This window comes from Streptomyces sp. BBFR25 (assembly GCF_044590125.1).
GTDB lineage: Bacteria > Actinomycetota > Actinomycetes > Streptomycetales > Streptomycetaceae > Streptomyces > Streptomyces canus_D.
This window is the reverse complement of the sequence record NZ_CP172447.1, coordinates 7,444,525-7,500,539: the sequence shown is the minus strand read 5'-3', so window position 1 is coordinate 7,500,539 and position 56,015 is coordinate 7,444,525. Positions and strand designations below refer to the sequence as shown.

Sequence of the window (56,015 nt, the reverse complement as noted above, 5' to 3'; positions counted from 1 at the left end):
GCGCCCTGTGCGACGAAGAGCAGCGCGGTGCCGTATCCGGTGAGACCGGCGAGGACGACGGCCTTCATCCGGCGCCGTACGCCCAGGCACAGCAGGGCCGCCGCGCAGGTCAGCAGGGCGACGGCGGCCTGGGCGGGGTGGTCCCACAGGCGCGGTGCGGGCACCGCGGTCCAGGGTTCGTCGGCGACGAGCACGGCGATCTGCCCGGCGAGGACCACGCTCATGGTCGTCACCAGGTACACCGACAGCGAGCCGCGCTGCACGAGTCCGGTGCACTGCAGGGCGGTGCGTTCCAGGGCGAGCAGTATCCGTCCGAAGACGAGGTCCGCGGAGCGCCAGGCGAGTCTCTGGCCGACCCGCGCGACGGGGCCCGCGGCGAGGAACAGCAGCACCCCGCCCGCCCAGGCCGCGCCGGACAGGCCGAGGGCGGGGCCCGCGCCGTGCCACAGGGCCAGGTGGTACGGGTGGGCGGGCGCCGGGAACTGCCCGGCGTAGGTGCCGAGGAGACCCTGGAGCCAGGACACCCCGGGCCCCAGGACGAGACAGGCCAGGGCGAGTACGGCGGGCGGCGCCAGGAAGGCCGCCGGGACGGGGTGTGCGTCGGTCTCGGGGAGGCCGGGCTTGCGGGCGAAGGCGCCCCACAGGTAGCGCAGGGTGTAGGCGGTGGTGAGGGCGGAGCCGACGACGGCCGCGGCGAGCGCCCAGCGGTCACCGGTGCTCCCGTCCAGGAGCGCCTGGAAGGCGGCCTCCTTGGCGCTGAAGCCGAGCAGGGGCGGCACCGCGGCCATGGACGCTCCGGCGAGCACGGCGACGGCGCACACGGCGGGCAGCCGGCGTCCGAGCCCGGAGAGCTTGCGCAGGTCGCGGGTGCCGGTGGCGTGGTCGACGATGCCGGTGACCAGGAAGAGCGGCGCCTTGAACAGGGCGTGCCCGAGGATCATGGCGGTGGCGGCGAGGCCGGTGTCGTGGCGGCCCGCGCCGGTGAGGACGGTGAGGAAGCCGAGCTGGCTGACGGTGCCGTAGGCGAGGACGAGTTTCAGGTCGTGCAGCCGGAGCGCCCGCCAGCCGCCGAGCAGCATCGTCACCGAGCCGAGGACGAGCAGCAGCGGGCGCCAGGGCGTGACGTCGGCGAAGGCGGGGGCGAGCCGGGCGACGAGGTAGACGCCCGCCTTGACCATCGCGGCGGCGTGCAGATAGGCACTGACGGGGGTGGGGGCGGCCATGGCGTTGGGCAGCCAGAGGCTGAAGGGCCAGATCGCGGACTTGGACAGGGCGCCGACGAGGATCAGCACGATCGCCGTGGACAGCGCCGCCGACGGGGGCGGCGGGTCGGCCAGGATCGCCGAGACGCGGTAGGTGCCGGCCTCGTGCCCCAGGAGCAGGAAGCCGACGAGCATGGTCAGTCCGCCGAGGGCGGTGACCGTCAGGGCCTGCAGGGCGCTGCGCCGGTTCCGCTTGTGGTCGCTGGTCTGGCCGATCAGCAGGTAGGAGAAGACGGTCGTCAGTTCCCAGAAGATGTAGAGCAGGACGAGGTCGTCGGCGAGGACCAGGCCGAGCATCGCCCCGGCGAAGGCGAGGAGGTTCCCGGCGAACCTGCCCAGCTGCCGCGAGCGGTCGTCGAAGTAGGAGGCGCAGTAGACCAGGACGAGGGTGCCGACGCCCGCGGCGAGCAGCACCATGAGTTCGGCGAGCGCGTCCAGTCTGAGCGCCCAGTCCACGTGGTAGGCAGGCAGCCAGCGCCACTCGACGGTGTCGGCGCCGCCCGCGGCCGTGGTGCTCCACCGGGTGGCGGCCCAGGCGGTCGCCGCGGCGGGCGGCAGGGCCAGCACGAGGAAGGCTCGGGTTCCGCACCATCTCACCAACGGCGCGGCGAACAGCGCGAGCGCGAAGTGGCAGAGGATGAGCACGGACACCCGACAGTGATATATCGGACATCTCGTGCGGGCGCCCAGGCACGCCGCAGGGAGAACAATCGAGGGGCGGTTTCGGATCTCTCCGAAACCGCCCCTCGATCAACGACCGTCTCCGGTCGGGACGACAGGATTTGAACCTGCGACCCCTTGACCCCCAGTCAAGTGCGCTACCAAGCTGCGCCACGTCCCGTTGCCCGTCTGACCTGGGGTTTCCCCCGGTCGAACGCGCAGGAAAACCATACCGCACTCGGGCCGGTGGTCGCGCATCGCTTTTCCGGCGCGCGACAGCGGCACAGCGGGACCCGTCAGCACTTCTGCGTGCGGGACGGCTCGGGCCCGGTCGGGGCCGCGGTGCCGCTCGATCCCGCCGAGGCCGCTTCCACGCGCACCAGCCCGCGCACCGCCGGGATCAGGAGCAGGGCCGCGCACACGGCGAAGCTCATGGCACCGGCGACGAGCAGCACGTGGTCGGCGCCGAGGACGGAGGCGGCCGGACCGGCGAGTGCCTGGCCGACGGGCATCATCGCGAGCGAGCCCGCCACGTCGTAGGCGTGGATGCGGTTGAGGACGTCCGGCGGGACCTGAGTCTGCACGCTGGTCGCCCACATCACGCCCCAGAAGGACAGGCCGGCCCCGGCGACGGCGGCTCCGGCCGCCATGGCGGGTACGCCGAGTCCGGCACCGACGCTCGCCGGGAAGGCGGCGAAGCCGACGAGGGCGATCGCGCCGGCCCGGAGCATGCGCAGCGGTCTCAGCCGCAGGGCGAGCAGGCCGCCCACGACGGTCCCCGCGCCCAGGGCGGAGTTGACCAGCCCGTAGGCGCGTGGGCCGTGCTCCTGCACCACCTCGGTGGCGACCAGCGGAACGGTCGGGCCCCAGACCGCGATCATGTAGACGCACCAGACGGCTATGACGCTCCACAGCCATCGCCTCGCACGGAACTCCCGCCACCCCACGGCCAGGTCGGCGCGGAAGGCCTTGCTCCCCCGGCCGGAGACCGCCGGGCTCCCCGGCGCGGGCGGGGGCAGCCGGAGCAGCAGCAGGCACAGGGCGCTGATCGCGTAGGTGGTGGCGTGGGCGGCGAAGACCCCGCCGGGCGAGGCGAAGCCGACCAGGAGGCCCGCCACGGCGGGTCCGGCGAGCTGGGCGGCGGACTCGGCGACGCGTATCGCGCCGTTGGCACCCTGGATGTCGGAGGCGAGCCGGGGCACGGTGCTGGCGACGCCGGGCTGGAAGACGGCGCTCGCGACCCCGTTGGCGAACCCGATGGCGCAGATCTGCCAGAGCACGACGTGTCCCGAGAAGAAGAGCGCGGCGGCCAGGGCCTGGGTGCCGAGCCGGCCCAGGTCGGCGCCGATCATCAGCTTGCGGGTGCTGAAGCGGTCGGCGAGGACCCCGCCGAAGACGACCAGACCGGCGAAGGCGGCGGCCGTCGCGGCCATGGCGAGGCCGACCGCGCCCGCCCCGTACCCGTGCTGGAGCAGTCCGGCGGCGAGCGCGACGGGCAGCATGGTGTCGCCGAGCCGGGCCACGGCCCGGGCGGCGAAGAACAGCGCGAAGTCCCGCGACCAGACGGCTCGCACCGCCGTCGGCCGCGACGCGGTACCGGCCATCACGTCTCTCCCCTCCCCCTGCGCTCCCGTCGCACCGTGCGTCCGACAGCCGGAACCCCCCTCCGGTCCCGGCTGTCACGCACGTCTTCGGATCATGCCACGGGGCACTGACAACGCCGGAGGGGTTTTCAGCCCCCGGCGGGCAGCCCCAGCCGGGGGTGCGCCTCCAGCAGCCGGGTCGGGGCCGCCTGGCGCCAGGAGTCGGCGAGGATGTCGCGCAGCTCGTCCTCGCCCTCCAGGGCGGCGAGCCGGGCCCGCACCCAGGCGAACTGCGCCTCGTGCCCGGCGATCCAGAACTTCTCCGGTTCGGCCAGCACCAGTTCGTCGCGCTCCTCCTTCGGGCAGCGCACCGCGAGGGAGGTCTCCTCCTCGGGCAGGGTCGCGAACATCTTTCCCGCGACCCGGAAGGTGGGCATGTTCCAGGCGATCTTCTCCGTGGTGTCCGGCAGGGACAGGGCGATACGGCGTACGTCTTCTGCGTCCGGCATGACAGGCACGGTAGCCGCCGCCACCGACAATCACCCGGTGGCGGCGGGTGCGCCCAGCGGCACTCCGACCTGCTTGAAGTAGAGCGTCGTCGGCCGCAGTTCCCCGCGCGGGTCCGCCGCGTAGTCGGGGATCGTTCCGGCCCGGGTCCACCCGGCGGACCGGTACAGGTGCTCGGCGGGGCTGCCGGTCTCGGTGTCCAGGTGGAGGAGGGTGAGGCCGGCCGCCGCGGCCGCCTCCTCGGCGGTGGCCAGCAGCCGTCGGCCCAGTCCCCGGCCGCGCGCCTCGCCGGACACCATCAGCTTGGCCAGCTCCGCGCGGTGGCGGCTGTTGGGTTTGTCCGGCAGGGCGAGGCTCACCGTTCCGGTCACCCGCTCCCCTTCCCGCGCCACCCAGACGGCGAGCTGCCCGGCGGCCACGGCGGCGGCCCGCCCCCGCCACCAGCGCACGGCCTCCGCGTGGCCGAGCGGGGCGAGGAAGCCGAGGGACGCACCGCCCGCGACGGTGTCGGTCAGCAGACCGGCCAGGCCGTCCAGCAGCGCCGTCACCCCGTGCTCGTCGACCCGGTGCACGATCACGGCAGCACCACCGCCAGCACGTAGCGCGCGCCCTCGGGCCCGGCGCACCGGAACCGCGTCGGCCCCCACACCCGCATCCGCAGGCAGTCCCCGGCGGCGAGGCGGTGCGCCACGTCCTGTGCCGTGATCTCCAGGGCCCCTTCCAGGAGCCAGACGTGCTGTTCCAGGCCGGGCACGGGCGGCCGGTCGTAGGCGATGTCGGCGCCCGCGGTGAGCCGTCCCTCGACGAGTTCGCCGCGCAGTGCGGCGTGCGGCGGGGAGACCGAGCGGCGCACGAACCCGGCCGCGCGGTCCTCCCACACGGGCTGCTCGGCGGCCCGCACCAGCAGCGCGGGTTCCGCCTCTACCTCGCTGAGCAGCCGGGACATGGTCCGTCCGTAGACCGCGCACAGGCGGTTCAGCACCGCGGCGGTGGGACTGGTCTCGGCCCGCTCGGCCCGCGACAGCGTGGACCGGCTCACCCCGCTGCGCTCCGCCAGCTCCCCCAGCGACCAGCCGTGCTCGGCGCGCAGTTCGGCCAGCCGGGCGGCGAGCCGGACGTCCACCGGGTCCGTGCCGCAGTCGTCTTCTCTCATATCCGGGACGGTATCCCTCATATGAGACGCTCGTGTTACGGAAGCCTCACGCCCGGGCCGCCTCGCCGAGTGCGTCGAGGACCGGGCGGATCAGCGGGTGCTCCTCCGCTCCCCGGCGCACGGCCGCGAAGACGCGCCGGGTCGGCGCGATCCCGTCGACCGGGCGGACGACCACGCCGGTGAGGTCGGTGCCGTGCAGTGCCGAGCGCGGGACGAGCGCCACCCCGGCGTCGGCCGCGGCGAGGGAGACCACGGCGCGGAAGTCGTCCGAGGAGTGTTCGAGGCGGGGCTGGAACCCGGCGCTCTCGCAGGCCAGCACGACCACGTCGTGGCACGGGTTGCCCGGATAGGGGCCGATCCAGGTGTCCTTGGCCAGCTCGGCGAGCGGCACCTCCTCGGCGTCGGCGAGGCGGTGGGCGACCGGGACGACCGCGTCGAAGGGCTCGGCGTACAGCGGGACGTGGGTCAGGCGCGGGTCGTCGGCGGACGGCGCCCCGCGGTACTCGACGGCGACGGCCACGTCGACCTGCCGGTCCAGGACCATCGGCAGGCTGGCGTCGCCCTCGGCGTCCTGGACGCGGATGCGGATGCCGGGCGCCGAGGCGGCGAGGCGGGCCAGGGCGGGCGCGACGACGAGGGCGATGCCGGTCGCGAAGGAGGCGACCGTGACCGTACCGGCTTCGCCCGAGCCGTACGCGGCCAGCTCGGCCTCCGCCCGCTCCAGCTGGGCGAGGACGGCGTTGGTGTGGCTGAGCAGGATCTCCCCGGCCGGGGTCAGCCGTACGCCCTTGGCGCCGCGCTCGACCAGGCGGTGCCCGGTCTCCTGCTCCAGGGCGGCGAGCTGCTGGGAGACCGCGGACGGGGTGAGGTACAGCGCGGCGGCCGCCGCCGTCACGGTCCGGTGGTCCGCCACCGCTCGCAGGATGTGCAGCCGCCGCGCCTCGATCATGGGATCGATTCTCTCAGGTCACCGGGGGTTCAGGCGGGGAGCTGCTCCCGCGCGGAGACGAAGGCGTCCACCGCGCGGTGCACGTCGTCCGTGGAGTGGGCGGCGGACAGCTGGACGCGGATGCGTGCCTTGTCCTGCGGGACGACCGGGTAGGAGAAGCCGATCACGTACACGCCGCGCTCCAGGAGCAGCTCCGCCATGCGGCCCGCCTTCGTCGCGTCGCCGATCATGACGGGCGCGATGGGGTGGTCGCCGGGGAGGATGTCGAAGCCCTCCTCGGTCATCCGGCGGCGGAACAGGGCGGTGTTGTCGGCGAGCCGTACGCGCAGGTCGTCGGCCGACTCCAGCAGGTCGAGCACCTTGAGGGAGGCGGCGGCGATCACCGGGGCGAGGGTGTTGGAGAAGAGGTAGGGGCGCGAGCGCTGGCGCAGCAGGGCGACGATCTCCGCGCGGGCGGCGACGTAGCCGCCGGAGGCACCGCCCAGCGCCTTGCCGAGGGTCCCGGTGATGATGTCGACGCGGTCCATGACGCCGTGCAGCTCGGGGGTGCCGCGCCCGCCGGGGCCGACGAAGCCGACGGCGTGCGAGTCGTCGACCATGACCATGGCGTCGTAGCGGTCGGCCAGGTCGCAGATCTCGGCGAGCGGGGCCACGTACCCGTCCATGGAGAAGACGCCGTCGGTGACGATCAGGCGGCGCCGGGCGTCGGAGGCGTCCTTGAGCTGCCGCTCCAGGTCGGCGAGGTCGCGGTTGGCGTAGCGCAGGCGGCGGGCCTTGGACAGCCGGATGCCGTCGATGATCGAGGCGTGGTTGAGGGCGTCGGAGATCACCGCGTCCTCGGGACCGAGGAGGGTCTCGAAGACGCCGCCGTTGGCGTCGAAGCAGGAGGAGTAGAGGATCGTGTCCTCCTGGCCGAGGAACGCGGAGAGCCTGGCCTCCAGTTCCTTGTGCACCTCCTGGGTGCCGCAGATGAAGCGCACGGAGGCCATGCCGTAGCCCCAGCGGTCCAGCGCCTCGTGGGCGGCGGCGACGACCTCGGGGTGGTCGGCGAGGCCGAGGTAGTTGTTGGCGCAGAAGTTGAGGACCTCGCCGGGGCGGCCGCCCGCGGTGACGTTGACGGTCGCGGACTGCGGGGTGCCGATGACGCGTTCGGGCTTGTGCAGGCCGGCGGCGCGGATCTCGTCGAGGGTGGCGCGCAGGTCGTCGCGCACGGAGTCGAACATCTCAGAAGCTCCTGAAGATAAAGGTGGCTTACGCGGTCCAGTCGAGGATGACCTTGCCGCCCCGGCCGCTCGCCGCGTCGGCGAACGCCGCCTCGAAGTCGCGGTGGGAGTACCGGCCGGTGATCACCGGGGCGAGGTCGAGGCCGCCTTCGAGCAGCACGGACATGGCGTACCAGGTCTCGAACATCTCGCGGCCGTAGATGCCCTTGACGGTGATCATGGAGGTGACGATCCGGGCCCAGTCGACCGGGAACTCCTCGGCGGGCAGGCCGAGCATGGCGATCCGGCCGCCGTGCGTCATGTTGGCGATCATGTCGCGCATGGCCTCGGGGCGGCCGGACATCTCCAGGCCGATGTCGAAGCCCTCGCGCAGGCCCAGCTCGCGCTGTCCGTCGGCGATGGTGGCGTCCGAGACGTTCAGGGCGAGGCTGACGCCGACCTTGCGGGCCAGTTCCAGCCGCTCCTCGCTCACGTCGGTGATCACGACGTTGCGGGCGCCCGCGTGCCGGGCCACGGCGGCGGCCATCAGACCGATCGGTCCGGCGCCGGTGATGAGGACGTCCTCGCCGACCAGCGGGAAGGACAGCGCGGTGTGCACGGCGTTGCCGAACGGGTCGAAGATCGCGGCGACGTCGAGGTCGACGGGGACGCGGTGCACCCAGACGTTGCCGGCGGGCAGGGCGACGTACTCGGCGAAGGCGCCGTCCCGGCCGACGCCGAGGCCGACGGTGGCGCGGCACAGGTGGCGCCGTCCGGCCAGGCAGTTGCGGCACTTGCCGCAGACCAGGTGGCCCTCGCCGCTGACGCGGTCGCCGGTCTTGATGTCGGTGACGTCGCGCCCGGTGCCGACGACCTCGCCGACGAACTCGTGGCCGACGACGAGCGGGGTGCGGATGGCCTGCTGCGCCCAGCCGTCCCAGGCCCGGATGTGCAGGTCGGTGCCGCAGATGCCGGTGCGCAGCACCTTGATGAGGACGTCACCGGGCCCCACGGCGGGCTCGGGCACGTCCGCGAGCCACAGCCCGGGCTCCGCCTTCTCCTTGACCAGCGCCTTCAACTGAACGGCTCCTGACGGGGGTGAGGTCCCGGCGGTGGGCACGCCGGAGCGGCCCGCGTCCGGGAAGGGGAGGGGAATCGCACAGCAATCTGCCGTACGACACCGTCCCGGGTCCATCGAGCCTTTCTTAAGCCCGGCCGCAGCTTTCCTTCACGCCGCACGCCCCGGGCGTCCGATCGCCCCGCGATTCACAGCGGGAGCCCGTCCTCCGCGCTGCGCTCGATGCGCCGTACGAGGTCGGCCGCCGTCGACTTGATCGTGGCCAGGCCCGCGGTCCCCCAGGTACGGGGCCGCACGTCGGCCGCGGACACGGTGCCGAGGACCGTCCCGGTGCTGTCGATGAGCGGGGCGCCGAGGTAGGAGCGGATGCCGAACGCGTCGACGACGGGGTTGCCCGCGAACCGCGGATAGTCGCGCACGTCCTCCAGGACCAGCGCCTTGCGCCGGACCACCACGTGCGGGCAGAAGCCGTGGTCCCTGGGCTGGACCCGGCCGAACTCGGGGCTGGTCCCGTCGCCCCGCGTCACCGGCGCAACGTCCGGCACCCGCAGTCCGGCGAAGAACTGCCCGCCCTCCACCAGGAAGTTGACCATCGCGTACGGTGCCTCGACGAGGACCGCGAGGTGCGCGGCGAAGGCGTCCAGGGCCGGGTCGGCGCGTTCCGCGAGCCCGAGCCGGCGCAGCCGTCGTACCCGCTCGGGGGCCTCCCGGTCCTCGGGGGTGAGCAGCAGACGTCCGGCCGGGCGCGGCGGGTCGTAGCTCATGGGCGGACTCCGGCGCCGAACCCGGACGTCGGGGCCGGGGTGTGGGCGATGAGGTGGCGCACGAGGGTGAGCAGGGTCTGGACGCCGGAGCTGGAGATCCGGGCGTCGCAGCGCACGATCGGGATCTCGGGGTGCAGGTCCATGGCCGCGCGCACCTCCTCGGGGTCGTAGCGGTGGGAGCCGTCGAACTCGTTGATCGCGACGACGAAGCCGAGTCCGCGCTCCTCGAAGAAGTCGACGGCGGCGAAGGACTCCTCCAGGCGGCGGGTGTCGGCGAGGATCACCGCGCCGAGCGCGCCTTCGCACAGTTCGTCCCACATGAACCAGAAGCGTTCCTGGCCGGGCGTGCCGAACAGGTACAGGACGTGTTCGGGATCGAGGGTGAGGCGGCCGAAGTCCATGGCCACGGTTGTTTCGAGCTTGTTCTCGATTCCGTCGAGGTTGTCGGTCGCGGCGCTGACCGTGGTGAGCAGTTCCTCCGTGCTCAGCGGCGCGATCTCGCTGACGGCGCCGACGAAGGTCGTCTTGCCGACGCCGAATCCGCCCGCCACGAGGATCTTCAGGGCGGTGGGGAACGGGTCGGCGCCTTCGCCGTGTGCGTAGTCAGAGCTGTCGTCGTAGTCCATCGAGCACTGCCTCCAGAAGGGCCCGGTCCGTGGGGTGGTGGTGGAACGCGGCGGGGGGTTTGGTGGTCAGCGCGCCGCAGTCGACGAGGTCCGAGAGCAGCACCTTGGTGACCGCCACCGGAAGCCGCAGATGTGCGGCGAGCTCGGCGACCGGGAGGGGCGCCCGGCACAGGTCGAGCGCGTGCGCGTGCTCGGGTCCGAGGTAGCCGAGGGGGGTCGCCCCGGTGGCCATGACCTGGGACATCAGGTCGAGCGCGACGGTGGGCCGGGTACGGCCGTTGCTGACGGTGAAGGGGCGCACCAGCCGTCCGGCCGCGTCGTCGAGCCAGGGCCCGTCGCCGGCCGCGGCCACCGTCAAGGCCTCATCGCCGGGGGTTCGACGGCGTGCTGCCGGGGCGCGGTGACGAGGTAGGGGCGGACGCTCTTGACGAGCATCGCCATCTCGTAGCCGAGGACGGCCGCGTCGGCCTCGCGGCCGGCCAGCACGGCGAGGCAGGTGCCGGAGCCCGCGGTGGTGACGAAGAGCAGGGTCGAGTCGAGTTCGACGACGACCTGGCGTACGTCCCCACCGTCGCCGAAGCGGACGCCGGCGCTGCGGCCGAGGGAGTACAGGCCGGAGGCCAGGGCCGCCATGTGGTCGGCGCTGTCGGCGTCGAGTCCGTGGACGGACTTCACGAGTCCGTCGGCGGACAGGAGCACCGCGCTGCTGGTGTGCGGCACGCGCTGGACGAGGCCGCTCATCAGCCAGTCGAGGTCGGACACTTGGCCGGTCGGCGCATCGCTCGCCATGGTGGATCGACTCCTTGGGGTACGAAGGTCTGCGGGAGCGCTGGTCATGTGGGTGGGGGTGGTCGTGGGGGCGGGGACGGTCGTGGGGGTGGGGGTGGTGGTGCGGGTGGTCATTCGGCTGTCACGCCCGGGTCGCGGTGGGTCGGTGCCGCAGGCGCGGGTTCCGCGCGCTGCTGGGCCTCCGCGAGGCCGACGCCGCGCTGGAAGGCGGCCATCAGGCCCGGGTCGTGGCCGGTGTACTGGTCGGGTTCCTGGCGGGGCGCGGGGCCACCGCGCAGCTGGGGCGCGAGGTGCTCCTGGGCGCGGCGGCGCGGCAGTCGGGGCTTGCCCATGGTGCCGCGCACCGCGCTGTGCCGCGGGACGGGCGGGGTGGCCGCGTGCTCGGCGAGGGCATCCCGGTCCTCGGACCGCACGCCGGGCACGGCGGCGGCCGGGGTGGGGCGGTTGCGGTGCGTGCCGCGCACGGGCAGCGGCAGCGGCTCGCCGTCGGCCCTGCGCGCCTGGACCGGACCGGTCGCCGCGGGGGCCGGGGCGGGGGCGGGAGCAGGTGGGGCAGGAACGGGCGGGACCGGAGCGGGCGGGACCGGAGCGAGTGCGTCCGGCATCGCCGACGGCATCGCGGGGGCTCCGGCCCGCGGCTGCTGCCGGGGCGGCGGCACGGGCACCGGCGCGACCCCGGCGGCCTCCGCCGGGCGGGCCGCGCCCCCGGGGAGCGCCCCCGGCTCGGTGCCCAACAGGGCCTGCGGCACGACCAGTACGGCCTGGACACCGCCGTAGATGTTGGTCTGCAGCCGCACGGTGATCCCGTGCCGCTTGGCGAGCTGGGAGACGACGAACAACCCGATGCGCCCGTCCGCCAGCAGGCGGGCGACGTTGACCTGGTCGGGGTCGGCCAGCAGGGCGTTCATCCGGCTCTGCTCACCGACGGGCATGCCCAGTCCGCGGTCCTCGACCTCGACGGCCAGGCCCGAGGTGACGAGGTTGGCGCGCATCAGCACCTGGGTCTGCGGGGCGGAGAACAGGGTGGCGTTTTCGACGAGTTCGGCCAGCAGGTGGATGACGTCGGCGACGGCGTGGCCGCGCAGGGTGCCGTCGATCGGCGGGACCAGCCGGACCCGGGAGTACTGCTCGACCTCGGCGATGGCCGAACGCAGCACCTCGGTCATGTCGACCGGGTTGCTCCACTGGCGGCGGGAGACGGCACCGCCGAGCACGGCGAGGTTCTCGGCGTGGCGGCGGATGCGGGTGGCGAGGTGGTCGACGTGGAAGAGGCCCTTGAGGAGGTCGGGGTCCTCGATCTCGTTCTCCAGCTCGTCCAGGATGGAGATCTCCCGGTGCACCAGGGATTGCAGGCGCCGGGCGAGGTTGACGAAGACCTCCAGCTTCTGTTCGCTGCCCGCCTGGCTGGAGAGCTGGGCGGCCCGGACGACGGCGGTCACGGCGCCGTCGTGCGCGCGGGACAGGTCGGCGGCGAGCAGGTCGAGGTCGTCGGCGTCGTCCGGCGGTCCGCCGCGCGGTGTGCGCGGGGGCGGCGCCTCGCCGCGGCGCAACGCCTCGACGACGGCGCGCAGGTCGCCCTCGTGGCGCGCGGTGCTGCGCCGCAGGGCGCCGACGCGGTCGTGCACGGAGCGCGCGGCGCGGTCGGCGGCGACGGCGGCGATGGCGACGGCCGCGAGGGTCACCGAGACCGCCCCGGCCAGGACGCCCCACAGGACGGGGGCGGGTCGGGCGCCGGTGGACCGGACGGTGAACAGGACGACCGCGCAGGCGCTGAGGGCGACCGCGACCGGCGGCAGGACGGCGAGCCTCAGGAGTTGGGACCGTATGTGGGTCTCGGGGAGCGCGGCGGTGCTACGTGGGGCCGGCCGGCCGTGCCGCCCGCCCTCGCGGCGGTCTGCTCGCGCGGCCGGGGCGCGGAGGTGAGACATCGGTGTCCTCGTGCTGGTCCGTGTACTGGTCCGTCGGCCCTGCGTCGCCCGACGGACACTGACAGTAGTCGTCTGCTCCTCATGTGCGGTGGGCAGTTGCCAAAGTCCCCCGGGCAAGGTCCCGCTCTGGTATGAGGCCTCGTACGACAGACCGATAAGCCGGATACACACCCGTTCCCGAACGGCGGGGAAACGGTCGGACTCCATCAAATTCAGTCACCGCGCGTGACGACTCAACGGGGCCGACCGGTACAGCTTTTGGCCCGGACCGCGAAGAGGGTGTTGTTGACCCGGGTGTTGTTGACCCGCCCCCGGCGGACAAGAAGCACCAGACGTCCGGCAACCGGCCCTACTTGCCCGGTATCACCTGTGACACAGACGCCCGGAACACGGTGAAGGATGTGACGACGACATCGACGGCTGTGACGGCCGAGCGGAGAAGTACGACGACCGCTCTCACCGCTCCCCGGCGAGGTCGAGATCGCCCCTGCTCGTCTCAGCCAGGATCTCAGCACCTCGCGGGCGCCGCCAGGGATGTGCGATCGGACTCGAGACCGCCCGCCACCACGCCCCCACCGGCAACTCCCCCGCCGGCTCGAACGGCTCCCCCGGCCGCGGGAACGCCACCGCCTGACCGGCCTCCTCGGCCGCGTCCTTCGTCCACTCCCCCGGCTCCGCCCACGCGTGCGGGGCCAGGTTGAAGGTACCCCAGTGGATCGGCAGCAGGGCGCCGTGCGGCCGGCCGCCCTGGAGGTCGAGGTGGGCCCGGACGCCCTCCTCGGGGGTCATGTGGATGTCCGGCCAGAACTCCGCGTACGCCCCGAGCTGGATCATCGTGGCGTCGAACGGGCCGTGCGCGGCGCCGATGTCGCGGAAGCCGTCGAAGTAACCGGTGTCCCCGCTGTGGTACACGCGGTGCTCGTCACCGGCGACGACCCAGGACGCCCACAGGGTGTGCTGGGTGTTGCGCAGCCCGCGTCCGCAGAAGTGCCGGGCCGGGGTGGCGGTGAGGGTGAGGCCGCCGACGCGTGTCGACTCGTGCCAGTCCAGCTCACGCAGCCGGTCGGCGGAGACACCCCAGTGTTCGAGGTGGCCGCCGACGCCGAGCGGGACGGCGAACACGGTGTCCGTGCCGGCCAGCGCCTTGATCGTCGGCATGTCCAGGTGGTCGTAGTGGTCGTGAGAGATGACGACGACGTCGACCGGGCCGAGGGCGGCGAGCGGCAGCGGCACCGGGTGCAGGCGCTTGGGCCCGGCGAAGGGGAACGGGGAGCAGCGCTCGCCCCACACCGGGTCGAAGAGCACGCGCTGCCCGTCGATCTCGGCGAGCACGCTGGAGTGGCCCATCCAGGTCAGCCGGAGCCCGGAGGCCGGCGGCCGGGCGAGGTCGGCCAGGGTGGTGGCGTGCACCGGGACCGTCCCCTGCGGGGCCCGGCGCAGTCGCGCCTCCTTGTTGAAGTAGATCTTGGCGAATTCGGCGGCCGATCCGGAGGGCCGGGTCCTGGCGGTGCCTCCGGGGTTCTGGAAGACGCCGTCGCGGAAGTGCGGCGATCTGCGGATGCGCGCCATGCGCTCACCGCTCGGGTCCACGCCGAAGGCCGCGGGCCGCGGCACGCTGAGCCCGGGACTCGGGGAACGGAAAGCGGGCACGGTACCTCCAGGTGGAGTGGTTCAGGTTGTCATGATGGTCGTCTCGTCCTACGTCACCTCGAACGACGGGTGTCACATCCGTGTTCCCCTCGGGCCACCGCGACCGGGAAGGGCGTCACGCCCGTCCGGACGCCTGTATAGGGTGACGGGCGTGGGGAGAGTCCGGTTGAGCGTGGCGGAGCGGCGCGAGGAGCTGCTGGGCGCCGCCATCGAGCAGATATCGGCGCGGGGCGTGGCGGCGTTGCGGATCGCCGACGTGGCCGCGGCGCTCGGCGTCAGCAACGCCCTGGTGCTCTATCACTTCTCCACGAAGGAACGTCTGGTCGCCGCCGCGTTCACCCATGCCGCCGAGGACGACCTCGCCCATCTGCGGGGGCTGCTCGCCCGTCGTACGTCGGCGCTGCGCCGCCTGCGGGCGGCCGTGCGGTGGTACGCGCCGACCGGTCCGGCCAAGGGCTGGCGGCTGTGGATCGAGGGCTGGGCGGCGGCGCCGCGCGAGCCCGCGCTGCGGGAGGTCACCCGCGAGCTGGACCGCCAGTGGAAGGCGGCGCTCGCCGAGGTCATCGCCGAGGGCGTGGCCGCCGGTGAGTTCTCCTGCCCCGAGCCGGACGCCGCGGCCCTGCGGCTGACGGCGTTGCTGGACGGGCTGGCGGTGCAGCTCACGTCGTACACGGGCACGGTGTCGCGGGCCCGGGCGCAGGAGTGGGTGGACGAGGCCCTGGCCCGCGAACTGGGCCTGGAGCGCTCGGCCCTGGCACCCGCGCGGCGTTAGACGCCGGGTGTCGCACGGGTGTCGGCCGCCCGCTCCCGCCTCAGGCCACCGCGGCGATCCGCGTCTTGATGTCGTGCGGCGACAGGGTGCCCTTGGCCGTCACGTGGTCGCCCGAGGACTCGCCGCGCAGCCGACGTCCGATCCACGGCACCAGGTACTCGCGCGCCCAGTGCACGTCGTCGCGCCGCACGTCGAGCGTGCCGCGGGGCGGCAGGGGCGGCCAGGGCTGGTCCGGGTCGGCCGGGACGCGCAGGCCGAGGGCCTGTCCCGCGCGCAGCGCCACCCTGGTGTGGCCCTCCGGCGACAGGTGCAGCCGGTCGGCGTCCCACGCCCTGCGGTCCTGGACGCTCCGCAGCGACCACAGGTCGAGCACCGGGCAGCCGTAGCGGTCGGCGATGGCGCGGACGTGCCCGTTGTACGTGGCGATCTTGCCCCGCAGGTGCTTGAGGACGGGCACCCCTCGGGTGTCGAACCCGGTGGTCACCAGGACGGTGCCGGCCGCGGCGGTCAGCGCGGCCACCGCCAGTTCGAACCGCTCGGCGACCTCGTCGGGGTCGGTTCCGGGCCGGATGATGTCGTTGCCGCCGGCCGCGAACGAGACCAGGTCCGGGGCGAGTGCGACGACCCGCGGTACCTGTTCCGCCACGATCTGGTCGAGGAGCCTGCCGCGCACGGCGAGGTTCGTGTACGTGAAGTCGCCCTCGGGGCGCCGGTCGGCGAGCAGTACGGCGAGCCGGTCGGCCCAGCCGACGAACGCCCCGTCGGGGCCGGTGTCGCCGACGCCCTCGGTGAAGCTGTCCCCCACCGCCACGTACGACCCGATCACTGCTCTGCTGTCACTCTTCGAATCGTCTGCCACATCGGCCCATGATTCACCTTGGAATGTGACCTACGCGACCGTAGGAAGGGGTTGACGGGCGGTGAGAAAGGCCACGCCTAAAGTGTTCGTCAATTCCGGAATACAACGGAGAGCGGATGCATCGACCGGCCGGATACGCCGAAGGCCGGACCCGGGGATCGGGGTCCGGCCTTCGGGGCGCGGGGGCCGCGCGGAACCGGTCGTCAGACGGAGACGCCGTGCGAGCGCAGGAACGCGATCGGGTCGATGTCCGAGCCGTAGTCCGGCGTGGTGCGGATCTCGAAGTGCAGGTGCGGTCCGGTCACGTTGCCGGTGGCACCCGACAGGCCGACCTGCTGACCGGCCGTCACCGACTGACCGGCGGAGACGGAGAGCGAGGAGAGGTGGGCGTACTGGGCGTAGTGGCCGTCGGCGAGCTGGATGACGACCTGGTTGCCGTACGCGCCGCCCCAGCCGGCGGAGACGACGGTGCCCGCGCCGACGGCCTTCAGCGAGGTGCCGGTCGGGACGACGAAGTCGGTGCCGGTGTGGTAGCCGCTGGACCACATGCTGCCGGACTGGTGGTACGGGGTGCCGACGGTGCCGCCCGCGACGGGGGAGGTGTAACCGCTGGTGGTGCCGGCGGACTGGGTGCCGGTGTTCGAGGAGTCGGAGGAGTCCGAGGAGGCCTTCTCGGCGTCCGTCGACTTCTGGGCCGGCTTCTCGGCGGCGGGCTTCTCGGCGGACTTCTGCGCGGGCTTCTGCGACTGCGCGGAGGACGGCGCCGACGACTTGGCGGCCTGGCCGCCGATCGACAGCTCGAGACCGGGGTGGATCAGCGACGGGTCGGAACCGACGGCCTCGCGGTTGTCCGCGTAGAGCTTCTTCCAGCCGCCGTCGACGTCCTGCTCGTCGGCGATCTTCGAAAGGTAGTCACCGCTCTTCACGGTGTAGGTGCGCGAGTCGGAGTTCTTCTCCGCGGCGGCCTTCTTTGCCGAGGTCGGAACGGACTGCACGGCCTGCTCGGAAACGGAGTGCGCGGGGGCGGCGTTGGCGGCCGCGGCGCCCATCAGCGGGAGCGCGAGCGCGGCGCCACCGGTTCCGGCGACGGCGATGGCGCGGGTCAGGCGCATGGCCCTGGTACGGCGGTGCTTACCCTTGGCGGGCATGGCGAATTCCTCTCCGGCGCCTGCGAGGTGAGCTGTCGGGTGCGGGCTGGAGATGCCCGGCCGCGTCGGAACGCGGCTTTACCCCAAGCCGTTCCGGGAACCGGAACAGGCAGTCGTACCTGTGGGTCCCCCGCTCCTGCCGTGTACGGGTGGTGGATGAGTGCGGGCTCCGGTCGGCGGCAGGATTAGGCGTCCGTCCGGATCGGTGGTGAACGTAAGGGACCAAGACGCACAGGGACAAGCGAGGGTTTCCCGCGACCGGTGTTCCGATTGATCCTTTACGGGAATAACCGGTAACCCTGCGTCGATTTCCGTCGCGTCGATTTCCTTAAAGACCCTTGAGGCGCAGCCGAATTACGTGAACATGACGGGCCACGCACGGTCACGGATATGACGCTGCTCACGCGCCCCACACCCACCCTCCGCCATTTCAGGGCCAGTTGTTATTAAGGCGCCAATTCGGACAGAAGGGCCTTATCGGCTCGCAATATCCCTCGGAGTACGATTTCGCGCACCGGAGATGCCGTATCGTCGAGCCCAGCCCGTCGGCGAGCAGCGGCGGCGGGGTGGAGTGGGAGGAGCCCCCGTGACGCAGCAGGTCCCGTCGACCGAACCCGAGCTGACCGGTGTGCGCAACTTCCGGGACGTGGGCGGACTGCCGACCGCGGACGGGCGGCGGGTACGGCAGGGAGTGCTGTTCCGCAGTGGTCACCTGGCACACGCCACCGGTGAGGACGCCGCTTTCCTGGCCTCGCTGGGCCTGCACACGATCTTCGACTTCCGCAACGCGGCCGACCAGAAGCTCGAGGGCCCGGACGTCGAGCTGCCGGGCGTGCGCAATGTGAACCTGCCGCTGAGCGATCCGGCCGACGGCGCCGAGTTCTGGAAGATGGTCCGCGACGGAGACCTCGACCAGCTGCGCGAGATCCTCGCCGACGGCAAGGGCGCCGACCGCATGATCGGCTCCTACCGCTCGATCATCACGGAGCGCACGGCGGAGCACTCCCGGATCCTGCACGCCCTCGCCGAGGACAGCGTCCCCGCGCTGATGCACTGCGCGGCCGGAAAGGACCGTGCGGGACTGTCCGTCGCCGTCACCCTGCTCGCCCTGGGCGTCGAGCGCGAGGCCGTCGTCGAGGACTACCTGAAGTCGAACGCCGCGCACCGCCGCTACAAGGTGCGCCGCAGCAGCTCCGCGGCCTCGGCCTACTCCCCCGAGGTGATGGAGCTGCTCAGCCCGCTGTTCGACGCGCGCGCCGAGTACCTGGCGGCGGCCTTCGAGACCATCGAGGAGACGTGGGGCGGCGTCGACGCGTACCTGGAGAAGGGGCTGCGGCTGACGCCCGAGACCCGGGAGCGGCTGCGCGAGCGGATGCTGGACTGAGCCGGAGCGCCCGCTCGCGCGGCGCGCTACCTGGCGCCCACCTCGAACAGCAGGTAGAGGAAGCCGCCGAAGACGTGTCCCAGGGCGATGTAGACCAGCAGCCGCACCCACAGGGCGCGCGGGAACTTTTCCTGCATGGTGCTCATGGCGTCTCTCCAGGGTTCGGGCCGGGGGCCGGGCCGAGGCACAGCGCGGCCGTGGGGCTCTGCAGCAGGGTGTGGACGAAGAGCAGCTCGACCCCGTCGGGGTCCTGCGCGGCGATCCGGTGCGGGGTCGTCGAGTCGAAGTGGGCGCTGTCCCCCGCGGTGAGCCGGTGCTCGGTGTCCGCGAGGCGCAGCCGCAGCCGTCCCCTCAGGACGTGGAGCCACTCCTCGCCGGGATGCACGCGCACGACGTCGCCCTGGGAGCCGTACGGCACCTGGACACGCAGGGCGTGCATGCCGCGGCCCGGCGCCCCGGCCCGGTAGTACGTCCAGCCGCCCGCGCTCGTGGGTTCCATGTCGGCGGCGCGCACCACGGCGTCCCGGTCGGCGGCCGTCTCCCCCAGCAGCTCGGCGACGGTCGTACCGTAGACGCGGGCCAGGGAGAGCAGCATCGGCAGCGAGGGCTGGCGCTGCCCGGTCTCCAGGCGGGACAGGTGCGCGGGCGAGAGCCCGGCGGCGCGGGCCGCGCTCTCCAGGGTGAGGGCGGCCAGCCGCCGCAGCTCACGCAGCTGGGGTGCGACGACGGCGACCGACCCTTCGACGGGGCCGCGCTCGGAGGCGTTCATGCCTCCATTCAGCCCGAGCCTTGCCCGTAAGGCAAGTTTCTTACCCCAGAGGCAAAAGGCACTTCAGCGGTTGGCCACCGCCTGCTTGACCAGGGTCTTTCCGAAGTCCCACATCAGGCCGCCGCCGTTGTGCGCGTCCTCCATCACCTCCGTGAAGGCGTCGACGAACCGGTCGGCGTCGTCGGTGTCGATGATCAGCGGCGGGATCAGCTTGATCACCTCCAGGTGGTCGCCGGACACCTGGGTCAGGATCCGGTGCCGCTGAAGCAGCGGTACGACCACCATCTGCGCGAACAGTCCCTTCCGCGCGGCCTGCAGCATCGTCCAGCGGCTGCGCAGCTTCAGGGACCGGGGACGGCCGAACTCGATGCCGATCATCAGCCCGCGGCCCCGGACGTCGGCGAGCAGTTCGTAGCGGTCCACCAGCTCCGCCAGCCGGGACTTCAGCCGCTCCCCCACCGCGGCGGCGTTCGCGACGATCTCCTCGTTCTCCATCACCGACAGCACCGCGAGCCCGGCGGCCATGGCCTGCGCGTTGGACCCGAAGCTCGCCGAGTGGACCTGCACGCGGTCCATCGAGGAGTACACCTTCTGGAAGATCCAGTCCTTGCCGAGGGTGGCCCCCACCGGAACGTATCCGCCGGACAGCGCCTTGGCGACGCAGACCAGGTCGGGTTCGACGCCGTCCTCGTGCTGGTAGGCGTAGAACTTGCCGGTCCGGCCGAGGCCCGTCTGCACCTCGTCGGCGATCAGCAGGGCCTTGTGCCGGTGCAGCAGCTCCTGCGCGGCGAGCAGGTAGCCGGGCGGGGCCTCGTGCACGCCCTTGCCCTGGACCGGTTCCACGATCAGGGCGGCCACGTCGCCCTTCCTCAGTTCGCGCGCCAGGGCGTCCAGGTCGCCGAGCGGGACGGCGGTGTCGGGCAGCAGGGGCGCGAAGCCCTTGCGGAAGCCGTCCTCGCCGTTGACGGAGAGCGAACCGGCGGTCAGTCCGTGGAAGGCGTGCGTGCAGTACAGGATCCGCTGCCGTCCAGTCGCGTACCGGGCGAACTTCAGCGCGGTCTCGACGGCCTCGGTGCCGCTGTTGCCGAAGAAGACGCGGCCCAGGTGGGGGCTGTAGGAGAGCAGCTTCTCGGCCAGCAGTCCGGGCAGCGGCGGGCAGTCGAAGCGGGTCAGGTCGGCGAGCGAGGCGTCGAGGACGTCGTGCAGCGCCTTGCGGACGACGGGGTGGTGGCGGCCCAGGCCCATGACCGCGAACCCGGCGAGCATGTCCAGGTAGTCGTTGCCGTCCGCGTCCCAGAAGTGCGCGCCCTCGGCCCGCTCGTAGACCTTGTCGAAGCCGATGGTGTGCAGCATGCGGGGCAGCTGGTGGTTGAGGTGCCTGGCGTGCAGCTCGTACCGCTCGGCTCCGCGCTCGGCCAAGAGCGCGGCGAGGTCGAACTCCTTGGTCATTCAGTTCTCTCCTTGCGCTGGCATGACGATCCGTCCGTCGCCGGACTGTTCCACTGCCGGTCCCCCCGCTCCGTCCCCGGCCCCTTCGGCCAGGGCCAGGCTCGCGGCGATGCGGCCCGCGACGTCGACCGGGGTGAGGCCGATGTCCGCGAGCACCTCGGCGCGCTTGGCGTGCGCGAGGAACTGCTCGGGGATGCCGAAGCGGCGCACGGGGACGTCGACCTCGGCGTCGCCGAGCGCCAGCGCCACCGCGGAACCGACCCCGGCGGCCCGGCTGTTGTCCTCGACGACGGCCACCAGGCGGTGCCGGGCCGCGAGCGGCGCGAGCGCCGGGTCGACGGGCTTGACCCAGCGGGGGTCGACGACGGTGCAGGCGATGCCGCGGGCCTCGAGGAGGTCGGCGGCCCCGAGGCAGACGGGCGCCATCACGCCGACGGCCACCAGCAGCACCTCGGGCCGGTCCGCGGCGTGCAGGACGTCCAGGCCGCCGATCCGGTCGACGGCGGGTACGGCGGGGCCGACGGACTCCTTCGGGAAGCGCAGCAGCGTCGGCGCGTCGTCCACGGCGACCGCCTCGCGCAGCTGGGCGCGCAACTGGTCGGCGTCGCGCGGCGCGGCGATGCGCAGCCCGGGGACGACCTGGAGGACGGACATGTCCCACATGCCGTTGTGCGAGGCCCCGTCGACACCGGTGACGCCGGCCCGGTCCAGGACGAAGGTGACGCCGCAGCGGTGCAGCGCCACGTCCATCAGGAGCTGGTCGAAGGCGCGGTTGAGGAAAGTGGCGTACACGGCGACGACCGGGTGCAGTCCGCCGGTGGCGAGACCGGCGGCGGACACGGCGGCGTGCTGCTCGGCGATGCCGACGTCCCAGACCCGGTCGGGGAAGCGCGCGGCGAACGGCGCCAGGCCGACCGGGTGCAGCATGGCCGCGGTGAGCGCCACCACGTCCTCGCGCTCCTCGCCGATCCGGACGATCTCCTCGCCGAACACCGAGGTCCAGGACGGCCCGCCCGACGGGCTCAGCGGCTCGCAGGTGAGCGGGTCCATCACGCCGACGGTGTGGAAGTGGTCCTCCTCGTCGCGCAGGGCGGGTTCGTAGCCGCGGCCCTTCTCGGTGAGGCAGTGCACCAGTACCGGGCCGTGGAAGCGTTTGGCGCGGCGCAGCGCCGACTCGACGGCGCCGATGTCGTGCCCGTCGATCGGGCCGAGGTACTTCAGCCCGAGGTCCTCGAAGAGGCCCTGCGGCGCGAAGGCGTCCTTGAAGCCCTTCTTGGCGCCGTGCAGGGCCTCGTAGACGGTGTTGCCGACCACGGGGGTGCGCTGGAGCACGTCCTTGCCCCAGGCCAGGGCCCGTTCGTAGCCGTCGGTGGTGCGCAGGGTCGCCAGGTGGTTGGCGAGGCCGCCGATGGTCGGCGCGTACGAGCGTTCGTTGTCGTTGACGACGATGATCAGCGGCCGGTCCCGGGCCGCCGCGATGTTGTTCAGCGCCTCCCAGGCCATGCCGCCGGTGAGCGCGCCGTCCCCGATCACGGCGACGACGTGGCTGCGCTCCCCCCGCACCTGGCGGGCCTTGGCGAGGCCGTCGGCCCAGCCGAGGACGGTGGAGGCGTGGCTGTTCTCGATGACGTCGTGCTCGGACTCCTCGCGCGAGGGATAGCCGGACAGGCCGCCCTTGCTCCGCAGCTTGGAGAAGTCCTGACGTCCGGTCAGCAGTTTGTGCACGTAGCTCTGGTGGCCGGTGTCCCACAGGATGCGGTCGTCCGGCGACTCGAAGACCCGGTGCAGGGCGACGGTGAGTTCCACCACGCCGAGGTTGGGTCCGAGGTGACCGCCGGTGCGGGCGACCGCGTGCACCAGGAAGTCACGTATCTCGTCGGACAGTTCGCCGAGTTCCGCCTCGGACAGCGCCTTCAGGTCGCGTGGTCCCCGGATGTTCTCCAGAATCGTCACGCTCGGGCCCCCTTCGGTCCGCGTTTCAGCTCACGGTGACGGCCGGCTCCCCCGACGCGCCGTCCTTCTCCATCTGCTCGGCTATCCTCATCGCCTCCTCGACGAGGGTCTCCACGATCTTCGACTCGGGGACGGTCTTGACGACCTCGCCCTTGACGAAGATCTGCCCCTTGCCGTTGCCGGAGGCGACGCCGAGGTCGGCCTCGCGGGCCTCGCCCGGACCGTTGACGACGCAGCCCATGACGGCGACGCGCAACGGCACCTCCATGCCCTCCAGGCCGGCGGTGACCTCCTCGGCCAGCTTGTACACGTCGACCTGGGCGCGGCCGCAGGACGGACAGGAGACGATCTCCAGCCGGCGTTCCCTGAGTCCGAGCGACTGGAGGATCTGGATGCCGACCTTGATCTCCTCGACCGGCGGGGCGCTCAGCGACACCCGGATGGTGTCCCCGATGCCCTGGGAGAGCAGGGCGCCGAAGGCGACGGCCGACTTGATCGTGCCCTGGAAGGCGGGCCCGGCCTCCGTCACCCCCAGGTGCAGCGGGTAGTCGCACTGGGCAGCGAGCTGCCGGTACGCCTCGACCATGACGACCGGGTCGTTGTGCTTGACCGAGATCTTGATGTCCCGGAAGTCGTGCTCCTCGAAGAGCGAGGCTTCCCAGAGGGCGGACTCGGCGAGCGCCTCGGGGGTCGCCCTGCCGTACTTCTGGAGCAGGCGGCGGTCCAGCGAGCCCGCGTTCACGCCGATGCGGATCGGCGTGCCGTGGTCCTTCGCCGCCTTGGCGATCTCCTTGACCTTGTCGTCGAACTGCTTGATGTTGCCCGGGTTCACCCGGACCGCCGCGCAGCCCGCCTCGATCGCGGCGAAGACGTACTTGGGCTGGAAGTGAATGTCCGCGATCACCGGGATCTGCGACTTCTTCGCGATCACGGGCAGCGCGTCGGCGTCGTCCTGCGTGGGGCAGGCCACGCGGACGATCTGGCAGCCCGACGCCGTCAGCTCGGCGATCTGCTGGAGCGTGGCCCCGATGTCGGACGTACGGGTGGTCGTCATCGACTGCACCGACACCGGGGCCCCGCCCCCGACCGCCACCGGCCCGACCTGGATCCGCCGCGACACGCGCCGCTCGGCGATCGGCCGGACCGGTACCCCGGGGAGCCCCAAGGGGATGGCGGTCATGACGTCACTCCCGGTTCGAGGAGACGGTCTCGCGCATGGCGCGCAGGGACTCCTTGAGCGAGCCCATGGTGGCCAGGACGGCGGTGGGCTCGTAGCCGCAGTGCGCCATGCAGTTGTCGCAGCGCGGGTCCTTGCCGCGGCCGTACTTGTCCCAGTCGGTCTCCTCGATCAGCTCCCGGTACGTCGGGACGTATCCGTCGCTCATCAGGTAGCAGGGGCGCTGCCAGCCGAAGAGCGAGTAGTTGGGGATCGCCCAGGCGGTGCACGGGAAGTCGACCTTGCCCTCGAGGAAGTCGAGGAACAGCGGGGAGTGGTTGAGCCGCCAGCGGGCGCGGTTGCCGCCCGAGAAGGCCTTCCTGAACAGCTCGCGGGTCTGCTCCACGCCCAGGAAGTGCTCCTGGTCGGGCGCCTTCTCGTAGGCGTAGGCGGGCGAGATCATCATCTCGTCGACCTTGAGGTCGTCGTTGAGGAAGTTGAGCACCTCGACGATGGTCTGCGGGGTGTCGGTGTTGAAGAAGGTCGAGTTGGTGGTCACCCGGAAGCCGCGCCGCTTGGCCTCCTTGATGGCCTCCACGGCCTCGTCGAACACGCCCTCCTTGGCCACGGACTCGTCGTGCCGCTCGCGCAGTCCGTCGATGTGCACCGCGAAGGCGAAGTACGGCGAGGGCGTGAACTTGTCCATCTTCTTGCGCATGAGCAGCGCGTTGGTGCACAGGAAGACGTACTTCCGCTTGGCCACCAACTGCCGGACGATCTCGTCGATCTGGGGATGCATCAGGGGCTCGCCGCCGGCGATGGAGACCATCGGCGCACCCGACTCGAGCACCGCCCCCACGGCCTGCGCGACGGGCATGCGCTGCTTGAGCACGCCGGCGGGGTGCTGGATCTTCCCGCACCCCTCGCACTTCAGGTTGCAGGCGAAGAGCGGCTCCAGCTCCACGATGAGCGGGAACTTGTCCCGTCGGCGAATCTTCTGTTCGGCCAGGTATGTAGCGACCTTGATGGACTGGCGCAGGGGCATGGCCATCTGGGCTCACCTCCGGGGGAGCAACAAAGAACGGTGCCATTCGAAAAATGCGGGAAGAACGGATCGAAGAACACGGAAAGCCGATATTCCACCGCGTACGGTGCCGATCCGGACGAGTTCGTGTTCTGGAGCGTCCACGACCACTCGGACGGCCGCAACGGGGCGCGGGCCCGTGCGGACGGCGCTCAGGAGCGTGGCCGCGGACTCCATGTCCACGGCGATCGCGCCGGTCGCGAGCAGGTCGGCGCGTTCGGGGCCGCGGACGACGTGGTCCGAGCCGGTCAGCGGCCCGGTGTGGACGGTGCGCCCGGGGACGGCTCGCGCGAGTTCCTTGACGAGCCGGTCGGTAGCGACGCAGGCGACGGTGGAGCGGGGGTCCCGGGTCTCCTCGGCGACGACCAGGTCGCCGGGGTGCATGCCGGGGGCCAGTCCCGCGCAGAAGCCGGTGGCGAGCACGGCGGCGGACTCGAGCGCCGGGTCGGCGAGGACCCGGGTGACCGAGCGTTCGGCCGCCTTCGGGCCCATGCCGGTGCGCAGGACGGTGACCGGCCCGCCGGCGCCACTGCGGTCGCCGGTGCGCAGGGCGAGGTGCTCGATGCCGAGCGCGCAGGCGATCAGCAGCGGGGACGGGCCGGTCCGCGGGGTCATCAGCTGCCCTTCACCTCGGCCGTGGCGGGCTCGGTGGGGGCCTGGGCGCCGCGGGGCTTCTTGGCGAAGGGCTCCCCGTGGACGTAGCGGCCGAGCGCGGTGAGCGGGAAGACCTGGCGGTAGAGGTGGTAGTTGATGGAGAAGTCCCAGGGGAAGCCGGTGCCGGTGAAGTAGGGCTCGTCCCAGGAGCCGTCCTCCCGCTGGGTGGCCGCCAGCCACTCGATGCCGCGTTCCACGGCCCTGGACTCCCGCTCCCCCGCCGCCAGCAGGGCCATCAGCGCCCAGCCGGTCTGCGAGGCGGTCGAGGCGCCCCGGCCGCTCCATTCCCGGACGTAGCGGTAGGAGCGCAGGTCCTCGCCCCAGCCGCCGTCCTCGTTCTGGACGGACTCCAGCCAGCGCACCGCGCGGCGGATGGCCGGATGCGAGGTGGGCAGCCCGGCGGCGGTCAGGGCGGGGATCACGGATCCGGTGCCGTAGACGTAGTTGACGCCCCAGCGGCCGAACCACGAGCCGTCCGCCTCCTGCGCGTCCAGGAGCCACTGGATGCCGCGGCGGGTGCGCGGGTCGTGGGCGAGGCCCTCGACGGCGAGCATCTCGACGACGTGCGCGGTGACGTCCGCGGACGGCGGGTCGATGACCTCGCCGAAGTCGCAGAACGGCAGCCGGTTGGGGAAGGCGCTGGTGTTGTCGACGTCGAAGGCGCCCCAGGCGCCGTTCTTGGACTGCATGCCGAGGTTCCAGCGCACCCCGCGGCCGATGGCCTTCTCCACCCGCTCCGGGTCGTGGTGCTTGACCCGGCGCAGGGCGAGGACGACCTCGGCGGTGTCGTCGATGTCGGGGTAGTTGTCGTTGTGGAACTCGAACGCCCAGCCGCCGGGCGGGAGTCCGGGGCGCTTCACCGACCAGTCGCCGGGGCGCACGATCTGCTCGCCCAGCATCCAGTCCGAGGCCTTCACCAGCTGCGGGTGGTCCTCGGGCACGCCCGCGTCGGCCAGCGCGATGGTGGCCAGGCAGGTGTCCCACACCGGGGACTGGCACGCCTCGATCATCCGGGCGCCGTCCTCGCGCCACACGGCGAAGCGGTCCAGGGACTCCAGGCCCGCGCGCATCACGGGGTGTTCGAGGTCGTAGCCGAGGAGGTAGAGGGCGATGACCGAGTAGACGGCCGGGGGCTGGATGCCGCCCCAGCAGCCGTCGTTCTCCTGCCGCTCGATGATCCAGCGGGCGGCGCTGTTCATCGCGGCCTTGCGCAGGCGGCGCGGGGCGACCTTGCGGTAGGCGTGCAGGGCCTTGTCGATGCGCTGGAAGGCGCCGTCCCAGCTCGCCGCCGGTGCCAGCGGGCGCGGCGGGTTGGGGCGGGCCGGGTCGGTGTGCAGTTCGTCCAGCGGGAAGGGCGCGGGGCGCACCGGCCGCTTCGCGGAGACGATGGTGAGCGGCACGATGGTCTGCCGGGCCCAGCAGCCGAAGTCGTAGATGTTGAGCGGGACCCAGGTGGGGAAGTAGATCAGCTCCGGCGGGAGTTCGGGCAGGTCGTCCCACTTCCACCAGCCGAACAGGGCGAGCCAGATCCGGGTGAAGACCCGGGCGGAGGCGATGCCGCCGCGGGACCTGATCCACTCGGCGGCCCGCGCCATGTGGGGCGCGTCGGGTGAGTCGCCGGCCAGGCGGAGGGCGACGTAGGCCTCGATCGTGGTGGACAGTTCGCCGGGGCCGCCGTAGAAGGTGGCCCAGGTGCCGTCCTCGCGCTGCTCGCCGCGGATGAACAGGGCGGCGGCGCGGGTGGTCTCCTCGTCCTGGATGCCCAGGAACTGACGCAGGAGCAGGTCCTCGGCGTCCATCGTGACGTTCGTCTCGAGGTCGCCCTTCCACCAACCCTGGGCGTCCTGCTGGGAGAGCAGGAAGTCGGTGGCGCGCCGGGTGGCGCGTGCGGCGGCTTCTGGTACCCCGGCCGCCACGGCGGGGATCGTGATGTCGGTGTCGCTGGCCGAGGCTGCCAGGGGCCTCAGGGAGGCCCCGGTGCTTCCGTCGGTCGTCGCTGTCATGGCTTCCCCTTCGTGCAGTGTGCGTGGTGCGTCTGCTGGGTCCGCCGTCGGCCGGTGCTCGTGTCTCCACGACACCGGCCGGCGACTACGCGAGGGCTATTCGACCGATAATGATCATCTCTTTCGTACGACGACGAAGTCCGCGAGTGCCGTGAACCGGTCCCGCACCCGGTCGGGCATGTCGACGGCGTCGAGGGCTTCGATGGCGATGGTGTGCTGGCGACGCGCCTCGTCGGCGGTCCACTCCCGCCCGCCCGCTTCCTCGATGAGGGCGGCACGGGCCGCGAACTCCTCCTCCGAGAAGTTCGCGAAGTCACTGGCCTTGGCGTCGGCGGCGAGGATCTCGCCGAGCCGCTCGGAGGCGGGCCCCCCGGCGGCGAGGGCGGCGACCACCGGCAGCGACTTCTTGCGCTGGCGCAGGTCGCTCCAGGTCTGCTTGCCGGTTGCGTCCGGGTCGCCCCAGATGCCCAGCAGGTCGTCGACGGCCTGGAAGGCGAGGCCCAGGTGGTAGCCGTACTTCTCCAGGGTGTCGGCGGTGCGCTCGTCGGCGCCGCCGAGCACCGCGCCGATGGAGCTGGCGGAGGCGAGCAGGGCACCGGTCTTGTTGCCCTCCATCTCCAGGCACTCCTCGACGCTGACGCGGTCGCGGTGCTCGTAGGAGATGTCCTGGGCCTGGCCGTCGATCAGGGAGCGGCTGGCCTTGGTCAGGCGGCGGGTGGCCCGCCCGGCCTCGACGGTGCCCAGTTCGAGCAGCACCTCGTTGGCCAGCGCGAACAGCGCGTCGCCGACCAGGATGGCCTGGGCGGGGCCGTGCACCTTCCAGACGGTGTCGCGGTGGCGGCGCTGCTCGTCGCCGTCCATCAGGTCGTCGTGCAGGAGGGAGAAGTTGTGCACCAGTTCCACGGCCACCGCGCCGGGCACGCCGACCTCGGGCGCGGCACCGGTCACCTCGGCGGAGAGCACCGCGAGCGCGGGGCGCACGGCCTTGCCGCCGTCACCGTCGGCGGGGTTGCCCTGGGCGTCGATCCAGCCGAAGTGGTAGGCGGCGACGGTGTCCATGGGAGGGGCCAGTCGGTCGACCGCCGCCCGCAGTACCGGCGTGGCCAGGGTCCGGCCGCGCTCCAGCAGCGCGGTCACGTCCACCGTGGTCCGTCGATCGGCCTTCGGGGCCGGGGGCACAGTGGGCACAGTCTTTCCTCCAGTTGCGGTGCCGGGAGTGCGGGAGTCGGTCCCGCGTGGATCGGCTTTCACGCCGCCTCCCCGAAGAAGTCGGGGAGGCGGCCGCGGGACCGGCCCGGGGTGCCGAGCGCGGCGGTCGCCGCTCCGACACCGCTGCGAACCGCACTCTCCATGGTCGCGGGCCACCCGGTGGCGGTCCACGCTCCGGCCAGGTAGAGGCCGGGTGCCTTGGTGCGGGCGCCGGGCCGCAGACGGCCGACGCCGGGGGCGGGGGCGAACGTCGCGGTGCGCTCCCTGGTCACGAAGAAGTCCTTCACCTCGGCACCCCGGGTGCGGGGCAGCAGCCGCTCCAGTTCCGGCAGGTACCGCTCGCGCAGCGCGGCCACGGGCTCGTCGATCTCGTTCTGCGCCGTCGACTGGGACAGCGCCAGGTACTGACCCTCCTTCAGCCCGGAGGCCTCGGTACGGTCGAAGACCCACTGCACCGGGGTGCCGAGGGCCGTGACGAACGGTGCGGCGAGCACCTTGCGGTCGTAGATCACGTGGATGTTGAGGATCGGCGCGGTGCCGATCCGCAGAAGATTCTCCGGGGCGTCCAGCGCGCCGTCCGGCAGCAGGTCGTACGCCTCGCGCTGGGGCACGGCGAGGACGACCGCGTCCGCTTCGAGCGTCTCGTCGGGAACCTGAACGCTCCAGCCGCCGTTCTCGTTTACGGAGACGGAGGTGACGCGTGTACGGACCTCGGTACGGACGCCCGCGGAGTCGAGCGCCTTGCGGGCCAGCCGGTCGTGCAGTTCGCCCAGCGGGACGCGGGCCCACCCGATGTCGGCCGCTCCCGGGTCGGACAGCAGACCGGTCTTGAACACCATCGCGGCGAGCCCCAGCGAGGCGTCGCCCGCGACCGCGTTGAGGGTGGCGACCCCGACCAGGTCCCACAGGGCCTCGACGGCGCGCGCCGACTGACCGTGCGCGGTCAGCCAGCTGCCGAAGTCCTGGGTGTCCAGGGTCGGATCGGCGAGGTCGAGCCCCTTGAGCGCGAGCGCGGCCCGCCCCACCGAGGCGCGTTCGGCGAGGGAGAGGTGCGGGTACGCGGCGAGGCTGCGCCCCAGATGCAGGGGGACGGGCAGCGCGTCGCGCCGCAGTCTGCCGAGCCGGTTGCCCTCGGCCCGCGCCAGGTCGACCACGGGCACGTCGAGACGGTCCTGCACCGGTGCGAGCGCCGCTCCGCCGATCCGGTCGAGGAACCACCGGTAGGCGGTGCAGCAGCGCAGGTACACGTGCTGGCCGTTGTCGACGGTGAGGTCGCCGCGCTGGAAGGAGAAGGCGAGCCCGCCGAGGCGCGGGCGCCCTTCGAGCAGGGTGACGCGCACACCGGCGTCGGCGAGTGCGAGCGCGGTGGTGACCCCCGCGAGTCCGCCGCCGACCACGACGGCGTGCCCGCCGGGGCCGAGGGACGAGACGTCCGCGGGCGCTCCGCCCTCGCGCGTGCCGTTGCCCTGCGTCATGGTGCGCCCTTCCCTGTCCGGTCGCCGTGGTGTGTGAACGGCGTACGGCAGACCGTCTCAGTCAGGGACGCCGACCGCCACCGGAGGGTTGCCCGCCACTGTCCGCCGGTGGTTCCGTACGGGCCCTGGGTGTCGAGTGTGCCCGGTGTGTCCATCAGGCGCGCCTCCTGACGGCCCGCCGGGTGACGTGCCGGGTGTCGAGGCCGGACAGACCGCGCACGGCGACGTACGCCTTCTCGCGTCCCGGCAGGGAGACCCTGCCCCGCAGCACGGCCTCGGGGTCGCGCTCGATGCGGTCCAGGAGGCGGCGGTAGATGCCGGCCATGGCGGCCACGCAGGCGCCGCTGCGCCGGTCGAGCATGGGCAGCAGCCGGTAGCCCTCGGCGAAAAGGGCGCGGGCCCGACGCACTTCGAAGTGCACGAGGCCCGCGAAGTCGGAGCCCTCGGGTGGGGTCGGGCCGTTGAATCCGGCCGAGCAGCCGAACTTGGCGAGGTCGTCGGCGGGCAGGTAGGTGCGCCCACCCTCGGCGTCCTCCCGGACGTCGCGCAGGATGTTGGTGAGCTGGAGCGCGAGACCGAGCGTGTCGGCGTACTCGGGCGCGCGCTCGGCGCCGCGCGCCCCCGGTTCGGTGCCGAAGACGCCCAGCGAGAGGCGTCCGATGGCGCCCGCCACGCAGCGGCAGTAGACCTTCAGGTCGTCCCAGGTCTCGTAGGTCTCGCCGCGCAGGTCCATCTGGACGCCGTCGATCAGCTCGTCGAGGCCGCCGAGCGGGATCGGGAACTGCCGGGCCGCGTGGGCGAGAGCGACGGCGACCGGGTCGGTGTCGTCCTCGTCGACCGCGCCGTCCTGGATCCGGGCGAGCACGCCCCGGGTCTCGTCCAGCCGGGCGACCTTGACGTCGTCCGCCAGCACCCCGTCGCCGATGTCGTCGACCCGGCGCGAGAACGCGTACAGCGCGGACATCGCCCGCCGCTTGGGCGTGGGCAGCAGCCGAATGCCGTAGGCGAAGTTGCGTGCCTGCTGACCGGTGACGGCCTCGCAGTAGCTGTAGGCGGCGAGCACCGGTGCCGACATGTTCGCTGGCGACTCCACGGACCCGATCACCCCTCTCCTCGCAGGACCACGCCCGCCTCGCGCAGCAAGAGGACCTTGCCTGACTTGGGCGGGCCGGGAAGTACGTCGTGATCCGCCGCGGCGATCGCACGGAGCGCCGCCCTCCCACCCGCCACGAAGCCCGCCAGGAGCAGCCGCAGCCTGCCGTGGACGCTACCCACCAGGGGGGCTCCTTCATTCAGCAGGTCGCGGGCGCGCCCGGCCTCGTAGGCGATCAGGGCGCGCACGGACGCGTTGGCGGTGGGCGCGGCGAGGTCCGTCTCCTGGACGTGGAAACGTTTCATGTCCTCGGCGGGCAGGTAGACGCGGTCGCGACCCAGGTCCTCGGCGACGTCCTGGAGGTGCTCGACGATCTGCAGGGCGGTGCAGATCTCGTCGGAGCGGCGGATACGTTCCGGCGTCGAGGTGCCGGTGACGGCGAGGACGAGACGGCCGACCGGATTGGCGGACAGCTCGCAGTAGGCGAGGAGGTCGTCGTAGGTCTCGTACCGTGCGACCAGCTGGTCCTGGCGGTTGGCGGCGATCAGGCCGAGGAAGGGCTCGGGGGTCAGCGCGCGGCGGCGCACGGTGGGCACCAGACGGCGCAGCAGCGGGTGGCGGGGGGTGCCGTCGAAGACCCTGCGCAGGTCCTCCTCGAAGGCGTCCAGCATCAGCAGGCGGTCGTCGGCGCGGTCCTCGAGGACGCCGAGGAGGCGGGCGTCCGCTCCGCCCGGGGCGAGGTCGCCGTCGCCGATGTCGTCGACGAGGCGGGCGAAGCCGTACACGGCCATCAGGTCGGTGCGCCAGGCGCGGGGCAGGAAGAAGGGGGCGACGGGGAAGTTCTCGTCGGCGGCCTTGGCGAGGGTGCCGCGCTCCGGGTCGACGGCGTGCGCCGTGCCGGCGGCCGTCATCGCGGGCTGCCCTGGGCGGGGACGGCGCACGCTTCGCGGAGCTGGGGAGTTTCCGTCGCCATTGCCGTCACATCTCCCGTTCTACACTGCCGACCCAATGCACACTATTTCGGACACGCCGCCCCGCCACCCGCGCGGCAGGCCCGGTCGAGGGTGTCGGGCATTATCGCCCCATGTGCCGCGTTTCGGGACCGGTACAGCTTACGTTGTACAACTCACGGGCGTCCGTCGGGGTGCACGGCGCATCACAACAACACACCGATTGACTTCAAGATTCCTGAGAACGCCAGGAGTTGACGTTTCCTTTGCAAACGCGGGGCCTCGCCGGAACAGTTCCGGCGAGGCCCCGGCGTGTCGGGCTACTTGCCCGTGAACTTCTCGTACTCCTTGAGCACCTCGTCGGTCGGGCCGTCCATGCGCAGCTCGCCGCGCTCCAGCCACAGGACCCGGTTGCAGGTGTCGCGGATGGACTTGTTGTTGTGGCTGACCAGGAAGATGGTGCCGGCCTTCTTCTTCAGTTCCCGGATGCGCTCCTCCGAGCGGGTCTGGAACTTGCGGTCGCCGGTGGCCAGGGCCTCGTCGATCATCAGGACGTCGTGGTCCTTGGCGGCGGCGATGGAGAACCGCAGCCGGGCCGCCATGCCGGAGGAGTAGGTGCGCATCGGCAGGGTGATGAAGTCGCCCTTCTCGTTGATGCCGGAGAAGTCGACGATGTCCTGGTAGCGCTGCTTGATCTGCTCGCGGCTCATGCCCATGGCCAGTCCGCCGAGGATGACGTTGCGCTCGCCGGTCAGGTCGTTCATCAGGGCCGCGTTCACACCCAGCAGGGAGGGCTGGCCGTCGGTGTAGACCTTGCCGCGCTCGGCGGGCAGCAGGCCGGCGATGGCCCGCAGCAGCGTCGACTTGCCGGAGCCGTTCGAGCCGATCAGGCCGATGGCCTCGCCCCGGTACGCGGTGAAGGAGACCCCGCGCACGGCGTGCACCTTGCGCACGCCCCGCGCCGCGTCGTCGGAGCCCCTCTTGAGCATGCGGCTCAGGGCGGCGGTGGCGCTGCCCTTGCCGGTCCTGGCGCCGTTGACGCGGTAGACGATGTGCAGTTCGTCCGCGATGACCGTCGGCACCCGCTGGTCCTGCTGCTGCTCAGCCACGGCCGTACCTCTCCTCCGCCTTCCAGAAGTACACGAAGCCGCCGACGGCGAGGACCACGGCCCAGCCGAGCGCGACCGCCCACACGTGCGGCGGCAGGTTCTCGGAGCCGTACCCGTCGATCAGCGCGAAGCGGATCAGGTCCATGTAGACGGCGGCCGGGTTCCACTGGAGCACGTCGGCGAGCCAGGTCGGCTTGTCCTCCAGCATGATCGGGATGGAGAACATGACGCCCGACGCGTACATCCAGGTCCGCATGATGAACGGCATCAGCTGGGCCAGGTCCGGCGTCTTGGCCCCCATGCGGGCCACGATGAGCGCCAGGCCCATGTTGAACAGGAACTGCAGGACGAGCGCCGGCAGGACCAGCAGCCAGGACAGCGAGGGGTAGCTGCCGAAGCCGATGACCACCGCGAACATGACGATCATCGAGGCCAGCAGCTGCTGGAGCTGCTGGAGCGCGAAGGAGATGGGCAGCGAGGCGCGCGGGAAGTGCAGCGCCCGCACCAGTCCGAGGTTGCCGGAGATGGCGCGCACGCCCGCCATCGCGGAGGACTGGGTGAAGGTGAAGACGAACACACCCGTCACCAGGAACGGGATGTACACGTCCTTGGGCATGCCCTTGCCCGCGTTGAGGATCAGGCCGAAGATCGCGAAGTAGACGAACGCGTTCAGCAGCGGGGTGGCCACCTGCCACAGCTGGCCGAGCTTGGCCTGGCTGTACTGGGCGGTCAGCTTCGCCTGGGAGAAGGCGAGGATGAAGTGCCGCCGCCCCCAGAGCTGACGGACGTACTCCATGAGGGAAGGTCTGGCACCGCTCACGGACAGCCCGTACTTGGCGGCGAGCCGGGCCGGTGTGAGGCCCTCGTCGGGCGACACGGGCTTGGCCATGGCGACCGTGCCGTCGTGCGTTGTCTCACTCACTGGTGGAAACTCTCGTCTTCGAAAAATGCTCGGCCGTGCGGGCCTGGCATGGACCTGGTGGCCCCGGTCGGGGCCGGAACGCTCTCGGGTACGAGCTTGTCAGATCACCGGGGGGCGGCCCAGCCGGGTCAGGCGCCACACCGTACGCCACCGCATGGGCCGGCGGGGACCGCACGGGGTGGCCCAGCCCTCGCGGAACCCGCCGAACCAGGCCTTCAGCGCAGGTCGCGACGGGCGGCGCAGCAGGGTCAGCAGCATCCAGACGCCGAGGTAGACCGGGACCAGGAGCGCGGGGAGGTTGCGGCGAGCGAGCCAGACCCGGTTGCGGGCGACCATGCGGTGGTAGACCGCGTGCCGGGACGGCGCGGTCGTGGGGTGGTTGAGGACCATGTCGGCCCGGTAGTCGATCATCCAGCCCGCGTCGAGGGCCCGCCAGGCCAGGTCGGTCTCCTCGTGGGCGTAGAAGAACGCGTCCGGCAGCCCGCCGACCTGGGTGAGGACACGGGTGCGCACGGCGTTGGCGCCGCCGAGGAAGGTGGTGACCCGGGAGGAGCGCATCGGGTCGGAGGCGCGCAGCCGCGGGACGTGCCGGCGCTGGGTCTCGCCGGTCTCCGGATCGGCGATGCGGAAGCTGATGATGCCCAGCTCGTCGTCGGCGGTGAAGGCCTCGCGGCACAGCTCGGCGGTGTCGCTGCGGGCGAGCAGGCCGTCGTCGTCGAGGAAGAGCAGGATGTCGACGTCGCTGCCGCCCGGGCCGAAGGCCTCGATGCCGACGTTGCGGCCGCCGGGGATGCCCAGGTTCTCGGGCAGCTCGACGGTGCGCACGCCGTCCGGCACCTCCGGGACCGGCGAGCCGTTGCCGACCACGACGACCTGGACCGGGTCGCCGTCCTGCTTGGCCACCGAGTCGAGCAGGGCACGCAGCTCCTCGGGGCGGTTGCCCATCGTGATGACGACGGCGCCGACCTTCATGGGCGCGCTCACTTCAGCCTGCTGGAGGCGAGGACGGACACCAGGTGCAGCAGGGTCTGCAGCAGCGCGATGCCGGCGAGCACGGCGGTGCCGAGGCGGGTGAAGAACAGGTCGCCGCGCGCCTGGTCGACGATCGCGAGGACCAGGATCAGCAGGGACGCCTCGATGCCGAGGATCAGCCGGTGGAACTTGAGCGCTCCGGCGGCCCGGCGGGCCAGCGCCATGCCGGAGGAGCGGATCTCGGAGGCGGCCTCCTTGACCGGGGGCATCCCGTTCTGGTGCCGGGCGACACCCACCAGGTCGGTCTCGGCCTTGATCAGGATCGCGCCCAGGGCGGCCAGGGTGCCGAGGAACGCCCACAGCCAGTCGATGCGTCCGGTGCCGAAGATGTCGGCGGCGCGCAGGCCGAGGCCGACCAGGACGGCGGCGTCGGTCAGGTAGGCGCCGACCCGGTCCAGGTAGACGCCGCCGAGCGAGTACTGCTTGCGCCAGCGGGCGATCTCGCCGTCGACGCAGTCCAGCAGCAGGTACAGCTGGACCGCGACCACGCCGAGCACCGCGCCCCAGATGCCCGGCACGAGCAGTGCCGGGGCCGCCAGCACGCCGCAGACGGTCATCAGGTACGTGAGCTGGTTGGGCGTGATCCTGGTGTTCACCAGATAGCGGTCGATCCGCAGCGAGACCTCACGCATGTAGAGGCGTCCCGCCCAGTGCTCACCGCTGCGCCGGTCCTTGACCCCCGCGGGATGGACGACCGGGCGTAGTTCAGCTACCGATGGCCTTGACATAGTCGGCGTACAGGTCCTTGATCTGGTCGGTTTTCAGGTCGAGGTGCTCGAGGATCGTGTAACGGCCGGGGCGCGTCTGGGGGGCGAACTCCACGGCCCGGAAGAACTCCTCGGGCGTGAACCCGATCTCCTCGGGCAGCACCGGCAGCCCGTGCCGCCGCAGGACCCCGGCCATGTGGGCGGACTCCTCGTGGGCCCCGCGCAGGTACATCGCGAAGGCCGCGCCCAGGCCGCACTGCTCGCCGTGGGCGGCCGCGCGCTCGGGGAAGAGCAGGTCGAAGGCGTGGTTGATCTCGTGGCAGGCGCCCGAGGACGGCCGCGAGTCGCCGGAGACCGACATGGCGATGCCGCTGAGCACCAGCGCCTCGGCCAGCACCTGGAGGAAGTCGTTGTCGCCGATGCCGCCGGGGTGCCGGAGCACGGCCTCACCGGCCTGGCGGGCCATCGCGGCGGCCAGGCCGTCGATGCGCTCGCCCTTGACGCGGTTGGCCAGCTCCCAGTCCGCGATCGCGGAGACGTTGGAGACGGCGTCGCCGATGCCGGCGCGCACGAAGCGGGCCGGGGCCGCGCGGATGACGTCCAGGTCGATGACGACGGCGATCGGGTTGGGCACACCGTAGGAGCCGCGGCCCGCGTCGTTGTCGAGGGTGGCGACCGGGGAGCACAGACCGTCGTGCGCGAGGTTGGTCGGCACGGCGACCAGCGGCAGGCCGATGCGCGCCGCCGCGAACTTGGCGCAGTCGATGATCTTGCCGCCGCCGAGGCCGACGACCGCGTCGTAGTGGCCGCCCTTCATGGCACCGGCGAGCTTGATCGCGTCGTCCAGGGTGCCGCCGCCGACCTCGTACCAGTCGGCGCCGGGCAGGGACGGGGCGACGCGGTCGCGCAGCCGGGCGCCGGAACCGCCGCTGACGGCGACGGCGAGCTTGCCGGAGTGGGAGACGCGCTCGTCGGCGAGCACGCCCCCCAGGTCGTCGAGGGCACCCGCGCGGATGTCCACGACGACCGGCGACGGGATGAGCCTCGTCAGTACTGGCACGCGATCTCCCTGCCCTTGGCGAGGTCGTCGTGGTTGTCGATCTCGACCCACTTGACGTCGCCGATCGGCGCCACGTCGACCTTGAAGCCGCGGTTGACCAGCTCCTGGTAGCCGTCCTCGTAGTACAGCTGCGGGTCGCGCTCGAAGGTGGTCTTCAGCGCGTCGGCCAGGTCGGCGGCGGCCTCGCCCTCGATGAGGGTGACGCCGATGTACTCGCCGGTCGCCTCGGCCGGGTCCATCAGCTTGGTGATGCGCTGGACACCCTTGTCGGGGTCGACGACGACCTTCATCTCCTCCTCGGCGAGGTTCTTCACCGTGTCGAGGGCGAGGATGATCTTCTTGCCGTCGCCGCGGGCGGCGAGCAGGGTCTTCTCGACGGAGACCGGGTGCACGGTGTCGCCGTTGGCGAGGATCACGCCGTCCTTGAGGGCGTCACGGCCGCACCACAGGGAGTAGGCGTTGTTCCACTCCTCGGCCTTGTCGTTGTCGATCAGGGTGAGCTTGACGCCGTACTTCCGCTCCAGCTCCTCCTTGCGGTCGTACACGGCTTCCTTGCGGTAGCCGACGATGATCCCGACCTCGGTCAGGCCGACCTCGGCGAAGTTCGCCAGGGTCAGGTCAAGGACCGTGATGCTGTCCTCCGCCCCCTCGGGGCCGACCGGCACCAGTGCCTTGGGCAGGGTGTCGGTGTAGGGACGCAGACGCCGGCCGGCGCCGGCCGCCAGCACGAGGCCGATCATGCGGGTTCTCCTTCGTCGTGTACGGCGGGTGCGCCGACCTTGTGGGCGGCGACCCAGAAGCGGATGCTCTCGACGAGCACCACGAGTGCCACGGCCACGGCGAGGACCGTGAGCGCGACCTTGAACTGTGTGGCGGTGAGCAGCACGGCCAGCACGCAGATCACCAGCGTGCGGCCCTCGTGCCCCCCGATCGTCCGCACCAGCCACTGCGGCGGCGCACCCGCGTCGCCGCGGATGCGGTAGACCGTGTCGTAGTGATGGTAGGCGACCGCGGCCACCAGCCCGAAAGCCGCCGGAAGGGCCCCGTTCACGTCGGCTTTCGCGGCCAGTACCAGGACGGTGAGGTACTCGGCGGCCCGGAAGAACGGCGGGACCAGCCAGTCGAGGGCGCCCTTCAGCGGGCGGGCGACGGCTAGGGCCGAGGTCAGCACGTAGACGATCGCGGCGACGAGCGGCCAGGGGCCGCCGAAGTCGGTGAGGGCGGCGGTGGCGACGACGGCCGCCCCGCCGAGGAGGGCGACGGCGGGGGCGGTGAAGCCGGGCAGTCGGCGGGCGGCGGTGCCGAGGCCCCTGGCGGCGGCCTCGGCGAGCGGTCCCGAGTCGGCGAGGTCGGCCAGTGCCTTCGCCGCCCGGTCGGTGCGCACGGCCTTGCGGGTCAGCGAGCGCAGGACGCGGCCGGCGGTGGTGTAGGTCGCGGAGAACGCGCAGCCGATCAGCAGCGCGTAGAAGGTGATCCGGGGCGTGGTGAGCGCGGTCAGCACCGCGATCATGGCCCAGCGTTCGCCGATCGGCAGCACGATCATGCGGCGCACCCAGACCGTCCAGCCGACGCTGTCGAGCTTGTCGGAGAGGGCGGCGGTGGGGCTGGTGTTGGCCGAGGCGTCGTGATTGGCCTCGTTGAAGGAGAAGTCGACGACGTGGCGACAGGTCTGCAGGACCATCGCGCCCAGCGCGAGGGCCCATACGTCGTCGCCGCCGCGGGCGGCGCCGAGGGCGAGGCCCGCGTAGTAGGCGTACTCCTTGGCCCGGTCGAAGGTGGCGTCGAGCCAGGCGCCGAGCGTGGAGTACTGGAGGGAGTAGCGGGCGAGCTGTCCGTCGGTGCAGTCGAGGACGAAGGAGGCGATGAGCAGGACTCCGGCGGCGACGAAGCCCGCGCGGGTGCCGGTGGCGGCGCAGCCCGCCGCTATGAGCGCGGTGATCAGCGAGGCGGTGGTGACCTGGTTGGGCGTCAGCCCGCGCCGCGCGCACCAGCGGGCGATGTAGCGGGAGTAGGGGCTGATGAGGAAGGTGGTGACGAAGCCGTCGCGGGCCTTGACCGCCGACTTCAGGCGTACGGCCTCGTCGTCGACGGCGGCGACGGCCTGCCGTGCCTCGTTGCGGGCCTGCGGGTCGGCGGGGACGGCGGCGACGAGGCTGCCCAGCTCGGGGCGGTGCACGTCGGCGCCGTCGGCGTCGAGGGCGGCGGTGATCCGGTCGGCGAGGCTGTCCACTGCCAGCGCGGTGCCGCCGCCCGCGGAGTTCTCGCGGGCCATCGCGCGGGTCAGTGCCTGGCGGGCGGCCGGCTGGGCGGTCACGGCGCCCGGGATCGCGGCGAGCGGGAAGCGGGGGTCGGTGAGGCCCAGGCGCAGGGCGTGCGGGTGGCCCACGAAGCGGGCGTCGACCACGGCGACCCGTTCCTCGCCCGGGGCCCGGGCCAGGAGGGTCTCGGTGTCGGCGGCACCCGAGGCGAGGTGCACGTCGAAGCCCAGGGACCGCAGCTCGCTCTCGATCGACGAACCGGGGACCGGCTGACCGGTGAGGATGGCGGTCGGCAACCGAACTCACTCCCTGGTGCCGGCGCCTGGGCGCCGGGCCTGTGCATGGTGGAGCGCCCGTGCCTGGGGCACCCGGGCGGCATGTCGGCAGAGGTTATCGGATGCCGGGAACGCCGTGTTCACCGCCCGTTTCACGGTCGGTCGACGCCGCTTGCTCCCGCCTTTGCCGCGATCATCATCGTGGATGCGGGGCCCGCCCCACAAACCGCGCTCCCAGACCGGGCATCGCGGACATCGCACTGTGTCGACCCTCGTGCGCACAGCGTCAGGGCACCCCTCGGCGACGGTGTGCGCCACCCGGCGGAAGCCGCTCCTCCAGATGCCTTCCAGCGCCCTGACCTGCGGAACGTTTTCGCAGGTCAGGGCACATGACAACGGTGTTCAGTGCCGCGTTGCCCGATACCCCCTACCCGTAGTTGACTGTCATCCGGGCGCCGGGACTCCGGACGCCGGGACACACAGGGAGGCGGCTTTCCCATGGGGGCTGGGCACGATCACGGGCACGCGCACGGGGGCCACGCCGGCGGGACGGCGACGGCCGCCTACCGGGGCAGGCTGCGGGTGGCACTGGCGATCACCCTCACCGTCATGGTCGTCGAGATCGTCGGCGGGCTGCTCGCCGACTCGCTCGCGCTGATCGCCGACGCCGCGCACATGGCGACGGACGCCCTGGGGCTCGGCATGGCCCTGCTGGCCGTTCATTTCGCGAGCCTCCCGCCGAGCGACCGCCGCACCTTCGGCTACGCCCGCGCCGAGATCCTCGCCGCCCTGGCCAACTGTCTGCTGCTGCTCGGCGTCGGCGGTTACGTGCTGTACGAGGCGATCGACCGATTCGTCACGCCGGCCGACACCGCGGGCGGTCCGACCGTCGTCTTCGGCGCGATCGGCCTGGTGGCGAACATGGTGTCGCTGTCGCTGCTGATGCGCGGGCAGAAGGAGAGCCTGAACGTGCGGGGCGCCTTCCTGGAGGTGGCCGCGGACGCGCTGGGCTCGCTGGCGGTGATCGTCTCGGCGCTGGTGATCCTGGCCACGGGCTGGCAGCAGGCCGACCCGATCGCGTCGCTGCTCATCGGCCTGATGATCGTGCCGCGCACCTGGCGCCTGCTGCGCGAGACCCTCGACGTGCTCCTGGAGGCGGCTCCCAAGGGCGTGGACATCGCCGAGGTGCGCGCCCACATACTGGCCCTGGACGGGGTCGAGGACGTGCACGACCTGCACGCGTGGACCATCACCTCGGGCATGCCCGTGCTCTCGGCGCACGTGGTGGTGGACGGCGACGCGCTGAACGCGATCGGCCACGAGAAGATGCTGCACGAGTTGCAGGGCTGCCTGGGCGACCACTTCGACGTGGAGCACTGCACCTTCCAGCTGGAGCCCAGCGGTCATGCGGAGCACGAGGCCCGGCTCTGCCGCTGAGCCGGGGCGCCACGGCGGACGATGGGGGCGCGCACGCACCGGCGCGCGCCGCCGATCGCTCCAGCGGCAGGGTTCCCGGAGCCCGACCCCGGGAACGATCATCCATCGGGCCCCTGCTCGGTGCCCGACCGGCCGCCCCGGTGCCGACGCGGGCACGCGGGACATGCGGGTGCGCCGGGAAGTGCCGAGAGTGCCGGATTCGTACGGCACACTTGGGGCGCGAGGACCGATGTGAAGGATGGGTATGCCGATCACTCCTGCCACCGCGACGCCCAGCTCGTCGAACGGCACCGCAGACGCGATTTTGCTGGAACTGGTCGACGAGAACGGCGTGACGATCGGCACCGCGGAGAAGCTCTCCGCGCACCAGCCCCCGGGGCGGCTGCACCGCGCCTTCTCCGTGTTCCTCTTCGACGAGCGGGGTCGGCTGCTGATCCAGCAGCGGGCACTGGGCAAGTACCACTCCCCCGGCGTGTGGTCGAACACCTGCTGCGGTCACCCCTACCCCGGTGAGGCGCCGTTCGCCGCGGCGGCCCGGCGGACGTACGAGGAGCTGGGGGTGTCGCCGTCGCTGCTCGCCGAGGCGGGCACGGTGCGCTACAACCACCCGGACCCGGCCTCCGGTCTGGTCGAGCAGGAGTACAACCATCTCTTCGTCGGCCTGGTCCAGGCCGAGCCGCGCCCGGACCCGGAGGAGGTCGCGGGTACGGCCTTCGTGTCCCCGGCGGAGCTGACCGAGCGGCATGCGCGGGACACCTTCTCGGCGTGGTTCATGACGGTCCTCGACGCGGCCCGGCCGGCCGTACGGGAGCTGACGGGCCCGTCCGCGGGCTGGTGACCTAGGGTCTGCCGTGCTTGAGCGGCAGGGCGGCCCAGATCACCTTGCCGCCGCTCGCGGTGTGGGCCACGTCGCAGGCCCCGCCCGCCTCCCGGGTGACCTCTCGGACCAGGAGCAGACCGCGTCCGCCGGTGCGGCCGTGGTCGGTCTCCAGGGCGGTCGGGCGGTAGGGGTGGTCGTCCTCCACGGCCACCCGCACCCACTCGGGCCCGACGGCGACCTCCACGGCGAGCACCGGTGAGAGCACCGCCGCGTGCCGGACCGCGTTCGTGACCAGCTCCGAGACGATCAGCAGCAGGGCCTGCGTCACGTCGTCGGAGACCGGCACGCCCTGGCGGGTCAGCAGGTCGCGTACGGCGTGCCGGGCCTGCGGCACCGAGGCGTCCACGGCGGGGGCGGTGAACCGCCAGACTCCTTCGTACGGCAGCGGCCCGGTGGGCCCGGTCTCATCCATCGTCCGGTCGCCACCCCTGGGCTCGATTGTCACCACACCCCTGAGTGTTGGTAACGCACCGCGTCGCCCCGGAGACCTGAACACAAGTCATCAGGTATCGAGCGTTTTCTGATCGTTGACGCATGACACGAGACCGTTCCTGTTCCGGCTGCCCGGCCGCCGGCCGCGACAGGGCCGGTGGATAGCATCCGGTCCATGGAGCCGCAGCTGCTGCACCGGGTCGCCGACTCGGTCGCCACCGTCGTCGTCCACCACCCGGCCAAGCGCAACGCCATGACGGCCGCGATGTGGCGCACGCTGCCCCGCCTCCTCGACGACCTGGCCGCCGATCCCGGGGTGCGGGCGCTGGTGCTGACCGGTGAGGGCGCGACCTTCTGCGCCGGTGCCGACATCTCGACCCTGCGCGAGTCGGCCGAGGAGGCACAGGGGCTCGCGGTGCGGGCCGAGGAGGCCCTCGCCGCGTTCCCCAAGCCGACGCTCGCCGCGGTCCGGGGGCACTGCGTGGGCGGCGGGGCGCAGCTGGCGGCGGCGTGCGATCTGCGGTTCGCCGAGGAGACGGCGCTGTTCGGCGTGACTCCGGCCAAGCTGGGCGTGGTGTATCCGGCGTCCGCCACCCGGCGGCTGGTGGCGCTGACGGGGCCCGCCACCGCGAAGTACCTGCTGTTCAGCGGGGAGTTGATCGACGCCGCACGGGCACTGCGCACCGGTCTGGTGGACGAGGTGCTGCCGGAGGGCGAACTGGGCAAGCGGGTGGCGGAGTTCACCCGGGTACTGGCGTCCCGCTCGCTGCTGACCCAGGCCGCGGCGAAGGATTTCGCGAACGGGCGCACGGACCGGGACGCCCACTGGACCGCGCAGGCGCGCCGCAGCGGCGACACCGCGGAGGGGGTCGCCGCCTTCCTGGAGCGCAGGCAGCCGCGGTTCGGCTGGAGCGGGCCTACGTCAGGGTGAAGCGGTTGCTGGTGCGGAACTCCTCGACCAGACGGGCGGGCGCCTTCTCGGGCGAACCCGCGTCGTAGGGCGGCCGCGGGTCGTACTCGATGAGCAGCTGCACCGCCTGGGCGTGCTCGTCGCCGGCGATCCGGCCGACCAGGGTGAGGCCCATGTCGATGCCGGCGGAGACGCCGGCCGCGGTGACGTACTTGCCGTCGGTGACGACCCGTTCCCCGGTCGGTTCGGCGCCGTACCGCTTCAGGAGGTCCAGGGCCAGCCAGTGCGAGGTGGCGCGGCGGCCGCTGAGCAGGCCGGCGGCGCCGAGCAGCAGCGAGCCGGAGCAGACCGAGGTGGTCCAGGTGCTGGTGGCGTCGGCGGCGCGGAGCCAGTCCAGCAGGGTCTCGTTGTCCATCTGCGCGTCCTGGCCGGGGCCGCCCGGCACCACGACGACGTCCGGGGCGGGCAGGTCCGCCAGGGTCCGGTCGGCGGTGAGCGCCAGGCTCCCCGTGTCGTTGCGGACCGGGCCGGTCCGCTCGGCGACGAAAACGGTCTCGGCGCCCGGAACGCGGCTCAGGACCTCGTACGGGCCCACGGCGTCGAGGGCGGTGAAGCGGTCGAAGAGAACGATGGCTGTCTGCACGTGCTTCCTCTTTCGGTTCGGTCGCGCGGTCCGGTCGTACGGCAGGTCGGTGTGCCGGGGCGTCAGGGGACCGGCGCTGGTCTGAACCGGCGGCGGTACTCCGCCGGTGGGGTGCCGAGGGCCTTGACGAAGGCGCGGCGCATGGCCTCCGGCGTGCCGTAGCCGCTGGCCCGGGAGACCTCCTCGACGCCGTCGCCGGTGTCCTCCAGGAGCCGGCGGGCGTGTTCCAGACGGACCCGGTCGACGTACCGTCCGGGGGTCGTGCCGGTCTCGGCCTGGAAGGCGCGGGCGAAGTGGCGCGGCGAGAGGCTGGCGCGGGCGGCGAGGGACTCGACGCTCAGGTCGGCGCCGGGGTGCTCGGTGATCCAGTGCTGGAGCCGGCGCAGCGGCTCCCGGGCCGCGGTCTGGGCGGCGAGCTGGGCGCTGAACTGGGCCTGGTTCCCCGGCCTGCGCAGGAACACCACCAGGTGCCGGGCGACGGTCAGGGCGACGTCGCGCCCCAGGTCCTCCTCCACCAGCGCGAGGGCGAGGTCGATGCCGGAGGTGACACCGGCGGACGTGGCCACGTTCCCGTCACGGATGTAGATGGGGTCGGGATCGACGTCCACGGCCGGGTGGTCGCGGGCGAGGCGGCCGCTGTAGGCCCAGTGGGTGGTGACGCGGCGGCCGTCCAGCAGCCCCGCCCGGGCCAGCAGGATCGCCCCGGTGCAGACGGAGACCAGGCGTCGGGCGCCGGGTCCGTGCTCGCGCAGCCAGCCGATCAGGCGCGGATCGGGGTTCCGCGAGCCCCGGCCGCCGGGGACCACCAGGGTGTCCGGCTCCGGCAGGTCGCCGGTGAGCGCCTGGTCCGGTACGACGGTCAGGCCGCTGGACGTGCGCACGGGAGCCCCGTCCAGCGACGCCGTGCGGATCCGGTACGTGCCCGGCGTATGCCTCTCGGCGCCCGCGAAGACCTCCACGGGGCCGGTGACGTCGAGGCTCTGGACGCCGTCGAAGAGGAGGACCAGGACGGTTCGGCCGGTCGGGCCGGTGCGCTGTGCCATGCCGTCGATTCTTGGCCCCGCCGCCGCACGGCCGCAATGACGAGAACCCCTCCTTTCCTGCCATGGCTGCCGCGGACCCGGGGTACGTACTGAGCGGTTGGTAACGTGCGTGGCATGACAACTGCCGCCACCGACGCACGCGCGGGCCGCCGCTGCCACAACGCACTCAACTCGCTGCACTCCACGCACTACTTCTCGCCCGACCTGGGCCGGGAGCTGGGCGCCCTCGGGGTCACCGACGCCCCGGCCGTCAACTTCGCGGCGCGTGCCGCCGCGCTGGGCCCGGTGGGCGCCGGTGCCGTGACGGCGGCGTTCTACAACTACAAGCACGACCTCGTCGCCCGGCACGTGCCCGCGGTGTGGGAGAAGGTCACGCCGGAGCAGGCGCTGGCCGCACGCCTGCGCGCCGTCGACGCGACGCTGCGCCGACTGCTGGGCGAGGAGGCCGTGGCCTCGGCCGAGATGGCGGAGGCGGCCGAGCTGGCCCTGCGCGCCACCGAGGGCTGCACGCGCAGTGCCCGCCCGCTCTACTCGGCCCACGCGGACCTGCCCGTGCCCGACGCACCGCACCTGGCGCTGTGGCACGCCGCGACGCTGTTGCGCGAACACCGCGGCGACGGCCACCTCGCAGCGCTCCTGGCCGCGGGCCTGGACGGCCTGGAGGCACTGGTCACGCACACCGCCACCGGCAAGGGCCTGGCGCCGAAGTGGGTCTTCGGCACCCGGGGCTGGACGCAGGAGGAGTGGGACGCGGCCGTCGGCCGGCTGCGCGAGCGCGGGCTGGTCGACGCGGCCGGCGCACTGACCGAGGAGGGCACGGCCCTGCGCGAGGGGATCGAGCGCGAGACGGACCGCCTGGACGCCGCCCCCTACGCCCACCTGGGAGCGGAGGGCGTGGCGCGCCTGACGGAACTCGGGACGGCCTTCACGCGTACGGCGCTCGGTGCGGGCGCCTTCCCGGCGGACCTGCTCGCCGGGCGCTGACGACACGCCCGGGCTCGGACGGAGTGTACGGACAGGCATGCGAGGCCGCGACCGAGGTACCCGTAAGTCTCCCGGCCGGGGCGGCCGGGAAACGAAAGGGGCTACACGTGTTCCGTGCCATCGCAGATGTTCTGCGCCAGATCGGTGGAGCGATCGCCACCGTGGTGACGCTTCCCTTCCGGGCCCTGGCCCGGCTCTTCGGCGGGGCCTCGTCCTCCACCCGGAGCCGCAGGGTCTGACCCGGGCCCCTCTCGTCGGTCGCGCGACCGGCCCGGTCGGCGCCCTGATCCCCGATTGTCGGTGCCACCTGCCACAATTGCCGCGCAACCTCAGTGAGAAGGCGGTACGGGATCGTGACGACACCCGACGTAGGGTCCATCGAAAGCAGGATCGCCGACGAGCTCGGCGTACGGGAGCGGCAGGTGAAGGCCGCGGTCGAGCTGCTCGACGGCGGCTCGACGGTGCCCTTCATCGCCCGCTACCGCAAGGAAGCGACCGAGATGCTCGACGACGCGCAGCTGCGCACGCTCGAGGAACGGCTGCGCTATCTGCGGGAGCTGGAGGAGCGGCGCTCGGCGATCCTCGACTCGGTGCGCGAGCAGGGCAAGCTCACGGAGGAGCTTCAGGCGCGCATCCGCGCGGCGGAGACCAAGGCGCGCCTGGAGGACATCTACCTGCCGTTCAAGCCGAAGCGGCGGACGAAGGCGCAGATCGCGCGTGAGGCGGGTCTGGAGCCGCTGGCCGAGGGCCTGCTCGCCGACGCGTCCGTGGACCCGCTCGCCGCGGCGGCCGCGTTCGTCGACGCCGACAAGGGCGTGGCCGATCCGCAGGCCGCGCTGGACGGGGCGCGGTCGATCCTCACGGAGAAGTTCTCGGAGGACGCCGACCTGATCGGCGAGCTGCGCGAGCGGATGTGGACGCGCGGGCGGCTCGCCGCCAAGGTCAAGGACGGCAAGGAGGAGGCCGGCGCCAAGTTCGCCGACTACTTCGACTTCGCCGAGCCGTTCACCGAGCTGCCCTCGCACCGGATCCTCGCGATGCTGCGCGGCGAGAAGGAAGACGTGCTCGACCTCGTCCTGGAGCCGGAGGAGCCCACCGAGGGCCCGTCGTCGTACGAGGCGATCGTCGCGAGCCGGTTCGGGATCGCCGACCGCGGCCGGCCGGGCGACAAGTGGCTGGTCGACACCGTCCGCTGGGCCTGGCGCACCCGCATCCTGGTCCACCTCGGCATCGACCTCAGGCTGCGGCTGCGCACCGCCGCGGAGGACGAGGCGGTCGACGTGTTCGCCGCCAACCTGCGCGACCTGCTGCTGGCCGCCCCGGCGGGCACCCGCGCGACGCTCGGCCTCGACCCCGGTTTCCGTACCGGCGTGAAGGTCGCCGTGGTCGACGCGACCGGCAAGGTGGTGGCCACGGACGTGATCCACCCGCACGTCCCCGCCAACCGGTGGGACGAGGCGATCGCCAAGCTCGCGCGGCTGGCGAAGGAGCACACGGTCGACCTGATCGCCATCGGCAACGGCACGGCGTCCCGCGAGACCGACAAGCTCGCCGGGGAACTCATCTCCAAGCACCCGGAGTTGCAGCTCACCAAGGTGATGGTGTCCGAGGCGGGTGCCTCCGTGTACTCGGCCTCCGCCTTCGCCTCCCAGGAACTGCCGGACATGGACGTCTCGCTGCGCGGCGCGGTGTCGATCGCCCGGCGGCTGCAGGACCCGCTGGCCGAGCTGGTGAAGATCGATCCGAAGTCGATCGGCGTCGGCCAGTACCAGCACGACCTGTCCGAGGTGAAGCTGTCCCGCTCGCTGGACGCGGTGGTCGAGGACTGTGTGAACGGCGTGGGGGTGGACGTCAACACCGCCTCCGCTCCCCTGCTCGCCCGGGTGTCCGGCATCACCTCCGGGCTCGCCGAGAACATCGTGGCGCACCGCGACGCCAACGGGCCGTTCAGGTCGCGGACCGCGCTGAAGAAGGTGTCGCGGCTCGGTCCCAAGGCGTACGAGCAGTGCGCGGGCTTCCTGCGGATCCGGGACGGCGAGGACCCGCTGGACGCGTCCAGCGTGCACCCCGAGGCGTACCCCGTGGTGCGGCGGATGGTGAAGACCGCCGGGCAGGACGTGACCGGGCTGATCGGCAACACGTCGGTGCTGCGGTCGCTGAGGCCGGACCAGTTCGTGGACGAGACGTTCGGTCTGCCGACGGTCACGGACATTTTGCGGGAGCTGGAGAAGCCGGGGCGCGACCCGCGGCCCGCCTTCAAGACGGCCACCTTCAAGGAGGGCGTGGAGAAGATCTCCGACCTGTCGTCCGGGATGGTGCTGGAGGGGGTGGTCACGAACGTGGCCGCGTTCGGGGCGTTCGTGGACGTCGGTGTGCATCAGGACGGGCTCGTGCACGTGTCCGCGATGTCGAGGACGTTCGTGAAGGACCCGCGGGACGTGGTGAAGTCCGGGGACATCGTGAAGGTGAAGGTGATGGACGTCGACATTCCGCGGAAGCGGATCTCGTTGACGCTGCGGTTGGACGACGAGGCTGCTCCGCAGGGGGAGCCCAAGAAGGAGCGGGGTGGGAAGCCGCCCCGGCAGAGGCAGCAGCGGCAGGGTGGTTCTGGGGGCGGTAAGGGTCGGCCTTCGTCGGCGCCTGCGCCGTCCAGCGGGGCGATGGCGGATGCGCTGCGGCGGGCCGGGTTGGCGTAGGCGCCCGGTGCTGGGCGGGTGGGTGCGCAGCCCGGCGTTGCGGGGTGCCGCTGCGCCCACCCGTGCCGCCTGGGGGTACCTCCCAGGCCGTTCAGGCACTGGGGGAGGCACGACTGCCCGCAGCTGCGGCGGAGGCACGCAGTTACGGGGCGGTCTCCGTCACCTTGCCGTTTGTTACCTCCAAGCGGCGGGTCACCCGTACCGCGTTGAGCATGCGGCGGTCGTGGGTGATCAGGAGGAGGGTGCCCTCGTAGGCGTCCAGGGCCGATTCGAGCTGTTCGATGGCCGGGAGGTCGAGGTGGTTGGTCGGCTCGTCCAGGACCAGGAGGTTGACGCCCTTGCCCTGGAGGAGGGCGAGGGCGGCCCGGGTGCGTTCGCCGGGTGAGAGGGTCGCCGCCGGGCGGACGACGTGGTCGGCCTTGAGGGCGAACTTGGCCAGGAGGGTGCGGATCTCCGCCGGGTCCATGTCCGGGACGGCCGCGCGGAAGGCGTCGAGCAGGATCTCGGGGCCGTGGAACAGCTTGCGGGCCTGATCGACCTCGCCGAGCAGGACCCCGGAGCCCAGCGCCGCGTGCCCGGCGTCCAGGGGGACGCGGCCGAGGAGGGTGCCGAGGAGCGTGGACTTGCCCGCGCCGTTGGCTCCGGTCACCGCCACCCGGTCCGCCCAGTCGATCTGGAGGGAGACCGGGCCGAGCACGAAGGCGCCGCGCCGGACCTCGGCGTCGCGCAGGGTGGCGACGACCGCGCCCGAGCGGGGCGCCGAGGCGATCTCCATGCGCAGGTCCCATTCCTTGCGCGGTTCCTCGACGACCTCGAGGCGTTCGATCATGCGCTGGGTCTGGCGGGCCTTGGCGGCCTGCTTCTCGCTGGCCTCGCTGCGGAACTTGCGGCCGATCTTGTCGTTGTCGTTGCCCGCTTTTCGCCGGGCGTTCTTGACGCCCTTGTCCATCCAGGCGCGCTGCGTCTGGGCCCGGTCCTGGAGGGAGGCCCGCTTGTCGGCGTACTCCTCGAACTCGTCGCGGGCGTGCCGGCGGGCCACCTCGCGTTCCTCCAGGTACGCCTCGTAGCCGCCGCCGTAGAGGTTGATCTGCCGCTGGGCGAGGTCGAGTTCGAGGACCTTGGTGACGGTGCGGGTGAGGAACTCGCGGTCGTGGCTGACGACGACGGTGCCGGCGCGCAGGCCGGTGACGAAGCGTTCGAGGCGCTCCAGGCCGTCCAGGTCGAGGTCGTTGGTCGGCTCGTCGAGGAGGAAGACGTCGTAGCGGGAGAGAAGGAGGGAGGCGAGCCCTGCGCGGGCCGCCTGGCCGCCGGACAGCGAGGTCATCGCCTGGTCCAGGTCGACCGTCAGGCCCAGGGTGTCCGCGGTCTCCTCCGCCCGGTCGTCGAGGTCGGCGCCGCCCAGGGCCAGCCAGCGCTCCAGGGCACTCGCGTAGGCGTCGTCCGCGCCGGGGGCGCCGTCGACCAGGGCCTGGGTGGCCTCGTCCATGGCGCGCTGGGCCTCGGTGACGCCGGTGCGGCGGGCCAGGAACTCCCGCACGCTCTCGCCGGGGCGGCGCTCCGGCTCCTGCGGGAGGTGACCGACGGTGGCCGTGGGCGGGGACAGGCGCAGCTCGCCCTCCTCCGGCGTGGTCAGCCCGGCGAGCATCCGCAGGAGGGTGGACTTGCCCGCGCCGTTGGCCCCGACGAGACCGATGACGTCGCCGGGTGCGACGACGAGGTCGAGCCCGGCGAACAGGGAGCGGTCGCCGTGGCCGGCGGCGAGGTTCTTGGCGACGAGGGTGGCAGTCATCAGACCGCCGATTTTAGCGCCGCTCCGGCGGCCGCTCAGCCGGGATTCCCCGGCCCCGTTCCGCCCCGCGTCACCGCCGTCACCAGCACGCTTCCCGGCGTCCGCGCCACCACGTAGGCCTCCCCCTTCACCGCGTCCGCGGCCAGGTCGACGCGGTGGCCGCCCGGTTCGAGTATGCCGTCGAAGACCTCGTGGACGTGGGTGCGGTGGAGGCGGTCGAGGCGGTAGGCGGTGAGGCGTACCCGGCAGGGCGAGGTCACCTCGACGTCGGCGGCCGCGGCGTTCGCCGTCAGGCGGGTCAGTCGGTGGCATTCGGCCGGGCCGCGGTCCAGGGCGTGTTCGATCTGGGCGACGAGCACCGGCACGATCGGTGCCAGGCCGTCGACGTGGGTCACGTCCACGCCGGCGTCCGCGAAGGCGCGGCGCACGGAGGCGCGCCGGTCCTCGGTGACCGTGCGGCCGAAGGCGACGGCGCCGTAGGTCCGCAGTTCGTCGGCCGGGACGTCGCGGGCGTCCTGGGTGATGTCGGCGCCGATGCCGATGGTGCGCAGCGCGGCGGCGAGCCGGGCGAGCAGGGCGGCCCGGGCGCCGATGAGCAGGACGCGGCGGCGGGGGTGCGGGGCGCCGTCGAGCAGGGTGGCGAGGGCCTCGCGGTACACGGCGCCGGGGAAGCGGTAGGGGCCGATGCCGTGGTAGCCGTTCAGCTCCAGGTCGGCGTGTTCGCCGGTCTGCCAGGCGAAGTCGCGCCAGACGAAGTCGTCGCCGTCCCGCAGGATCACGGCGGTCACCGCGCCGCAGGCCAGGTCCGCGCACTCGGGGCAGCCGTAGATGACGTACCGCCCGCCGGGCAGGGGCGCCTCGGCCTCCAGGAGAAGGCCGCGGACCTGGGCGGTGAAGATGGCGGGCGGTACGTCGGAGGCGAGCGGGGAGACCGCGTCGAGATCGGAGAGGCGGAACAGGAGGGGGCGTCCGTCGACGACGAAGTCCATGAAGTCGCGGTGGACCTGGAAGTCGCCGTCGGCGTGGACCCCGCCGGCGCGCGTCGCCGGGGCCAGACCGAAGGTCGCGTACTCGGCAGCCATGCGGTGAGTATTCCCGCGGCTGGGCCGCTTGGAGCACGGCGTCGGGGGTTCGGTTAACGTCGCGGGGTGGAAACCGAACTGGATGACGAGGTCGTCGTGGTCGGCGGCGGGGTGATCGGGCTGACGACGGCCGTCGTCCTCGCCGAGCGGGGCAGGCGGGTCCGGCTGTGGACCCGGGAGCCCGCGGAGCGGACCACCTCGGTGGTCGCGGGCGGGCTGTGGTGGCCGTACCGGATCGAGCCGGTCGCGCTGGCGCAGGCCTGGGCGCTGCGGTCCCTGGACGTGTACGAGGAGTTGGCGGCCCGGCCCGAGGAGACCGGCGTACGCATGGTCGAAGGGGTGCTCGGCGAGACGGGCCTGGACGAGGTGGACGGGTGGGCCGCGGCCCGGCTGCCCGGACTGCGTGCGGCGAGCGCCGCCGAGTACGCCGGTACGGGGCTGTGGGCCCGGCTGCCACTCATCGACATGTCGACTCATCTGCCGTGGCTGCGGGAGCGGCTGGTGGCCGCGGGCGGCACCGTGGAGGACCGTGCGGTGACCGACCTGGCCGAGGCGGACGCGCCGGTCGTGGTCAACTGCACCGGCCTGGGCGCCCGGGAGCTGGTGCCGGACCCGGCGGTGCGGCCGGTGCGCGGGCAACTGGTCGTCGTGGAGAACCCCGGCATCGGCGACTGGCTGGTCTCGGCCGACGCGGACTCCGGGGAGACTACGTACTTCCTTCCGCAGCCGGGGCGGCTCCTGCTGGGCGGGACGGCCGAGGAGGACGCCTGGTCGACCGAGCCGGACCCGGCGGTCGCGGAGGCCATCGTGCGACGGTGCGCGGCCCTGCGTCCCGAGATCGCCGGGGCGCGGGTGCTCGCGCACCTGGTGGGGCTGCGGCCCGCCCGGCACGCGGTCCGGCTGGAGCGCGGGACGCTGCCGGACGGGCGGCGGCTGGTGCACAACTACGGCCACGGTGGCGCGGGCGTCACCGTGGCCTGGGGCTGCGCCCAGGAGGCGGCCCGGCTCGCCTCCTGAGCGTCGGTGTCGCGGTCGGGCCGGCCCGCGGGCTCAGTCCCTGTGGTGCTTGCCGATCGGGTCGCCCTCCACGTCCGTGCCGGGGCCGGGGCCGATCCGGATCTCGAATTCGCCCTCGTACTGCTTGTGGCCCTCGATGACGGCCAGTTCGACCGCTTCGGAGGCCATCTCGCCGCGCACCATGAGCGGGTCGCGGCGCAGATCGCGCATGAGCGCGACGCACATGAAGATCATCACGATGACGAAGGGCGCCGCCGCGAGGATCGTGAGGTTCTGCAGACCGGTGAGCGCGTCCGCCTCGCCGCTGCCGATCAGCAGCATGATGGCCGCGACGGCGCCGGTCACCACACCCCAGACGACGACCACCCAGCGGCTGGGTTCGAGCGCGCCCTTCTGCGAGAGCGTGCCCATCACGATGGAGGCCGCGTCGGCGCCCGAGACGAAGAAGATGCCGACGAGGATCATCACCAGGAGGCTGCTGGCGGTGGCGATGGGGTACTCCTGGAGCACGCCGAAGAGCTGGCCCTCCGGGGTCGAGTCGTCGCCCAGCCGGTTCTGCTCCTGCAACCGCATCGCCGAGCCGCCGAAGATCGCGAACCAGATCAGACTGACCGTGCTGGGCACCAGGATGACACCGCCGATGAACTGACGGATCGTCCGGCCCCGGCTGATGCGGGCGATGAACATGCCGACGAAGGGCGTCCAGGAGATCCACCACGCCCAGTAGAAGACGGTCCAGCTGCCCAGCCAGTCCGCGACCTCCTTGCCGCCGCTGATCTCGGTGCGGCCGGCCATCTGGGGCAGCTCGCCGAGGTAGGCGAAGACCGAGGTCGGCAGCAGGTCGAGGATGAGGATGGTCGGACCCGCGATGAATACGAAGACGGCGAGCAGCAGGGCCAGCACCATGTTGGTGTTGGACAGCCACTGGATGCCCTTCTCGACGCCGGAGATCGCGGAGGCCACGAACGCCACCGTGAGCACCGCGATGATGCCGACGAGGAGTCCGGTGCTGACCTTGTCCATCCAGTCGAGCTTCTCCATGCCGGAGCCGATCTGCAGCGCGCCGAGGCCGAGCGAGGCCGCGGAGCCGAAGATCGTCGCGATGATGGCCAGGATGTCGATGACCCGGCCGCCGGCGCCGTTGGCGTGCTTCTCGCCGATGAGCGGGGTGAACACGGCGCTTATGGTCTGCCTGCGGCGCCTGCGGAAGGTGCTGTAGGCGATGCCGAGACCGACCACCGCGTAGATCGCCCACGGGTGGAGCGTCCAGTGGAACAGGGTGGTGGCCATGGCCGTGGCCATGCGGTCGCCGGAGTCGGCCGGGTCGGTGCCGGGCGGGGGCGTGGTGTAGTGCGCCAGCGGCTCGCTCACGCCGTAGAACATAAGGCCGATGCCCATGCCCGCGCTGAACATCATGGCGACCCAGGACACGGTCTTGAACTCGGGTTCCTCGCCCTCGGCGCCGAGGTGGATGCGGCCGTAGCGGCTGGCCGCCAGCCAGAGGGCGAAGACCACGAACCCGGAGGCGGCCAGCGTGAACGCCCAGCCGCCGTTGTGCAGCAGGCCACCGAGCATGCTGCTGGAGACGTCCTCCAGCGAGTCGGTGGCGGCCGCGCCCCAGACGACGAACGCCAGGGTGAGGACGGCCGTGACGCCGAAGACGACTCGGTCGGTCCGGGGCCGGTGCTCCTGCCCCGGCAGGCCCGCTTCCGAACCCGGAAGCGTGCCTCTTTCGTGCTCTTCCTTGTCGCTTGGTCGGTCCTGCGTCACAGGCGGCACCTTTCACGTCGATCAGGCCGAAAATACTCCTCCGCTACGCCCTTACCACGTAAGACGCGGAACTCACCTCCTCAGCAGCGGGTGTCCGGTTCGCCCGCCGTCACGTGGTACGTCGCGCGTTCGTCCAGGAGCAGCGGCACCAGGGCACGCTGTGACTGGCGCAGCGGTACGTAGGCGCCCTTCTCCCCGGTCGGACGCACTCGTACACCGTGCAGCGCGAGTTCGTCCGCGACGTCCCGGTACTGGTCGGGGGTGAGCCGGTAGCCGCAGGGCGGGTCCTGGATCACCTCGGTGTCCTCGGCCGGGTCGTTGTCCGCGCCGCCCAGGTACACGGGTCCGGAATCGGCCAGGCCCGCCCGGCGGGCGGCGTCCGTGGCCGCCTCGACGTGTCCGCGCCGCCGGTCCGCGAAGCGGAACAGGCCGTCCAGGGCGGCGAGCTGGGAGTCCACCCGGCGCCGGTGGTTTAGGGCCGGGTCCTCGCGCTCGGCGTCCGTGAGGGCGTCGACGCGGCTCTCGATGAGCAGGCCGACGGTGTGTTTGACGCCGGACATGTTGCGCAGGATGCGTTCCTGGCCGTCACCGGCGGTCTGTTCGACGGGGTCGCCGGTCTCGGGGTCGGTCCAGATGCCGTACGTGCCCGTCGAGTACCCGGCGTGCTCGGCGGCGGGGCGGACGTACCCGCCGGAGAGGGTGCGGGCCTCGTCGTGGACCGGTGCGGCGGTGTTGAGGTTGCGGGGCCAGAGGTCGAAGAGGTCCTTGTCGTAGTACGGGGGCGTGGCGCCGTACTCGTGCAGGTCGTAGATGACGTCGGGGCGCTGGTCGCGGACGACGGCGGCCAGGGCGCGGGCCTCGGCCGTCGCCAGGGCCAGGTGGTCGCGGTTGACGTCGACGCCGTCGCTGTTGCCGCGGGTGTCGGCGGCCCGGCCGTCGGGGTTGGCGGTGGGCACGACCAGCACGGTGGTGCGGTCCAGGAAGCGCCGGGTCGCGCGGTCGGTGGCGTGGGCGAGGTCCCGCACGGTGGTCAGGCAGGCCTCGCGGCCGGAGGGTTCGTCGCCGTGCTGGCTGCACACGAGGAGCACCTTGTTCGCGGCGGAGCGCCTGCCGATGGTGACGAGCTGGAGCGGACGGTTCTGCTTCGTGGTGCCGATGCGGTCGAGGGTGACCCGGCCGCTCGCCCGGTCGGCGGCGGCCAACAGGGCCTGTTCCTCCGGCTGGGTGGTCCAGCGGGCGCCGTTCGTCCGCTCGAACCCGGTGCGGGGCGGGTGGTGTGCGGCGTCGTCGGCGTGGGCGGGTGCGGTGAGGAGGGACGGGGCGAGGAGGGACGCGGCGAGGGCCGCGGTGGTCGCGGTGAGGGTGCGCAGGCGGTTCATCGGCCTCCCTTCGGGACGCGGTGCGTGGGGTGCGGCGCGGTCAGGCCACGGGGTGGCGCGGGTGCCGCCGCGGCGGTCCTCGTACCGGCGGTTGCCCTGGTGAGCGCGGCGGTGCCGCCGACGAACGGTACGCGGGCCGGCGTGCGGGAGAGGTCCATGGCGCCTGTCGGCGTGTCGGCGGAAGGGCCGTCGAGGCCCTTGTCGTCGCGCGGGGCGCACGGGTGGGCCGGGGCCGCCGTCGCGAGCGGTCTCCGGAGGGTGAGGCGCATGCGTATCGGCATGCGCGGACGGTACATCGGTCGCCTCCCGCGCATAAGGGGGCCGGGGGTGGCTCATGGCGGCCGGATGGCGATCGTGTGACAGGAGTGGCCGTGGACATGACGGTGCACACGGGGGCTGAATAGGCTTCGAACGGATTCCGAACAGATCTCGTGTTCCTACGACTTGGAGCTTTCGTGCACCGCAGATTCATCGTGCCGGG

The 56,015-nt window shown here is 72.4% G+C and carries 54 protein-coding genes, 1 tRNA gene and 1 riboswitch (2 of these 56 only partly in view); of the genes, 10 read left to right on the top strand and 45 right to left on the bottom strand.

Translation table 11 applies throughout. The features are described from left to right. From ACGH52_RS33565 to ACGH52_RS33495, 15 genes are all read right to left on the bottom strand, one after another. Positions 1-1,913 carry the 5' portion of a Na+/H+ antiporter subunit A gene (locus ACGH52_RS33565; protein ID WP_399944863.1) on the bottom strand. 991 nt of this gene lie to the left of the window's left edge, so 1,913 of the gene's 2,904 nt are visible here — the first part of the coding sequence; the start codon lies at positions 1,911-1,913; its stop codon lies beyond the left edge, outside the window. A gap of 116 nt (positions 1,914-2,029) precedes the next feature. Then, positions 2,030-2,103 (bottom strand) — tRNA-Pro (locus ACGH52_RS33560). Between the two features lie 115 nt (positions 2,104-2,218). Continuing rightward, positions 2,219-3,526: an MFS transporter gene (locus ACGH52_RS33555; RefSeq protein ID WP_399944861.1), complete on the bottom strand. Its 1,308-nt coding sequence runs from the start codon at positions 3,524-3,526 to the stop codon at positions 2,219-2,221. 128 nt (positions 3,527-3,654) lie between these two features. After that, entirely contained in the window at positions 3,655-4,014 is a 360-nt protein-coding gene (locus ACGH52_RS33550; RefSeq protein WP_171987508.1) for an MmcQ/YjbR family DNA-binding protein, read from the bottom strand. A gap of 30 nt (positions 4,015-4,044) precedes the next feature. After that, positions 4,045-4,590, bottom strand: a complete 546-nt coding sequence (locus ACGH52_RS33545; RefSeq protein WP_121701231.1) for a GNAT family N-acetyltransferase — start codon at positions 4,588-4,590, stop codon at positions 4,045-4,047. Further along, positions 4,587-5,165, bottom strand: a complete 579-nt coding sequence (locus ACGH52_RS33540) for a helix-turn-helix domain-containing protein (protein WP_210974808.1) — start codon at positions 5,163-5,165, stop codon at positions 4,587-4,589. Before ACGH52_RS33540 ends, ACGH52_RS33545 begins: the two co-directional genes overlap by 4 nt. A 46-nt stretch (positions 5,166-5,211) precedes the next feature. After that, the gene (locus tag ACGH52_RS33535; RefSeq protein WP_059297132.1) at positions 5,212-6,114 is read right to left on the bottom strand and encodes a LysR family transcriptional regulator; all 903 of its coding nucleotides are present in this window, start codon (positions 6,112-6,114) and stop codon (positions 5,212-5,214) included. Between the two features lie 29 nt (positions 6,115-6,143). Then, on the bottom strand, positions 6,144-7,337 hold the full coding sequence (locus ACGH52_RS33530; protein ID WP_399944856.1) for a glycine C-acetyltransferase: 1,194 nt from the start codon (positions 7,335-7,337) through the stop codon (positions 6,144-6,146). A 28-nt stretch (positions 7,338-7,365) separates the two neighbouring features. Further along, on the bottom strand, positions 7,366-8,394 hold the full coding sequence (tdh, locus tag ACGH52_RS33525; RefSeq protein ID WP_121701228.1) for an L-threonine 3-dehydrogenase: 1,029 nt from the start codon (positions 8,392-8,394) through the stop codon (positions 7,366-7,368). A 188-nt stretch (positions 8,395-8,582) separates the two neighbouring features. After that, entirely contained in the window at positions 8,583-9,158 is a 576-nt protein-coding gene (locus tag ACGH52_RS33520; protein ID WP_076977440.1) for a GAF domain-containing protein, read from the bottom strand. Further along, entirely contained in the window at positions 9,155-9,784 is a 630-nt protein-coding gene (locus ACGH52_RS33515) for an ATP/GTP-binding protein (RefSeq protein ID WP_059297136.1), read from the bottom strand. The genes ACGH52_RS33520 and ACGH52_RS33515 overlap by 4 nt, the downstream gene beginning before the upstream one ends. After that, positions 9,762-10,136: a DUF742 domain-containing protein gene (locus ACGH52_RS33510; RefSeq protein WP_059297137.1), complete on the bottom strand. Its 375-nt coding sequence runs from the start codon at positions 10,134-10,136 to the stop codon at positions 9,762-9,764. Before ACGH52_RS33510 ends, ACGH52_RS33515 begins: the two co-directional genes overlap by 23 nt. Before the next feature lie 2 nt (positions 10,137-10,138). After that, on the bottom strand, positions 10,139-10,573 hold the full coding sequence (locus ACGH52_RS33505; protein WP_030189437.1) for a roadblock/LC7 domain-containing protein: 435 nt from the start codon (positions 10,571-10,573) through the stop codon (positions 10,139-10,141). A 110-nt stretch (positions 10,574-10,683) separates the two neighbouring features. Next, entirely contained in the window at positions 10,684-12,501 is a 1,818-nt protein-coding gene (locus tag ACGH52_RS33500; RefSeq protein ID WP_399944851.1) for an ATP-binding protein, read from the bottom strand. A 456-nt stretch (positions 12,502-12,957) separates the two neighbouring features. Beyond that, on the bottom strand, positions 12,958-14,151 hold the full coding sequence (locus ACGH52_RS33495) for an MBL fold metallo-hydrolase (protein ID WP_399944848.1): 1,194 nt from the start codon (positions 14,149-14,151) through the stop codon (positions 12,958-12,960). Positions 14,152-14,302: 151 nt separating this feature from the next. Between ACGH52_RS33495 and ACGH52_RS33490 the strand changes: the two genes are divergently transcribed. Next, the gene (locus ACGH52_RS33490; protein WP_059297140.1) at positions 14,303-14,923 is read left to right on the top strand and encodes a TetR/AcrR family transcriptional regulator; all 621 of its coding nucleotides are present in this window, start codon (positions 14,303-14,305) and stop codon (positions 14,921-14,923) included. Between the two features lie 40 nt (positions 14,924-14,963). Here the strand turns inward: ACGH52_RS33490 and ACGH52_RS33485 are convergent, their stop codons facing one another. After that, positions 14,964-15,749 carry an SGNH/GDSL hydrolase family protein gene (locus ACGH52_RS33485; RefSeq protein ID WP_076977437.1) on the bottom strand — a complete coding sequence of 262 codons (786 nt, stop codon included), beginning with the start codon at positions 15,747-15,749 and terminating at the stop codon, positions 14,964-14,966. Positions 15,750-15,985: 236 nt separating this feature from the next. After that, a complete protein-coding gene (locus ACGH52_RS33480; RefSeq protein ID WP_399944845.1) occupies positions 15,986-16,930 on the bottom strand; it encodes a peptidoglycan DD-metalloendopeptidase family protein in 945 nt (314 codons plus the stop codon). A 4-nt stretch (positions 16,931-16,934) separates the two neighbouring features. Next, a riboswitch (cyclic di-AMP (ydaO/yuaA leader) is annotated at positions 16,935-17,092 on the bottom strand. 424 nt (positions 17,093-17,516) lie between these two features. Between ACGH52_RS33480 and ACGH52_RS33475 the strand changes: the two genes are divergently transcribed. Next, entirely contained in the window at positions 17,517-18,314 is a 798-nt protein-coding gene (locus ACGH52_RS33475; RefSeq protein ID WP_121703806.1) for a tyrosine-protein phosphatase, read from the top strand. 26 nt (positions 18,315-18,340) lie between these two features. On the opposite strand, the gene ACGH52_RS33470 is transcribed toward ACGH52_RS33475, so the two are convergent. The 20 genes from ACGH52_RS33470 to ACGH52_RS33375 form a co-directional block, all read right to left on the bottom strand. Beyond that, positions 18,341-18,460 carry a DUF6126 family protein gene (locus ACGH52_RS33470; protein WP_059297144.1) on the bottom strand — a complete coding sequence of 40 codons (120 nt, stop codon included), beginning with the start codon at positions 18,458-18,460 and terminating at the stop codon, positions 18,341-18,343. Continuing rightward, positions 18,457-19,083, bottom strand: coding sequence for a helix-turn-helix domain-containing protein (locus ACGH52_RS33465; RefSeq protein WP_399944840.1), 627 nt, complete (start codon positions 19,081-19,083; stop codon positions 18,457-18,459). Before ACGH52_RS33465 ends, ACGH52_RS33470 begins: the two co-directional genes overlap by 4 nt. 63 nt (positions 19,084-19,146) lie before the next feature. Continuing rightward, entirely contained in the window at positions 19,147-20,532 is a 1,386-nt protein-coding gene (locus ACGH52_RS33460; protein ID WP_121703807.1) for an aspartate aminotransferase family protein, read from the bottom strand. Further along, positions 20,533-22,485: a 1-deoxy-D-xylulose-5-phosphate synthase gene (dxs, locus tag ACGH52_RS33455; protein ID WP_121703808.1), complete on the bottom strand. Its 1,953-nt coding sequence runs from the start codon at positions 22,483-22,485 to the stop codon at positions 20,533-20,535. Between the two features lie 25 nt (positions 22,486-22,510). Next, positions 22,511-23,665 (bottom strand): flavodoxin-dependent (E)-4-hydroxy-3-methylbut-2-enyl-diphosphate synthase, encoded by a 1,155-nt coding sequence (gene ispG, locus ACGH52_RS33450; protein WP_059297148.1) that lies wholly within the window; start codon positions 23,663-23,665, stop codon positions 22,511-22,513. A gap of 4 nt (positions 23,666-23,669) precedes the next feature. Beyond that, positions 23,670-24,692 carry an adenosyl-hopene transferase HpnH gene (hpnH, locus tag ACGH52_RS33445; protein WP_059297149.1) on the bottom strand — a complete coding sequence of 341 codons (1,023 nt, stop codon included), beginning with the start codon at positions 24,690-24,692 and terminating at the stop codon, positions 23,670-23,672. A 6-nt stretch (positions 24,693-24,698) separates the two neighbouring features. Continuing rightward, positions 24,699-25,340, bottom strand: coding sequence for a 1-hydroxy-2-methyl-2-butenyl 4-diphosphate reductase (locus ACGH52_RS33440; protein ID WP_059297150.1), 642 nt, complete (start codon positions 25,338-25,340; stop codon positions 24,699-24,701). Beyond that, positions 25,340-27,382 (bottom strand): squalene--hopene cyclase, encoded by a 2,043-nt coding sequence (shc, locus tag ACGH52_RS33435; protein WP_076977430.1) that lies wholly within the window; start codon positions 27,380-27,382, stop codon positions 25,340-25,342. Before shc ends, ACGH52_RS33440 begins: the two co-directional genes overlap by 1 nt. Positions 27,383-27,496: 114 nt before the next feature. After that, complete coding sequence (locus tag ACGH52_RS33430; protein ID WP_059297152.1) at positions 27,497-28,561, bottom strand: polyprenyl synthetase family protein; 1,065 nt, start codon at positions 28,559-28,561, stop codon at positions 27,497-27,499. Between the two features lie 68 nt (positions 28,562-28,629). Beyond that, complete coding sequence (gene hpnE, locus ACGH52_RS33425) at positions 28,630-30,066, bottom strand: hydroxysqualene dehydroxylase HpnE (protein WP_399944833.1); 1,437 nt, start codon at positions 30,064-30,066, stop codon at positions 28,630-28,632. Next, positions 30,063-30,221, bottom strand: coding sequence for a DUF6380 family protein (locus ACGH52_RS33420; RefSeq protein WP_076977428.1), 159 nt, complete (start codon positions 30,219-30,221; stop codon positions 30,063-30,065). Before ACGH52_RS33420 ends, hpnE begins: the two co-directional genes overlap by 4 nt. Further along, on the bottom strand, positions 30,221-31,171 hold the full coding sequence (gene hpnD, locus ACGH52_RS33415; RefSeq protein WP_171987506.1) for a presqualene diphosphate synthase HpnD: 951 nt from the start codon (positions 31,169-31,171) through the stop codon (positions 30,221-30,223). The genes ACGH52_RS33420 and hpnD overlap by 1 nt, the downstream gene beginning before the upstream one ends. Continuing rightward, the gene (gene hpnC / locus ACGH52_RS33410) at positions 31,168-32,070 is read right to left on the bottom strand and encodes a squalene synthase HpnC (RefSeq protein WP_399944829.1); all 903 of its coding nucleotides are present in this window, start codon (positions 32,068-32,070) and stop codon (positions 31,168-31,170) included. The genes hpnD and hpnC overlap by 4 nt, the downstream gene beginning before the upstream one ends. Positions 32,071-32,429: 359 nt before the next feature. Further along, the gene (locus ACGH52_RS33405; protein ID WP_193777824.1) at positions 32,430-33,218 is read right to left on the bottom strand and encodes an ABC transporter ATP-binding protein; all 789 of its coding nucleotides are present in this window, start codon (positions 33,216-33,218) and stop codon (positions 32,430-32,432) included. Next, positions 33,211-34,140, bottom strand: coding sequence for an ABC transporter permease (locus ACGH52_RS33400; RefSeq protein WP_399944826.1), 930 nt, complete (start codon positions 34,138-34,140; stop codon positions 33,211-33,213). The genes ACGH52_RS33405 and ACGH52_RS33400 overlap by 8 nt, the downstream gene beginning before the upstream one ends. Before the next feature lie 99 nt (positions 34,141-34,239). After that, a complete protein-coding gene (locus tag ACGH52_RS33395) occupies positions 34,240-35,112 on the bottom strand; it encodes a glycosyltransferase family 2 protein (protein WP_121703812.1) in 873 nt (290 codons plus the stop codon). An 8-nt stretch (positions 35,113-35,120) separates the two neighbouring features. Then, positions 35,121-35,900 (bottom strand): CDP-alcohol phosphatidyltransferase family protein, encoded by a 780-nt coding sequence (locus ACGH52_RS33390; protein WP_171987504.1) that lies wholly within the window; start codon positions 35,898-35,900, stop codon positions 35,121-35,123. Beyond that, positions 35,878-36,939 carry an iron-containing alcohol dehydrogenase family protein gene (locus tag ACGH52_RS33385; protein ID WP_059297159.1) on the bottom strand — a complete coding sequence of 354 codons (1,062 nt, stop codon included), beginning with the start codon at positions 36,937-36,939 and terminating at the stop codon, positions 35,878-35,880. The genes ACGH52_RS33390 and ACGH52_RS33385 overlap by 23 nt, the downstream gene beginning before the upstream one ends. Further along, positions 36,927-37,679 (bottom strand): sugar phosphate nucleotidyltransferase, encoded by a 753-nt coding sequence (locus tag ACGH52_RS33380; RefSeq protein ID WP_121703813.1) that lies wholly within the window; start codon positions 37,677-37,679, stop codon positions 36,927-36,929. The genes ACGH52_RS33385 and ACGH52_RS33380 overlap by 13 nt, the downstream gene beginning before the upstream one ends. After that, the gene (locus ACGH52_RS33375; RefSeq protein ID WP_399944821.1) at positions 37,676-39,493 is read right to left on the bottom strand and encodes a DUF5941 domain-containing protein; all 1,818 of its coding nucleotides are present in this window, start codon (positions 39,491-39,493) and stop codon (positions 37,676-37,678) included. Before ACGH52_RS33375 ends, ACGH52_RS33380 begins: the two co-directional genes overlap by 4 nt. A gap of 477 nt (positions 39,494-39,970) precedes the next feature. On the opposite strand from ACGH52_RS33375, the gene ACGH52_RS33370 reads away from it, so the two are divergent. Together ACGH52_RS33370 and idi are read left to right on the top strand one after the other, a co-directional pair. Then, entirely contained in the window at positions 39,971-40,909 is a 939-nt protein-coding gene (locus ACGH52_RS33370) for a cation diffusion facilitator family transporter (protein ID WP_059297162.1), read from the top strand. Positions 40,910-41,153: 244 nt separating this feature from the next. After that, positions 41,154-41,747 (top strand): isopentenyl-diphosphate Delta-isomerase, encoded by a 594-nt coding sequence (gene idi, locus ACGH52_RS33365; protein WP_076977422.1) that lies wholly within the window; start codon positions 41,154-41,156, stop codon positions 41,745-41,747. 1 nt (position 41,748) lies between these two features. Here idi and ACGH52_RS33360 read toward each other — a convergent pair whose 3' ends face one another. Further along, positions 41,749-42,201, bottom strand: coding sequence for an ATP-binding protein (locus ACGH52_RS33360; RefSeq protein ID WP_059297164.1), 453 nt, complete (start codon positions 42,199-42,201; stop codon positions 41,749-41,751). 195 nt (positions 42,202-42,396) lie between these two features. Here ACGH52_RS33360 and ACGH52_RS33355 point away from each other — a divergent pair, with 195 nt between their 5' ends. After that, on the top strand, positions 42,397-43,152 hold the full coding sequence (locus ACGH52_RS33355) for an enoyl-CoA hydratase/isomerase family protein (protein WP_399944816.1): 756 nt from the start codon (positions 42,397-42,399) through the stop codon (positions 43,150-43,152). Here ACGH52_RS33355 and ACGH52_RS33350 read toward each other — a convergent pair. Continuing rightward, a complete protein-coding gene (locus ACGH52_RS33350; RefSeq protein ID WP_210974790.1) occupies positions 43,139-43,774 on the bottom strand; it encodes a DJ-1/PfpI family protein in 636 nt (211 codons plus the stop codon). The two genes, ACGH52_RS33355 and ACGH52_RS33350, sit on opposite strands and share 14 nt — an antisense overlap. Positions 43,775-43,836: 62 nt before the next feature. Next, a complete protein-coding gene (locus ACGH52_RS33345) occupies positions 43,837-44,817 on the bottom strand; it encodes a GlxA family transcriptional regulator (protein WP_399944813.1) in 981 nt (326 codons plus the stop codon). Positions 44,818-44,931: 114 nt separating this feature from the next. Here ACGH52_RS33345 and ACGH52_RS33340 point away from each other — a divergent pair, with 114 nt between their 5' ends. From ACGH52_RS33340 to ACGH52_RS33330, 3 genes are all read left to right on the top strand, one after another. Next, the gene (locus ACGH52_RS33340) at positions 44,932-45,801 is read left to right on the top strand and encodes a hypothetical protein (RefSeq protein WP_171987503.1); all 870 of its coding nucleotides are present in this window, start codon (positions 44,932-44,934) and stop codon (positions 45,799-45,801) included. A 107-nt stretch (positions 45,802-45,908) separates the two neighbouring features. After that, entirely contained in the window at positions 45,909-46,040 is a 132-nt protein-coding gene (locus ACGH52_RS33335; protein ID WP_010042827.1) for an LPFR motif small protein, read from the top strand. A gap of 114 nt (positions 46,041-46,154) precedes the next feature. After that, the gene (locus tag ACGH52_RS33330; protein ID WP_121703818.1) at positions 46,155-48,497 is read left to right on the top strand and encodes a Tex family protein; all 2,343 of its coding nucleotides are present in this window, start codon (positions 46,155-46,157) and stop codon (positions 48,495-48,497) included. A 142-nt stretch (positions 48,498-48,639) separates the two neighbouring features. Here the strand turns inward: ACGH52_RS33330 and ACGH52_RS33325 are convergent, their stop codons facing one another. Further along, positions 48,640-50,286 (bottom strand): ABC-F family ATP-binding cassette domain-containing protein, encoded by a 1,647-nt coding sequence (locus ACGH52_RS33325; RefSeq protein ID WP_399944808.1) that lies wholly within the window; start codon positions 50,284-50,286, stop codon positions 48,640-48,642. A 35-nt stretch (positions 50,287-50,321) separates the two neighbouring features. Beyond that, a complete protein-coding gene (locus ACGH52_RS33320) occupies positions 50,322-51,368 on the bottom strand; it encodes an oxidoreductase (RefSeq protein WP_399944806.1) in 1,047 nt (348 codons plus the stop codon). A 66-nt stretch (positions 51,369-51,434) separates the two neighbouring features. On the opposite strand from ACGH52_RS33320, the gene ACGH52_RS33315 reads away from it, so the two are divergent. Beyond that, complete coding sequence (locus ACGH52_RS33315) at positions 51,435-52,385, top strand: FAD-dependent oxidoreductase (protein WP_076977414.1); 951 nt, start codon at positions 51,435-51,437, stop codon at positions 52,383-52,385. Between the two features lie 33 nt (positions 52,386-52,418). On the opposite strand, the gene ACGH52_RS33310 is transcribed toward ACGH52_RS33315, so the two are convergent. From ACGH52_RS33310 to ACGH52_RS33300, 3 genes are all read right to left on the bottom strand, one after another. Beyond that, on the bottom strand, positions 52,419-54,155 hold the full coding sequence (locus tag ACGH52_RS33310) for a BCCT family transporter (RefSeq protein WP_059297173.1): 1,737 nt from the start codon (positions 54,153-54,155) through the stop codon (positions 52,419-52,421). 80 nt (positions 54,156-54,235) lie between these two features. Next, positions 54,236-55,534 carry a M14 family zinc carboxypeptidase gene (locus ACGH52_RS33305; RefSeq protein WP_399944803.1) on the bottom strand — a complete coding sequence of 433 codons (1,299 nt, stop codon included), beginning with the start codon at positions 55,532-55,534 and terminating at the stop codon, positions 54,236-54,238. Beyond that, on the bottom strand, positions 55,531-55,815 hold the full coding sequence (locus ACGH52_RS33300; RefSeq protein WP_399944801.1) for a hypothetical protein: 285 nt from the start codon (positions 55,813-55,815) through the stop codon (positions 55,531-55,533). The genes ACGH52_RS33305 and ACGH52_RS33300 overlap by 4 nt, the downstream gene beginning before the upstream one ends. Positions 55,816-55,989: 174 nt before the next feature. Here ACGH52_RS33300 and ACGH52_RS33295 point away from each other — a divergent pair, with 174 nt between their 5' ends. Beyond that, positions 55,990-56,015, top strand: the start of a protein-coding gene (locus tag ACGH52_RS33295) for a M1 family metallopeptidase (protein ID WP_399944799.1). Its footprint extends 1,468 nt past the window's final position; the window shows 26 of its 1,494 coding nt (coding positions 1-26); the start codon lies at positions 55,990-55,992; its stop codon lies beyond the right edge, outside the window.

Bases quoted from the DNA above. Each gene is read 5' to 3' on its own strand.
- ACGH52_RS33555 (WP_399944861.1), bottom strand. From the start codon at position 3,526: ATGGCCGGTACCGCGTCGCGGCCGACGGCGGTGCGAGCCGTCTGGTCG.
- ACGH52_RS33550 (WP_171987508.1), bottom strand. From the start codon at position 4,014: ATGCCGGACGCAGAAGACGTACGCCGTATCGCCCTGTCCCTGCCGGAC.
- ACGH52_RS33540 (WP_210974808.1), bottom strand. From the start codon at position 5,165: ATGAGAGAAGACGACTGCGGCACGGACCCGGTGGACGTCCGGCTCGCC.
- ACGH52_RS33535 (WP_059297132.1), bottom strand. From the start codon at position 6,114: ATGATCGAGGCGCGGCGGCTGCACATCCTGCGAGCGGTGGCGGACCAC.
- ACGH52_RS33530 (WP_399944856.1), bottom strand. From the start codon at position 7,337: ATGTTCGACTCCGTGCGCGACGACCTGCGCGCCACCCTCGACGAGATC.
- ACGH52_RS33520 (WP_076977440.1), bottom strand. From the start codon at position 9,158: ATGAGCTACGACCCGCCGCGCCCGGCCGGACGTCTGCTGCTCACCCCC.
- ACGH52_RS33515 (WP_059297136.1), bottom strand. From the start codon at position 9,784: ATGGACTACGACGACAGCTCTGACTACGCACACGGCGAAGGCGCCGAC.
- ACGH52_RS33505 (WP_030189437.1), bottom strand. From the start codon at position 10,573: ATGGCGAGCGATGCGCCGACCGGCCAAGTGTCCGACCTCGACTGGCTG.
- ACGH52_RS33500 (WP_399944851.1), bottom strand. From the start codon at position 12,501: ATGTCTCACCTCCGCGCCCCGGCCGCGCGAGCAGACCGCCGCGAGGGC.
- ACGH52_RS33480 (WP_399944845.1), bottom strand. From the start codon at position 16,930: ATGCCCGCCAAGGGTAAGCACCGCCGTACCAGGGCCATGCGCCTGACC.
- ACGH52_RS33470 (WP_059297144.1), bottom strand. From the start codon at position 18,460: ATGAGCACCATGCAGGAAAAGTTCCCGCGCGCCCTGTGGGTGCGGCTG.
- ACGH52_RS33465 (WP_399944840.1), bottom strand. From the start codon at position 19,083: ATGAACGCCTCCGAGCGCGGCCCCGTCGAAGGGTCGGTCGCCGTCGTC.
- ACGH52_RS33460 (WP_121703807.1), bottom strand. From the start codon at position 20,532: ATGACCAAGGAGTTCGACCTCGCCGCGCTCTTGGCCGAGCGCGGAGCC.
- ispG (WP_059297148.1), bottom strand. From the start codon at position 23,665: ATGACCGCCATCCCCTTGGGGCTCCCCGGGGTACCGGTCCGGCCGATC.
- hpnH (WP_059297149.1), bottom strand. From the start codon at position 24,692: ATGGCCATGCCCCTGCGCCAGTCCATCAAGGTCGCTACATACCTGGCC.
- ACGH52_RS33440 (WP_059297150.1), bottom strand. From the start codon at position 25,340: ATGACCCCGCGGACCGGCCCGTCCCCGCTGCTGATCGCCTGCGCGCTC.
- shc (WP_076977430.1), bottom strand. From the start codon at position 27,382: ATGACAGCGACGACCGACGGAAGCACCGGGGCCTCCCTGAGGCCCCTG.
- hpnE (WP_399944833.1), bottom strand. From the start codon at position 30,066: ATGACGCAGGGCAACGGCACGCGCGAGGGCGGAGCGCCCGCGGACGTC.
- ACGH52_RS33420 (WP_076977428.1), bottom strand. From the start codon at position 30,221: ATGGACACACCGGGCACACTCGACACCCAGGGCCCGTACGGAACCACC.
- hpnC (WP_399944829.1), bottom strand. From the start codon at position 32,070: ATGACGGCCGCCGGCACGGCGCACGCCGTCGACCCGGAGCGCGGCACC.
- ACGH52_RS33395 (WP_121703812.1), bottom strand. From the start codon at position 35,112: ATGAAGGTCGGCGCCGTCGTCATCACGATGGGCAACCGCCCCGAGGAG.
- ACGH52_RS33390 (WP_171987504.1), bottom strand. From the start codon at position 35,900: ATGTCAAGGCCATCGGTAGCTGAACTACGCCCGGTCGTCCATCCCGCG.
- ACGH52_RS33380 (WP_121703813.1), bottom strand. From the start codon at position 37,679: ATGATCGGCCTCGTGCTGGCGGCCGGCGCCGGCCGGCGTCTGCGTCCC.
- ACGH52_RS33370 (WP_059297162.1), top strand. From the start codon at position 39,971: ATGGGGGCTGGGCACGATCACGGGCACGCGCACGGGGGCCACGCCGGC.
- idi (WP_076977422.1), top strand. From the start codon at position 41,154: ATGCCGATCACTCCTGCCACCGCGACGCCCAGCTCGTCGAACGGCACC.
- ACGH52_RS33360 (WP_059297164.1), bottom strand. From the start codon at position 42,201: ATGGATGAGACCGGGCCCACCGGGCCGCTGCCGTACGAAGGAGTCTGG.
- ACGH52_RS33355 (WP_399944816.1), top strand. From the start codon at position 42,397: ATGGAGCCGCAGCTGCTGCACCGGGTCGCCGACTCGGTCGCCACCGTC.
- ACGH52_RS33345 (WP_399944813.1), bottom strand. From the start codon at position 44,817: ATGGCACAGCGCACCGGCCCGACCGGCCGAACCGTCCTGGTCCTCCTC.
- ACGH52_RS33340 (WP_171987503.1), top strand. From the start codon at position 44,932: ATGACAACTGCCGCCACCGACGCACGCGCGGGCCGCCGCTGCCACAAC.
- ACGH52_RS33325 (WP_399944808.1), bottom strand. From the start codon at position 50,286: ATGACTGCCACCCTCGTCGCCAAGAACCTCGCCGCCGGCCACGGCGAC.
- ACGH52_RS33320 (WP_399944806.1), bottom strand. From the start codon at position 51,368: ATGGCTGCCGAGTACGCGACCTTCGGTCTGGCCCCGGCGACGCGCGCC.
- ACGH52_RS33305 (WP_399944803.1), bottom strand. From the start codon at position 55,534: ATGAACCGCCTGCGCACCCTCACCGCGACCACCGCGGCCCTCGCCGCG.
- ACGH52_RS33300 (WP_399944801.1), bottom strand. From the start codon at position 55,815: ATGCCGATACGCATGCGCCTCACCCTCCGGAGACCGCTCGCGACGGCG.